Below are 57,671 nucleotides of genomic sequence, written 5' to 3'. Positions count from 1 at the left end.
GTAGAAATAACGCTTCACCAGCATCAAGTTGCATAATCTTTGCGTGTTGTAATAACGACTGCTGAAATTGCTTAGAGCGACTATTAAACCAATTTCCTTGGTTAATTATCGCACGGTCCTGTTCATTCATCTCGGTTTACTCTACATTAGTTAATGCACAAATAATAAAAGGGATTGCTATGTTAAACAAAATTATTATCAGCAGTATATTACTAAGCACACTATCTTCACCTAGTTTTGCAGCAGCTTCTAATGAGCAGCTAAACATAAATCTTCAAAAAGCTAACCACAGCGTCAGTGAAAAAGTAATCACTTGGCGACGCCATCTCCATCAATATCCAGAACTGAGTAATCGCGAATTTGAAACCGCTAAATACATTACCAAGCACTTAGAAGCACTGGGTTTAGAAGTACAAACTGGGGTAGCCCATACCGGTGTGGTTGCTAAACTTAAAGGCGGCAAAAAAGGCCCCTTAATAGCGCTTCGTGCAGACATGGATGCCCTCCCTGTGACTGAACAAGTTGATTTACCGTTTGCTTCTACTCAGACCTCTACCTACCGTGGTAATGAAGTTGGTGTTATGCATGCGTGTGGTCATGATAATCATGTTGCCATTTTGATGGCTGTGGCCGAGTCTTTGGCTAAAGTTCAAGATGACTTAGCGGGTGATGTATTATTTGTCTTTCAACCGGCAGAAGAAGGTGCCCCTGAAGGTGAAGAAGGCGGCGCTGAGCTGATGCTCAAAGAAGGCTTATTTAAAGAAAAACCTGAAGCCGTATTTGGTTTACATGTAACCAGCTCGCTAAATACTGGCCAAATTGGCTTTCGTGAAGGGCCGCTGATGGCCAGCTCAGACTCGTTTTCAATCAATGTGCAAGGACAACAAACTCATGGCTCACGACCATGGAATGGTGTTGATCCGATCGTTGCGGCCTCGCAAATTATTATGGCTACGCAAACAATTTCGTCACGCCAAGTTGACGTCACTAAAGCGCCTTCAGTGATCTCCTTTGGGGCAATTAATGGCGGCGTACGTTCAAATATTATTCCTGATAATGTCGAGTTAATTGGTACTATTCGTACTTTTGATCAGGCAATGCGTGCTGATATTAAAAAACGCTTGGCGAAAACCGCACAGCTAGTTGCTGAATCAGCCGGTGCTAAAGCGGATGTGCACATAGATCATGGTTACCCAGTAACAGTCAATAACGTCGGGTTAACGCAAAAAATGACGCCGACGTTAGCTAAAGTCGCGGGTCAAAGTAACATTATCACTACTGATCTCATCACTGGGGCTGAGGACTTTAGTTACTACGCGTTAGAAACACCGGGGCTATTCTTTTTCCTAGGTGTAACACCGCAAGGTCAAAATGCAAAAACGGCTGCAAGTAATCATTCGCCACAGTTTTTCGCCGATGAAAAAGCCTTACAATTAGGTGTCAATGCGATGACCCAGTTAGTTGTAGATTATTTTGCTATGACAAAATAATCTACGCAAAACACTAATGCTATAAAACGAATATACCCACACTAGGTGGGTATATTCATAAAGTACTTAGCTGCTGATTTTTAAAGTGAATTTAAAAATGTCAGTACTGCTGACTGGTCATTTACTGACAAACTTTCATAAGCAATTCTTGAAGCTTGCGCTTCTCCATCATGCCATAAGATAGCTTCTTCTATCGTTCTGGCGCGGCCATCATGTAGGTAGCTTGGCTGTGCAGTACAAAACTCATTGCCTTGCCCGCCAAGAATATTATCCACACCGCCTGTCACACATGCAGATAAACCAATGCCCCAAAGAGGTGCTGTTCGCCACTCAGCGCCAGTGGCCAACCCTTCACCTAAGTTATCGGCTAAACCTGGCCCCATATCATGCAGTAATAAATCAGTATATGGGTGAATAGTTTGTGCTCTTAGCTCCGCCAACGGGTGATATTCACTGGTTTCGAATGTGCCAGTATGGCAACCTTCACAGCCAATTGAGGTAAAGAGTGTTTTGCCTAATTGCACTTGCGGATCGTCAAGGTCGCGCTGAGCACGTACGCCAAGTAAAGCAATGTATTTACTCAATTCGTCAAGGTGTTGATCAGACACTTCAACACCGGCATTACCACAACTTGATTGTGATGCGCCGCAATCTGGATTAGGGAAAACCGAATTGGTCACCCCCATATCAGTATTAAAAGCCCCCGCTACTTGGTGCTTAATAGATGCAGCCGCAGCTTTATAACCAAAGCGTCCTAAACGTGTTTGGCCTGTAATAGGATCGGTTACCCGTTGTGCTTTACCCGAAATCCCATCGCCGTTATTGTCGTGCTCATCAGCTAAAGCTAATACGGCACTCTCTGGGATCGCCTCAAGTAAACCTAAACCAACTAATTGGGGGGCAATACGCGCTGAATAACGCGCTGGGGTGGTTTTACTAAATTGGTAGTTAGGCGAGCGTAAGCCATTACTTTCTGCCCACGACGCAATAGTTACATCTCCTTCGCCTTGCGTAGCATCGTTAATGCCAAGGTTTTTAGGCTGTAATACATTGCCTAATAATGGATGTGTGTTGCCATTAATATCAGCCACTTTAAATACCCACTTTGCCAAAGAGCCTCCTACTTCTGGTGGCGCAGCGCGACCATTACGTACGTGACATCCCGCGCAGCTGTCATTAATATAATGCGGGCCTGACTTTCCTACAACGGCATTAAATACACCATTTTCACCATTTAGCTCATCGTGCTCACCATTGATAAAACTACTGTGATGAACACGTCGCCCTTGCACAAATGTTTGGCCATTTAAGCTCGATAAATTAGTCGCCATTTGCATAAAGTGATTATCTGGCTCATTGGTATAGTTATAAGGAAGTGTGGTTTTACCACCTAGCCAACCTTGCTCGGCAATCGGGTATGAATCTTCTCGTTGTGATGAAGGATCGTTAAAGTCCCCTACTGTTTTCCAAGGTACCAATCCTTCACCGACAATATATAAGTAAGTGGTGCCATAATAGTTTTCACGGCCCTCTGGTGGCGCATCCAGAAATTGACTAACTTCAAACTCCATGCGTTGACCAACTTCAAGTGGTAAAGATCCACCAGCAGGCTCCCAATTTAACGGTCGATAATCATCAATAATGACGCGATAACGGTATTGATCACCAGATCCGCTGATCTTATTAAAGTCTGTATCATAACTACCATTATCCAACTCAACCACAGCACCACCGCCAAAGTAATTGCCATGGTACTCAGCAACAGTTCCTAAACCGCGATACCAAGCGCGAAACTCTCGTGCCCCTAGCTTCCACTCAGTAATAAAGGTCACTTCTATCCGCGAGCCACCTTTGGCGACAAAGTCTGCTATTTCAAATTGCGCAGTACGGTGCGCCCAGTAATGGGATAAATAATGATCATAAATTTGAAATTGATCTTCCTTGGCATGGCGGTCACGACCACGATCGGCAAATCGGGTAATTAACGCATCTCCTCGGTCATAGCTAATAGCCGGCTCTAATTGCGTAGTCGTATCGTATAAAGGGATCACATTGCCAAGGTTGATTTCACAACCTTGACTATTTACTTGACTGCCTGCTGGTGTATTTGGGCATAGATCTTGGCTGTCACTCACCCCATCATTATCACTGTCATTTTCTGTTTGGTTGGCAAGGTTAAATTCTAGCCAATTTAAATTAAATTCACCGCCCGTCATTTCAATACGAACAGTGTGCACACCTTCATTTAAAGTAACCGACGCGATTGTTTGACTAATAAACGTTTGCCAGCCACCGGTTGTAGGCACAACATCGCTGGCAATCACGTTACCATTAATCGATACAATGTATGTACCGTTACCAATTTCTGATGCAACACGAGTTGTTAAATTATACGTACCTGCGCCAAGATTAGCTTGAAACTCAAGCCACTCACCCGCGGATGTCCAACCTACATTGTAACCACCGCCACTATCACTTGTGGTTTCAATGTCGACATCATCGTTGCGATATTCGCCACCAGTATTGCCCGCGTCATTATCAAAATAGTTACTGTAATCTTCAGCTTCGAGACGAAGTTGCTCGGTAACCACTATACTGCAACCTTGAGCATCAACAACATCACCCATCGGCGTGTTTAAGCATTGATCAATATCATCATTGACACCATCGCTATCTCCATCACCATTATTCCCTGAAGCTGGATCTGAAAATGTATGCGTTTGTTCAGCTGTGTCTGTAACAACACCATCATTTTGTAAGTAGGTAAACCAAAAGCTAACCATATCACCAGCCACGAGTCCTGTCAGAGTGAGTTCATTCCGGCCATTGATAACTTGCATACGAACATTTTGTTGGTCACCGCCATTGATTGTATAATGCACGTCAGCCCAACCGGTGCTGTTAACGTAAAAAGTGAGGCTATCTGTTGAAGGTTGCTCTAAACCATCGGGTAAAATAATCACAGGGCAGCCTGTGGCATCAACCTCAATACCAGCTTGGGTACCAGGGCATTGGTCAAGGCTGTCATTGACACCATCTTGATCGCTATCGTTTGGCGCACTGCCGCCGCCAGTCCATGTAATATCATCAATGGCCATTTGGAAGCTATAATTTGGCTCCTCAGTTGCGACCGATACAATATTAAAATGATTTTTAATCGATTGTAATGCGACCATGCTCCCAGCTAAATCAGTTATAGGAATACTTACTTCACTCCACTGACCGTCTCGCACCAGCCCATATTGGTTAATATTGGCTGGAAAGGTGATCCAATTCTCATTAGTGTAGGTATCAGCGATACCTATTCTAAAACTAACATCGACAGGAATTTTAATATTAAAGTTAAGGTGGCCATCTCTAAAATTACTCATATCACGTGCTTGACGACTTTGAATACCTGCTCCAAACCATTGATCAGGCGAATATTGCCACGCAATAACGTCACTTCCCTCATAAGCCGTGGTTGTACCTTGGCTGAGTGAATTTTGATTCCAAATATAAATATCGGCATTGCTACCAGCGACTAACTCATTATCGCTAGGGCCTTCACTAAATACATTAAATGTGCCGACTTCTGGTTGCGTTAGATTGCCATTGAATACTTCGCCTTGACCATCTAGTTCATAAACACGAACATAATCGACCACCATTTTTCCAGGTAATGGCGCAGTGACTTGTTCGTTTGTCAGCGCATCGGTAAATAATCCCCCCACTGCAAGGTTCATTAATAAATAAAATGGCGCATTAAACTCACTGGATTCAGCGGTTATCGCAAATGGATTATCAAACATATCGTATTCAACACCATTGTCTTCAACGGTGAAACGAATTTCATCTTCTGTCCAATAAGTTCGATACGTTACAAATCGGTTTGTAAGTGGTGTTGATGACAAATGAGCGTTGTCTGTTTGATACGCCACACTTGCGGCGCATGATGGATTACCAGTACTGCAGGCTGCATCCGCATAAAAAATTAAATTTGATCCTGTATAGTTATTACTCGGTGCACCAGCAAAGCCAGCATCACTTCGCCCTGCTTGAGATTGCCCCATTTCCATGATGTCAATTTCGCCTTTAGCAGGCCAATCTGCGGTACTGGTACCAAGCATCCAAAGCGCAGGCCATAAGCCAGTATCCACATCAGACACTTTCATTCTAATTTCTATCATGCCGTATTGCACAGCTAATTTATTTTTGCTTTGTAATTTACCTGAGGTAAAGGCTTTACCGCCAAGCGCTTCATTTCGCGCTTCAAAAACAAGCCCCTTGTTGCCGGCCTCCCCAGCAATATCACTAATGTAGACATTATTTTCGCTGTACCATTGTAGCTCTTGGTTACCCCAGCCACATAACCCTTGATCACAACCATCACCAACATCGATATTCCAAACGTCAGTATTTAAATTATTAAAATTATCTTCCCAAAGTAAATTGCCCACGGCGGCATTACTTTGTGAGGACGCACAAATGATCAGGCTTGCAAACCCAATATTTGCAAGCCTCGTGGTTAACTTGCTGTTAGTTTTCACTGTATGTCTCCAAATGTAATTTATAAAACTTCTTTAGTGGCTAACCACTAAAGAACGAGTCCTTTTTATTCATCTCACAAACAACAGAAATGAAAGCGCTTACATTGAGATCCATAGCAATTCCGAACAATTGCAATGTAGCGCTTTTCAAACATACGCGTAGTAACAAACCATCCTTTTTAAATAGTTTTAGCGTATGTAGAGTTATAAACTTAGCATGTAAGCGCTTACATTAACAACTTAATAACAACAATTATAATAAATTAACTTTACCAGCTCTGATTTAGCGATAAATTATGAGCCGTTGTACGATTGGAATGTAGTCATCGGGGCTTGCTAATAATGCAATAGAGTACGATTCTAGGTGCTAGACAGCTATATAATACGCGCTAGATTATAGAGTTTACCCTAAACATTAATGAAGATTGGGTACTTGTATCACCAGCTAACAGACATTTTATAATACTGCACACCTGCTTTATCAAACGCTGGGCCTTCAACGTCCATCCCAAACTGTTGATAAAAACTACTCGCGGTTGTACGTGCATCACACCAAAAATAGTTAATGTTCAATTGTTTTAGATGTGCAATAACATGGGTGATGACTGCAGAGCCAACGCCCCTGCCCTGAAAGTTAGCTAAGGTAGCAAACTTTCTTAAGCGAGCGACATTTCCTTGGCTATAAACTGACGCGACACAAACCAATTCATCATTTAAAAAGCCACCAAAGTGAGTGGCCGTTTCATCTCCCACTACTTTGCAAAATTGCAGCGGCTTCTGCGGCCACAAAACACAGTGCCTGATCGGTAACGCCTGCTGCCATGTGATTTGTTTTATTTTCATAATCCCTCAAATAAAGTAATAAACTTAGCTACAAAATGACTTCAACATATTATCTATTACGGCTATCGCGTTACGATCTTGGCTAATTCGCTTAGCTAGTAATGCTTTTTTGTCTCGTAATTGTTTGCTGAATTCAGGGCACAAACTCCCTAAAGCTTGGTAACGCTCATAGCCTACTTTGATTTCAGTTAGCGTAAAACCGATAGTCTTGCCACGCTCAATAAAAGCAAGCTCCTGAAGCTGAGTTTGACCATAATACCGATAACCATTACCCGCTCGTACTGGTGGCGTTAACATGCCTATCTTCTCATAGTAACGCAACGTATCGCGAGACAGTCCTGTTTGTTTTTCAAACTCTGCAATTTTCATATTTAAATACTTGACTATGGAGTAACTTCACAAATTACCATAGTTTTTTAATTAGGAGAAATTATGAAAATTACACAGATCAGAAATGCAACCTTAGTCATCGAAGTTACAGGCAAGTATATTTTACTTGATCCCATGCTTGCCAAAAAATCAACTTTACCGAGACTACGTTACTATAAAAGCCAACAACGAAACCCATTGGTTGAATTACCCAGTGCATTCCACCAACTTGAAAATAAGATTGCATACGCTTTGATCACTCATTGTCAAAAAGGCCATTTCGATCATTTAGATAAAGCAGCTGAACGCTGGCTACGAAACAATGAAATTACTACATTTTGCACTAAACACGATTCCCGCTACTTAACTAAAAAAGGGATCAACACTGAAGTATTAAAAGAACAATGCAGCTAGAGCAAGGGTTAAGGTGAGAGTGAGACATTAATGATACAGTAGCCGATGACTACGCTTACTAAATAAAGTTCCGATTAAAACGCCGAACTTTTGTACGCACATTTTTCATAGGTGATGACGTATTAAACTGAATCATACGTCCCAATGTCCATTTTTCGTACCACGCTACACCATATAATTCATCGTCATTTAAGCTTGAAATAAGCAAGAGTATATCGTTGACAGTAACCTCAAGCTCCATAAGTAGATCATCGTATTTCCAGTCTCGATATTCTTCATGGAAACTTTCTGCTAAGAGTCCAAGCTGATTCCATTTATAACCAGTTTCTGGAAAATTCACATGCTGATTTTGTGACCTTAAATGAAACCATTTAAGAACAAGTTTTCCCCAACCAATCAAGTAAGCTACCGTATCGCTAACACTGACCTTTGTACCTTTTACGTTTCCGTCTATCTCGCATTTTCGGGCTGCGCTTACTGGCGTTAAGCGATAATCTGCCATTAATTTAGTAAATATCAAGTTTATGGCTAATTCCAATTCGTCCTTGTTTTCTGGTATAGAAGACATTCTTGACCTCAATTAATACAACGAAACTATAGAGTTACTCGTTTTTAATTTATTTTCATTATTAATGGCTCAACCATATCTGAGTTGCTATTTTGATTCAATCGTTTAGTGGTTTACTACTTGATTAGTAACAATCGTATTTTAGAACCGTGATGGAGCGCACTTATTCTATGTTTGCCGTAAGCGACTAACTTAACGACCGGATAGACAGACGAAATAAACGGCTTTGTTTATTGATTTAGAATTGGCTGGCGCTGTATAAAAACGGTCAAAAAGAATACTAATATCTATTGACGGAGTTAAGGCTCATATGTGTTATTCGCCATTGTCTGCCTCTTTCAGCACATGTGTAAGACGATCAATATTCTGCTTGTTTGCGGAGCCAGCCCTTTCTTTGACAGCTTTGGCTGTTTCCAAATCATCGAAAACCTGTTCCCACGTCAAGTGCGTACCTTCGCTGACAGGAAACAGTTGCACAGTAAGCTTGAAGTTTGGAGGGCAATCATGATGGATGACAATTTTGCTATCAGGCTCAAGTTCTTCGAAGAAACTTTCATTGAGATAGTTTTTTCCATCAGGTCCGTGCATCACAAACTTCCAACGACCACCAACAGTAAACTCAAAAATTTCGAATGTATTGGAAAATCCTTCAGGTCCCCACCATAATGCTAATAAATCCGGCGACGCAAAAGCGCCATATATTTTTTTAGCTGAGAATGGTAAGGTTCTTGAAGTGCGCAGTGCTCTACCTTCAGTCATGACAGTAACTCCTTAATGTGTGGGTTTAGTGCCGCATACCAACGCCGCGCATATGGGCGAAAAAACACGTCAGCAAGTTTGTGTATCCCAGCGGTGCAGGCTGCGAATGTTTTGATAGATACCTATGGCGGAAGTAAATCTGCGATCTTTTCCTTTGCAATCAAAAACAGACATAACATGACAGCCGTATTTTTTGATGTTATTCGTAATTTTTATTTCAGCTTTGTTCATGCCCTAACATCCTATACGCTCCGATTCTAGTGGTACCTCTCCCACAAACGGCAAGCTATTATATTGCTCAATAATTCCACTAAATAGCACTTGTGTAAACAGGTAATTATAAAGGCAAAGTTAGCAGATATCTGTAAGTCGGGATCTATCCCGAAGAGTTTTTAAGCTAAAGCTTAACCTAGATGATAAATTTAACACCGAGCTAAACTTACAACTTACCGCTTAAAACTTAAAGCTTTACTTCAACCTCTCATACAACCCTGATGCTCTGCTTACTGATTTATTCATGGCCATTAATAACACTTTTTTGTCGGCGACAAGTTCGAAGGTGTTTTTGGCGCGGGTGATGCCGGTGTAAACTAACTGACGATTGATGCCTGCGGTTGCTTGGTTTGCTGGTGGCAGTACCATAGCGGTGTAGGTAAATTCAGAGCCTTGTGATTTGTGAATGGTCATGACATACACTTTATCGTGGGCGGGCAATCGCGCTGGCGAAAATGCCCGTTCACTGCCCTGCTCGTCGATAAATACTGCTTTTAATTGGCCGTTTTCATCGAGCATTAAAATACCGATATCACCATTAAATAATTTTAGCTGATAGTCATTTTGTGCAATCATGATCGGCATGCCCACGTAATGACGCTGATCAGAATTAAGGATTATTAAGCCTTGTTGAGCAAGTTGCTTTTCAATACGGTGATTTAAGTTATTTACGCCATAATCACCTTCGCGCACGGCGGCTAGTAATTGGTAGCTGGCAAAGGCTTTATGTACTGCGGCACTGGTTGCTTGCTGGGCAATTAATTGCAGATACTCGGCGTATTTACTGGCGGCACTTTGCACCAGTTTATCAAGTGGTTGGCTGACTAAATCATAATCAAAGATCACGTCTTTAAATGCGCCGCTGTTTACCGCTTGCTCTACGTAATTGAGCTTGCCACTGTTGTTGGTATTCACCGCTTGTGCTAATTGGCCAATACCGCTTTTTGCATCAAAGCGATAACTGTGCTGTAAAAATGCAATACAATCAGCGAGTTTAAAATCACTTGGGTTACTTTGCAGTTTATCTGCGCCGTTAAAACACAGTTGATTCAGCTCTGTGCAGCGCTCAACAGAATAACTTGGTGTTTGGTCAAGCACTAAGCCTTGGCATAGGTCGCTCATTACACTGCCGGTATCTACCGAGGCAAGTTGGTCTTTATCACCCAATAAAATTAGCCGCGCGTGAGCTGGCAATGCTTCAATGAGTTTTGCCATCAAGGATAAATCCACCATCGAGGCTTCGTCGATGATCAACAAGTCAAGGTGCAGCGGGTTGGCCGTTGAATGCCTAAATTTATTGGTAAAGGGTTTAACCCCGAGTAAACGGTGAATCGTCTGCGCACTTTGCGGTATCAAGGTTTTTATGTGCTCAGGAATATTGGTGAGTTTGTCTTTTGCGCCAAGTATTGATTCACTTAATCGTGCTGCCGCTTTACCCGTCGGTGCCACCAGCTTAATACTCAAAGGAGCATGTTGATAAAGTGACTGTAATATTGCTAATAATTTTGTCACTGTAGTGGTTTTACCTGTGCCTGGGCCACCAGTGATCACACTAAACCCTTTTGTAGCGGCCATCGCACAGGCTACTTTTTGCCAGTCTATTTTTTGCGGATCAGTGCTATCGGTTTGCTCCGTTGGAAAGTATTGTTCAAGCAACTGCGCGAGTGCATGGTTATCAACCGTCACTGTTTGTTGGCTCATCTGTAATAAACGTTGTGCAAGGGTATGCTCGTACCCTGCGAGGCGGGCAAAGTACAGTCGGTTATCAAATAACAACAAGGGTTTTTCAGGGCCAACACTGGCATGATGTTGTAAGCAAATAAGTGCCTGTTTGGTGCTAAAGCCATCATTAAATGGGCTTAAGCTATCTGGCACGCTTAGTACCAGCTGGCTAAACTCTGCTTGGCGTAAATTAAACGGATTTTGCCAATCAAGGTCGTGCAACGTTAAGCAGCTATGTTGGCTTTGTTGTGCATTACTGAGCAATAAAATCAGGTAAAAAACATCATCATGTTGATGTTCACAAAGTAATTCCGCTAGTTTTATATCAACCATGCGCACACGATTTTCACTGAGCAAATAATCCAGTAATGGCACTATTACAGGGCTAGTTTGTTGTTCGGTGTTCATAACATGGTTCCTTCACTAAACAAGCCATCTAAAATCAGCACTTGTGCTGTGGTTAGCTTTTTAAAATACACGCCTTTACCCTCGCTCATGCCACGTAAAAAGGTGTAATACACGCCGCCTAAATGTTGCTCTATGCGGTAATTAGGTAGCCGTTGTTTTAATAACCGATGCAAAGCCACGGTATAAATTAAATACTGTAAATGATACTGATGGCTGCTCATTGCTTGCTCTAGGGCATCTTGCTCGTAATCACTTGCTTGGCTACCTAAGTAATTTGATTTGTAATCTAAAATATAATACTGATCGTCATAGCAAAATATTAAATCAACAAAGCCTTTAAGCAGGCCTTTGACATCATAAAAATCCAACCGGCTTTGATTAAAAGCAAACTCTTTAATTAATACCGCATTTAATTGCTTGGCTGATAAGTGACTCAGTGGCAAGTTAAATTCCATCTCCACTAAACATTGCTGCGGGGTTAACACAGCAAGGCTCAAGCCTTGTTCGTTCAATGGGCAATGTAGCGCATCGAGTATCCATTGCTCAGTGGTTGCTTGCCACTGCTCGCTAATGTGGTATTTTTTTAAACTGCGCTCAACCACAGCTGCTAGGTTTTGCTCTGCGTTAGTCGGGTGAACTGCTGGCTGGGTAAAATCGAGTTGCTCAAAAATTTCATGTAAACAACTGCCTGGTTTTGCGCCTTTAGGGAAGCTATATGGCGAGAGTATTGCATCTTGCTGGGCGGCAAACTCGTCTTTTTCGTGATCTTCATCGCTGCGTCCAGGCTCTATATGATCGGTGTACTTTTTAAAACTCAAGGCACTAAAACTGGTGGCGCGCCAATTACGTTCAATACGGGCATTAACTTGATTAACAGTGAGTGTTTCACTAGCAGCTTGGCTGCTGGTAAACGTTAATACGCCCTGCTCGGCAAGTTGCTCTGAGTTAAATTGCTGATAGCCCATTGCGTGATTTTCAGCACAAAACGCTTGCAAATGCTCACGCCACACTTGGCTGCTGGTAATGTCTAAGCCTGCAAATAATACATGCCCTAACGAGCTACTTTGTATTGCTAAGCGGCTGCTTTGTCCTTGGCCAAGGTTATACAAGCCAATGGCACAAAAATGCACAGCACGGGTAAGTGCAACATATAGCAAACGTAAGTCTTCTGCTAAACGTTCTTGCTGGGCTTTTTCTAGCGCGTCTTCACTTTTACTTAAATCGTAAATCAGCTTACCGTCTTGATGATAAAGCGCGTCTTTGGTTTCCCGAAAGCCACTGGCAAACGGCATAAACACCAACGGATATTCAAGCCCTTTTGACGCGTGCATAGTGACTATTTTCACTAAGTTAGCGTCACTTTCTAAGCGCACTTGCACCGCTTCGCCATCTTGCTGGCTAACCTTTTGCGCAAACCAACGCAGTAAACGCAGCGTGCCTTCCAGCTCAATTTGCTTTTGCTGCAGTATTTCAGCCAAATGTCTAAAGTCAGTTAACCAACGTTCAACGTTATAGCCTAAGCCCTGCCATTTAGCACTAAGCTGATTATGGCTAAGGAGATGTTCCATCATTGCCATGGCACCTTGTTTGTGCCAAATTTCGCTCAGGGTGGCAAAAAAGCTTAAATACTGTTGCCACTGGGTTTCGTCTTCATGCAACGCATAAATGGCGTTATAACTGAGGCAAAATAACGGCCCTGCTAATACCCCGCGCAGTAGCGATTCATCATACTGACCGTGTAAGGCTGTTAAAAAATTCAGTAAATGGTGGCTTAACTCTTGATTAAACACGCTATCACGCGACAAATACACGCTGGCAATATGCGCCTCGCTAAGGGCTTTTTTCATTATTTGCGCTTCAACACGGTCGCGCACCAAAATACAAATATCGGCAGCTGTAATAGGTATTGGACCAATACAAGCTCGCCCTTGGGCAGCTTGCTCCAGCAAAGTGACTATTTTATTGGCAAAATACTGTGCTAATTGTTGCTGACCAAAGCCTTTGCTGGTTGGTTTGTTTTTTTCATCTGCGGTGCTGTCTTCGAACACGCAAAATTCAAATGCAGTGGCAGGCTTGCCATCGAGTAAAAATGACTTATCGGCTTTTTTACCTTTTGCTGCGACTGGGTTAAATGGAATAGCGTCATTATAAATAAAGCTGTTAGCGTGTTTACCAAATAGCTGGTTTACGCTTTGTACTACATCGCTACTGGAGCGAAAGTTAGTGCCTAAGGTAAATTGCTGCTCGTTTACAACCGCCTGCTTTGCACCAATGTAAGTAAAAATATCCGCGCCCCTAAAACCATAAATAGCCTGTTTTGGGTCGCCAATCATGGCGAGGGTGGTATTTTCTTGGCCATAAATTTTACTAAAAATGCCGTACTGAATGGGATCGGTATCTTGAAACTCATCAATCATCGCCACCGGAAATAGCTGCGCTATTTTTTGCGCCAATGTATCGCCTTGCTCACTTTGTAGCGCACTGTGTAAGTTGCTAAGTAAATCATCAGGGGTGATCACACTTTGCTCTTGCTTGCGTTTTACTATAGCGGTTTTTACCCAGCTTGCAGCATGTTGCACAATGGCAATGGCTAAGCCTTGATTTACTGTGGCAGTCAGTGCTGCGAGCTCATCAAATTGTGCAATTAGCGGATGAGTAAATAACGGCTGATTTTTTTTATAATTGCTGGCATCGCTGAGGCTATCACTGTCCCACACCGCAAACGAATATTTGCTGGTGCCAAACTCAAAAAAAACCTCGTCGCCTAAACAAAATTCTTCCAGCGCTTGTAAGCTGCCTTTACGCGCCGGTGTTTTTGAACCACTCAGCCCTGAACTTTTAATTGCAGCAATAAACTCGCTCTCTAAACAGGCTTTTTTAAAGCTGGGTACTTTTGCTAAATATTGCTCGCGGGCTTGCCACACATCGTCTAACTTTATTTGTGGTGTGATCTGCGCATTGCCTTTATTTAAAATACTCGACACCTGTGAGAACAACTGCTCTGGCGCGGCGAACACTTTTAATATGGCATCGGTTTTTTCTTTATCTAGCGGGTATACAAAGGCACGCCAAAAATCTTTAATGGTCTCAAGCAGAATATCGCGCTCATCGAGAATAAACTCTAAATTAAACGCCACGCCAGATTCAAACGCATGCTGTTTAAGCATCCGTTGGCAAAAACCATGTATGGTAAAAATAGCCGCCTCATCCATTGATTTGGCCGCTGCATCGAGTAAATCAAAAGCGCGGTGTTTATCGTCAATTGCAGCAATTACGCCGCTTATCAGCTCATCATCAGGGTCTTGACTAAGCAAGGCATCACGAGCGGCAATAATACGGCTGCGTACCCTGTCTTTAATTTCTTGGGTGGCGGCATCAGTAAACGTCACCACCAATATTTGCTCAACACTGAGCGGCACATTAACGGCTGCAGTGGGTTCATCAGCGTTTTGCATACCGAGCAAATAGCGTAAATATAAACCCGTTATGGTATAGGTTTTACCGGTACCGGCACTGGCTTCAATCAGGCTTTGCCCTGTTAGCGGCATAGTGAGTGGGTTAAGCGCTTGCATAATCACTCTCCTTGGCGTGAGCAAATAATGGCGCCAGCAGTTGCTCGCTCCAGTTTATAAATTCGTCTTGGCAATCGGCTAACGACTGCACGGTTAAGCGAATATAAGGATCTTCCCCCTCGCCACGGCCAATGTATTGCGGGCTAAATTTACTCATCGCTTTGTTTATATCACCGCCGCTTTTAATGTATTCATAACCACTAACCGGAAAAAACGCCACCGGAGCTTGTCGTAACGCTTTATACAAAGCAAACCAATCGGCTAACAGCGCATCGGCAGCTGCTTTGCTAAGTGGCGCAAAACTAATTTGTTTATCAAGGCCCAGCAGTAAAGTTTCAACGTTTTGCTGCATGCTTTGTGCTGCTAAATGATAAATAAAGCCTTTGATCAGATCTTTGGCTTTAATGCTGGCACTGCGGTAAAACACTTGTTTTTGCAAATACACTTGGTTTAACCAGCCTTCTACTTGGGTACTTTCAAGAATTAACTTAACCTCAATCGGCTCACTTTTACCGCCCTTTATTTGCTCTTTCACTTGCCCTGAGAGTGCATCAACGCGGTGCTGCATACTGTCGTAAATAATGTCGCCCACATTGGCTTGCGGTAAATCGCCGCGCTGCAGTATTTGTGCAGTGCTGAGCGGTTGCTCGTTAATATTCGCTTGCAGGATCTCATCGAGGTAAAAATAACGTTTTAGTGCATCTAAACTAAATGGCTCTTCGTCTTTAGCCACTTCATTAAATTGCGGTAAGCGCAAACCTAAACTTTGTTGATAAAAGCTCTCTTGAGCATGACAGACACTGCGAATAAACACATCAAGATCAAGCTGCTCAGGCGCACTAACATTAAGAGCTGTTGCAGGCTCTGGCATTATTGGCGCAGTAGGTAGCCAAATTGGGTTATAGCTGTGATCACTTTGCAGCGTGTGGTTTAAACTTGGTTGATAATACTGGCTATTAAAGGGCTGCAAATGCTGCTGGGTAATTAAGCTCTCTGGTAATTTTTTATCAACCTGTTCAGCGTATACAAAGCTGCGGCCAATGTATTCTAATAACTCGCTAACCAAGGTTGATGGCATACGCGGTTGGTTATCAAAACACGAGCGACCAATGTAGCTCATATATAAGTTATCGCGGGCACTGAGCAGTGCTTCTAAAAACAAATAGCGATCATCCAATTTACGTGATCGGTCACCTTTTTGCTTTTTAGAATACGGCACTAAATCAAAACCAATCGGCTGCACGGTGCGTGGGTAGTCGGCATCATTAAGGCCAAGCATACACACCACTTTAAATGGCACTGCGCGCATTGGCATTAATGTACAAAAATTCACTTGACCGACTAAAAAGCGTTGCCCTACGCCTTTTTCTTGAATACCTTGTTTGATTAAATAACTCACAATACGCTGCGACACGGCTTGGCTGTAATCGCCATTGTCGTGGTGTTTTTTAAGCTCGTCGAGCACGTTTTGCAGGACTAATAAATCCCAACTATCGTCGCTGTCGCTTTCATAAATTTCGCTTAGCAAGTTTGCCAAAATAGCGGCTTTGTTGGTCAACGTATCATCTGGGCTTAGTTGTTCTTTATAGTGTTGTAATACATCAATAAAATGTACTAATTTATTGAGCGTATCAAGCGCCATACCTTCTACTTCATCGGCGCTGTAAATACCCTTGTAAGGACATTGTTCGTCGCGCTGCGCAATCCCCAGCAATAATCGGTTTAAACCATGTTGCCAAGTATTTAGCTCAATGGCAGGTAAATCAAAACTGTGTTTATGCTGTGCGTTGATGCCCCATTTAACGCCAACGCGCTCCAGCCAATACTGAATTTGCTCGTACTCATGAGCTTCAACACTGAACTTTTCGGCTATTTGGCTCACTTGCAGTAAGTCGAGAATGTCTGACACCCCAAAGCGCGAAAACGGCAAATTAGCTAGGCTTGCAAACGAACTCAGCACCGGTTTTTCTTGCTCAATAGCTAAATCCGCCAACGCATAAGGGATAAAGCGCTCGTGTTGCGCACCACCAAACACCGCTTCAATATAAGGGCTGTAGGTGCCCACATCGGGCATCATGACGATGATGTCTTTTGGTGTAAGATGTTTGTTTTGGTTAAATAAGTTAAGTAGGTAATCGTGCAACCGCTCAACTTCTCGAAGCGGTGTATGGCAGTCGCTGAGGGTAATGCTGGTGTCGTCAAAGCTTATTGGTAATTTGCCTTGCTCATTGATAAACCATGCTTTGTCTTCGCTTAATGATTCACCTTTAAACGCCAGCTGATAAATTTCACTTTGAATTTGGCCAAGCAAGCTGTCATCAAATGCGTCAATAAAACCATCGAGCCAATTGGCGTCTAACTGAACTAGTTGCTCAAAGTAATCACGGCCGAGTTTCCCCCACGACGATAGCAGCGGGTTACCAATAAAATAGTAATCTTGATCGGGTTTAGATTGCGCGTCTAACAGAGGTTTGATGGCATATTTAGCGGTGATTTTTGCGGCGGTTTTTTCATCAACGACATCACCCCAATAGTGCGCACTGGGGTTAAAAAAGAATAAGTTAACTTCTGTTTTTTGACTTAAAGCTGTAAACACCTCAAGTTGTGAGCTGGCAATCGCAGATATACCAAATAAATTAATGCGTTTAGGTAATAAACTAGCGTCCATCAATGCAAGCGCGTTGAGCAGCTTACCTTGCATATTAGCGCGATGGAATTGGCTTTGGCCAAGTTCTTTACTGTGCTCAACAATGCGTCGCCACAGATCAGGCTGCCATGGCGCTATGCTTATGTCTACATCGTCTAGTTTATCAACGCCGCTGTCCCAGGTTGCGATCCAGTGCGGCCGATACATTAAATATTGGTCGTACACGTCGGCAATTTTTTCACACAGTGCAAAGGTTTTTTGCCCGTCGCTGTCGCCCGCTAAATAGGTTTTCAGCGGTAAATACAGCGGTTCATCAATGCAACTTGGTAATATGGCAAACAGTTTCCAAGCAAGGTTAGGCTTATTAAACGCCGATTCTTTGGGCACATTAGGCAATAACTGCTGGTATAACTGCCAAATAAAGCTCGATGGCAATGGGAACTCCACCTGCGCAGCAATACCGAGCTGCTCACTCAAACCAATTTTAAGCCACTGCGACATCCCTGGTGATTGTACCAGCACCACTTCTTTGTCAAACACACTAGGTAAGGGATTTAACTTTAACAGTTGATGAAACTGCGCTTGCAGGGCTTCCATCCGGTTTGATTGAATAATATTAAGCATGGCGACACTGTTGTTGCTTGAGATAAAACCAGTGTAAGATATTTTCAATTACAGGGGTAGCCAAAGTCGTTAATTGACTGTAATAAATCAGATGCTTAGCTTGATATTTAAACGCAGTAAACTCACAGCTGCAATCCATAATGCTGTGAGCCTAGCATTGTTATTTATACGGGCTAATACTCGACAAACTAAATTGGCTTTGCATAATAGTTTTGCCATCAATGCCTTTAAGCTGTAATGAAATAGCTGGATCTTCTTGTTGCCAATCTATGCTTAAATCACCGTAGTTTACTTCATGGGTAAATTGCCCAACGCGGTGCTTATTGGGGCTGACGTCTTTCCATTTTTCAGTCAACCCTGAGCTGGTCATTTCAGTTAATGGGTAATCGAGGTTGGCACTGTATTTTGAAATTTCTCCCCAGTGTGTATCACCACTGATAATAATCACCCCATTTACGCGGTGTTTTTTAATAAGTGTGAATAAACGCGCGCGGTCCTCAGGAAAATTAGCCCATGATTCCCAGCCTGTAAAGTCAGGCAACAACTGCAAACTTGAGCTAATCAGTTTTATTGCTGCGGGCTTTTTCAGTTCTTGCTCAAGCCATTGCCACTGCGCCTCACCCAGCATCGACGCGCCTTTTACCTCAGTTGGGCTGTATGGGCCTTGATTGTTTGCTTTACGTTTAGTGTGATATTCGGCTTCGCTAACAGGATTAAGTGCATCACGATTCCAACGTAGATCAGGCATGATCACCTGCACTGTTTGCTCGCCTTGTCCATACCTGTACGAAGTATAAATACCATCAGCACGAGTACGCCTAATGGATGCTTTTGGCTCTTGGAAGAAATCGAGCATAATTTGCCGAGATTGCTGTTTATGTGGGTATTCTTTGCCCGCATCGTTTTGGCCAAAATCGTGATCATCCCACATGGCGATAATCGGCGTTTGCGCTCTGAGTGTTTTAAAGCCCGGTTTTGCCCCTAGCTTTTGATACTTATCAGCCAATACTTGCATATCGTTAGTGTCACCATAAATGTTATCCCCTAAAAAGATAAACAAATCGGCATTCTCTTTATTGATCGCATCAAAAATGGGAATCGCTTTATCTTGATGACCACAGGACCCAAACAGAATTTTTTGTGGCGTAGTTATTTGCTCTGATGAACTAAACGCGGTAAAACTCATTAACATGCTTGCCAGCAGCGTTGTTGTGATCATAGTACTTGCAGACTTCATTTTAATACCTCAGCGATCGCCGGTGCCATGTTAGGATTTATCTGTTGTGGGTTTTCACCCAGCGCTGTTAATACGGTAGCAGCAACTTGCGCTTGTTTAAGCTCGGTTTTGGTTGTCACTAAACCGGTGGCTTTAATGGCAGGACCCATTGCTGCAAACCAAATATGTTCAGAGCCAATTATGCCTTCAGGAAACGCTTTACGCCCTTGCTCTGAGTTTGCTAACGCTTGTTTTGAGCTATGATGTTGCCAATCATTAGCGTGACTGCCACGGCCATGATCTGTGGTGATGATCAAGGTGGTGTTGTTTGTATAGCCCGGCGTTTTTTGAATGGTTTGCCATAAGTCTTGAATAAATGCATCACTTTGCTTAGCTGACTTTAAATAATGATCGTAAGCGCCATCATGGGCAAAATCATCGGTTTCACCTAAGCTTATCACCAATAATTTAGGCTTGTTAGCCAACATATACGCTTTAGCAAAACGGTAGGTAAAACTATCAAAACGGACATTGTGCCAAGGGCTTGGGATCTCATTTTGCAGCGCATTTAACAGCGCCGCATCTTTTGATAAACCCTCGGCAATTGGCATAAAGCCGGCATTGACATACACACCACTGCGCTGATCATTCACAATAAACGGGAATACATCCCAACTGCCAAATAATGCCGTTTTGTGTTTATATTCAGGCTGTTGCTCAAGCAGTTCAAGCATGGTTTGATTTGGGTTTAAGATTTTATTATTACTGTTAATGCCCTCATCAACAAACCCCGTTAAAATTTCGTTGTAGCCTGGGTATGAGAAATACCACGGATTACTCACCGACATCTTAGAGCCATTACTTCTATCGCCAATAATCGCACCTTGTTTAGCCACCGTTTGCGTTATAAAAGGCATTAACAATTGTTGACGTTGTTTACTGTCTTCATGCCAGAATTCAGCCTTAAGTTGTTCGCTGTGTTTAACAAAATCAGGGTTGCTGAGCAAATTAGCATCCGCGCCGTTAAACACCTCTTGCCAGCGCACGCCATCAAGCGTGACTAACACTACATTTTGCGTGGCAACTGCCAATTGGCTGGTTAACAGCACTATGCCTAGTAAATTTAGTTTGATTAATTTTTTCATTTTTCACCTATAAAAATAGCAAAAAGCCCATCAATGATGGGCTTTGTGTTTACACTATAGCTTAGAAATTAGCAGTAAATGTCAGTGCCGCTGTGCGCGGTGCACCAATAAAGTAAGTAGAGCCATTACCTGTGCCACCAGCAAGGTATTGTTTATCTGTTAGGTTAGTCACTGCAAAGGCAATGTCGATTGATTTAAATGCCCCTGCATTTACTTCAGCGTAGTAGCCTGCGTTAAAATCAATCACGGTATAACCATCAACCTCATTGCGAATGCGGGTTTGTTCATCCGTCCATGCACCTAAACGCTCACCTGTGTATTTAGCTGAAATACCAAAACGAAAATCACCGCTGTAGTAATCAGTAGAGAGCACAAACATATCACTTGGTGCATCGATTACATCATCGCCCGCTCTAAAGCTTGGCCCTGCACCATCAATTAGCTCACCGTTTGCATATGAACTTGGGTCGTCAGAAGCGTATTCAGAGCTATTGTTAGTGTACGAAGTGTAGATATTCCACTCATTGGTTAGCATATAGCTTGCTGATAATTCAAAACCTTGTGATTCAATACCACCCACATTAATGTACGAACCATTAGTGCCTATAGTGTAATCAATACCGCTGGTATCACTACCCGGGGCAATAAAGGTGATACGGTTTTCAAACTCAATTGAATAAGCAGTTGCCGTAAGGCTTAAACGGTCAGCGTTATAACGTACACCAAAATCAATATTTTCAGCGGTTTCTGGCTCAATATCGGTAAGCGTTGAGCTGTCACGCTCAAGTACGCCATCTTTAATTGCTGCAAAATTTTCGCTGTAACTGGCGAATAACTCGGTGCTGCTATTAAGCTGATAAAGCACACCTGCGCTAAACAGTACATCTGAGTCACTGTCTACTTTATCTGAGCTGATATCATTAAAATGGTCATACTTTTGTAACTCCACCAAATATTGCTTAGCACCCATGTTTAAGGTGAAATCGCCCAGCGCCATTGAGTCTTGCAAGTACCATTTGAAGGTGTCGGTATCAAAGGTGTTTTTATACTGAGTCCAGTATGGGGTGCTGTCAAAGTGATGATAGACACGAGCATCAATTACTTTATGCCAATCACGCGATTCATCGCGCTCTGATTGCTCATACCAAATACCCGCTTCAATATCGTGCATACCAAGCGTTAGTTGGTAATTAGCGGTTAAACCTAAACGGTTTTTATCATAATGAGTATGACGATACGACATCACAGGTGTGGCATCTGCTGAATAACATGCTGGGTTTAAGCCAGGGCCCGATTCCCACGGCCAACTTAAACTTTGCGTGCAACCTTCGTTTGGCGCCAGTGGCTTACCATCACTATCTACAAAGCCATACGAGCCGGCATTACTGCCACCTTCTGTGGTTGGGTTGCCATTTTCATCAACGGGTGAGGTTAAATACGGTGGGATCCAGTCCCCTCGGCCTGAGTTTTTATGATAATACGGGCTGACTGTAAGTAATGACGACGGTGAAATAGCGTATTCAAACTTTAAATAACCTAAGGTGTTTTCGCGTAACGTGCCCCAACCTTCTGCAAACATTTGGTCAAAGTGCGGAGTGCCTGTCCAATTCCACGTTAGTTGATCCCAATCTGGCGTTTGTGCAAATTGTTCAAGGCTTACGCTGTTGTAGTTTGTTTCGCTAACATCGTCATACGACAAGCGCCCTGTCAGGGTTAACGCGTCAAAGTTTGATACAAACTTAAGCTCAGCATGTTGGTTATCTTTACCACCATTGCTGCCATCGCCTATCCAACGGCTTGTATCAGTTTGCGAGTAACTCACATAGGCTTGGGTGTTGTTAAAAATGCTGCCTGTTTCATGTTTAAAGTAATAACGTGAGGCATTATGATCGCCATTGGTATAAGCGAAGGTGGTGCTTTTTTCAAGGCTTGGATCTTTACTGACAAAGTTAAACGTACCACCTAAAGCCTCAAGTGAGGCTGAGGCGATATCTGAGGTACCTTGGCCTACTTCTACCGTGGCTAAATTTTCGCTGTCTAAATAACGGTTCGCTTTTGCCCCGCCACCATAATTAGAGCCACCATTTGGAATGCCATCAACAGTCATACCTAATTGCTGTTGGTTGCCGTCAATGCTAAAGCCACGCATGGTGATCGTGGTTGACCAATCATCACCACCAAATGCATCACCTTCGTTAATACTGATACCAGGCAAGTTATCAATCACCGCCAAGACACTTGATACTGAGCTTTGTTGCTCAATCATTGATTGTTCAATCACACTATTGGCGTAACTGGTCGGTTTAGCCACTACAGTGACTTCTTCTATTTCATTATTATTGGCAAAGCTGTTAGTTGAAAAAGCCAAAGCGATAGCAAGGCTCAGAGTCGATTGTTTTGTCAAAGTACGCATTATTGTCCCATTTGCAATTGTTATTTTGGATGCGGGCACAGTATGGCGAGGATTTGTGACAAAATAGGTCCAGAATGTTGACACAATGATTAAACAAATATAGAACTTTTATGGCAACTACTTACAGCTGGCCGGAATTATTACGGGTTTGGGTAAAGCTTATCACCTCATTACGTAGCATTGCGGGAGCGTATAACCAACCTTGTGCTGTCGTGATCCCTAAACTTTTCACCCACTGCTCCTCTGCGTGTGTTTCTATGCCTTCGGCAACAACAGCAAAGCCAAGCTTGGCAAATAACTCGGTAACTTGTTGATAGAGGATCCGGCCAGCATCTTGCTGGCATTGCAGTAAAAACTGGCGATCTAATTTAACGTGCTTTACTGGGAAATGAGTCAACATAGATAAACTTGAATACCCCGTACCAAAGTCATCCAGCACAGTTTCGATATTATGAGCGCGCAGCTTGTTGATATTTTGCGTCACGATGATTTGTTGTTCGAGGTAGCTTGATTCAACAATTTCGATTTTCACTTGATCAGCAAACCCAACAAACAGCTGGCAAATTTTCTCAACCATTGCGGTGTTGATAAGCACATCAGGATTAACATTAATACTGATGTTTGGCTTAAAGCCCACATTACGCCACTGAGTTAAATCACGCGCCGCTTGCTTAATTACCCAACCATCGATGATATCGGTTTGCTTGTGCATGATCAGGGTATCCAAAAAATAAGGACCCGATACACTGCCATCGTTATTATGTAAGCGTAGCAATGCTTCAAAGCCGATTACTTGGCCCGTGCTTAAATCGATTTGTGGCTGGTAATACAAGGCTAACCTTGCTTTTGAAATGGTATTTAGCACGGTGGTCAGTTGCGCGCTGGAAAGGTTTTGTGCTCTTTGTTGCTTGATAAAACGCTGCTCAGAGTTCGCGGCAAATCGCTCACTCACATTTAATTGGCTACTGAGTTTATTAAACGCCATCTGGTAATTATTTTTTTCACTGCTTAAACGTAAAAATGGGTAATAAATACAAGCATTACAAAGTATCAAAAATACTTGATACACAGCTGCGGATGCATCAGTGCCAACCATAGCACCGTTGATGATGGTTGGCGTCATCCAGCTAATGGTCACTTCTTGGTAACCGATTACCCCACTCGATAATAAAAAATAACTGATCAGAAAGTTAAAGCACGGCACTAAAATAAAGGGCACTAACAACAGAGGGTTTAAAAATACAGGGAGTGCAAACAAGATAATTTCGCAGAAATTAAATAACGAAAACGGGATCGATATTTTTGCAATGCTTTTTTCGTGACTGCCATTTGGCAATAAAAATGCAGCAACGATTAAGCCAATAAAACAGCCCGTTCCACCTATCAACACAAAGGTATCGTAAAATGTTTTTGCCGTTAAACCCGGCACAATATCTTGCTGTAAAAACAGTTGCTCAAACATCATTGCATAGGCGTTATCACCATGCACACCGAAAAACCAAAAACTATGCACGATGATCATACGTTTAAATAATTGCATTACGACGCTGCTATCATCGCTACTTGGTACAACATACAACAATGCCGATTGCACACTCACTTCAATCAAGGGCACAATTAAATACAGCGCAAAAAATGCCAAGCTAAAAGGCACGATCAAAGACAGCTTTTCTTTTAAAAAATCACTAATTAGTGGTAATTCAAGCCAGTGTTTAGGAATCAATTTATACCCCAACATCAGCAAGTAACTGGTTAAAGACGGCACCAATACAGCATAAGCCGATGCGCCAGTACCGTTGACAGCAAGCTCACCATTGTTAAACGTTAAAAAATCGCTATGCGCGCAAAACCCCACTAACGCTAACATACTGCCAACCACAGCACTGTTGCCTAAATTTTTTGATAAATGAAAGCCTACCGAAAGTGCGACCATTAAAGGGAATAAGACAAAAATGATATTCGAGCTATGTTCAATAACGCGATACAGCAGATCGCCGGGGGATAAAAAAGCAAAATTAACGGCAAGGTTTAATACTAGAATTGCCAATGCGGAGCTTACAAAATACGGGAGCAATGCAATAAATGCTTCGCGTAATGAAATAATATAGCGCGATTGAGCAAATACAGAAAACAGTATATTGAGTTGCTTTAGAACCAACACAGTACTTCTCAAAATTAATTTATGTAACCGAGTATAATTTATTTACCCTGCAATTGTTAATAATTTAAAACAACGCTTAACATGGCCGATATAACGTTGTCATGTGCAAAAAAATACCACCGATAACGGTGGTATATAACTTTTACTGACTTAGCTTAAATAAGTTCAGCTAACATACTTTCATCGTATGTAACTAACTGTTCATTGTTGGCAATTTTGCTCACATAATCAGGATTTGCAATAAATGGCCGACCAATGGCAATTAAGTCAAATTTATTGTCATTTATCGCCGTGGTGGCACTCTCATAGTCATAACCACCCACGCCAACCAGCGTGCCACTAAAGTGCTCGCGTAAGTACTCAGACGTGGTTTTATTTCCTAAGCTTGCAAAGCGCATGCTGTCATCAAAAATACCACCATGTAAGTAGGCAAGTTTACGCGTGTTTAGCTGAGCGAGTAAATAATCAAATACGGCTTGGTCACGGTTATCTTCGCTCATATTAAAATAAGCACCCGGTGATAAGCGCAGTGCTGTTTTATCAGCGCCAATTGCTGCGATAACGCCATCAACCACTGCTAACGCAAAGCGTGCCATATTTTCAGGGGTTTGCCCGTATTCATCAGTGCGCTCATTGGCTGCGAAATGTAAAAACTGATCAATCAGATAGCCATTTGCGCCATGAATTTCAACGCCGTCAAAGCCTGCTTCTACTGCGTTTTCAGCCGCTTTTACGTAATCAGCTATTAGGCCTTTAATATCTTCAAGGGTGGCCGCTTTTGGTGTTTGGTAAGTTAACTCACGCATCCGTGGTACTGAGCCTTGTACACCAATGGCTGATGGTGCAAGTACTTCGCCGTCAAAAAAGTGTGGATGTGCTACACGGCCTACATGCCATAGTTGTGCAAATATTTTACCGCCGTTAGCGTGTACTGCGTCGGTTACTTTTCTCCAGCCTTGAATTTGCTCGCTGGTAAATAAACCAGGGGTATTTGGGTAACCTTGTGCATCAGGGCGAATAATCGTGGCTTCACTGATAATTAAGCCCGCACCTGCGCGGCGCGCATAATAGTCAACCATGGCTTGCGTTGGTACTAAGTTATCGTCTGCCATACAACGCGTTAATGGCGCCATCAGTATACGGTTTTGTAATGCTATGCTGTTATTCAGTTTAAATGGTTGCAGTAGTTCTGTGGTCATTATTATCAATCCTTATCTTGAATGTATATTCAAGATAAGGGCGTGCCCTAAAATATTCAAGTCTATTTTTGAATATTTGTTCAAGATTAAGTAAACTGCCTTCACCAACACAATAAGAGAGCACTATGAGAGTAGCCGAATTTGACCGCGAGTATGTACTGCGCCAAGCGATGCTTGCTTTTATGCAATGCGGTTATGCCAAAACCAGTATGCAAAAATTAACGCAAGTTACTGCACTGCATCCAGGCTCTTTATATGCGGCATTTGGTAATAAAAAAGGCATTTTTTTAGCGGCAATTGAGCAATATCAAACTGATCGTAACCAACAATTCACAGCGCTATTTTGTGAACATAAACCAGTATTACCTAGCCTGCGCCTTTATTTGGATGCAATTATCAAAGAGTGCGTTTGTGGTGATGCGATGAAAGTATGCTTGCTTACAAAAAGTATTAGTGAAGTTGAAGGACAAGATTTACAAATAAGCCAAGTACTAATGGCTAATTTAAACGCCTACGAAAACGCCCTTGCCGAACAATTTGAGCGCGCGATAAAAGAAGGTGAAATCCCAAATACACGCACAGCTGAGCATCTAGCTCGTTTTTTAGCGATGGGTCTTTACGGCTTGCGAACCTATGCACTGACTAACCGTAACGAACAAGATCTAAGCCAGCTCGCCGACGATTTATACCACGCAATGTGTAATTAATTTTTAACTAATCGACATTTTGTCATAATAGTCAATATACTATACCTAAGCCATTCTAGAGAGAGTCTATTAATGAGTAATGCAACAGCAACCGCATCTGAAAAATTTGAGACTATTCTAAATTTAGGAGCCAAAAAGAGACTGGCTTTTATGTTTGAGACAGTCCACGAATTCAAGCAAGTTTGGATATTAAATGACGACGATGGCTGTGTAATGCTTGCCAACGAAGATGATGATTGTGTACCGGTATGGCCAGAACGCATTTACGCCGAGGCATGGGCCACCGGTGAATGGGAAAACTGCACAGCAAAAGCGATCCCATTAAAAGATTGGCATTCACGCTGGACCCCGGGCCTTGAACAAGATGATTTACTCATCGCCGTATTCCCAACGGAAGAAGACGACGGCACAATTTTATTTCCAGATGAATTTGATTCACAGCTAAAAGCACCTAAAAAACGTTACTAATTATATATGTATAAATCGCAGGTGACTCTTGGTTTCCTGCGATTTTTATTATCCACACATCCCCTAAAAATGAGCACTTTAAAAGTTATAGCGCGGTCGCTTTAAAACAACTTTCAACTACGTCTGCAAATGGTTGGTCTATATCGATAGTAATTACATTGTTTTCATCCGGCATTTCCAGCGTATCAAACTGGCTTTTTAACAGTTCTACTGGCATAAAGTGGCCTCTCCTATCCCGCATTCTTTTTTTCACTAATGCAAACTCACCGTAAAGATGTAAAAAAGTGATACCCACATTACCATCACATATTTGCTGGCGGTATTTTTGTTTTAATGCAGAGCAAACAATAACAGCCACTTCATTTTTCTTTTCAATACTAAAAGCAGCATCACGAATTCTTTCTAACCAAGGGGTTCTGTCATTATCATTAAGTGGCTCCCCAGCAGCCATTTTTAATATATTTGCTTTTGGATGCAGATCATCACCATCAATAAACTTAACATTCATTTTTTTCGCTAATGCTTGGCCAACACTCGATTTGCCGGTGCTTGATACACCCATAATAATAAATATACGCCCAGTTGCTGTTTGGCTCACTTGATTAACCTCTATTTAATTTTAAATTCATTGCTTTCAATGTATTTATTATTTTTAGTTACAGGTAGTATGTTACCCGTAACAATTGATTATGTGAAGTTAAACAAAAATTAACCGAAAAATAATTTAAATAGTATTAAGTAGGAAGTATATGTCAGATTTATCTTTAATTTTAACGGCCGTGGGATCTATCTTTTTATTACTTTTTCTCGTAATGAAAGTCAGGCTACACGCTGTTGTTGCTTTGATATTAGTCTCTATGATCGCCGGATTGAGCTCAGGCATGAGCCCTGAAACGATCACCAAAACCATTGAAAAAGGCATGGCTGGCACCCTAGGCTTTGTTGCTGTAGTGGTTGCCTTAGGTGCTATGTTTGGCAAGGTTATGGAAGAAACTGGTGCACTTGATCGTATTGCACATACTCTTTTACACAGGTTTGGTGATAAAAATGCCAATTGGGCACTGACCTTTACGGGTTTTATTTGCGCTTTACCGTTATTTTTTGATGTTGCTGTGGTTCTATTAATTGGCATTGCTTTTGCCGTGGTCAGAAAAGGCGGCGGCAGTGTCATTAAAATTGGGATTGGTTTACTGGCAGGGATCGCATCTTGCCAAGCATTTTTAATTCCGGCCCCTGGTCCTATTTTAGTGGCCTCTGAATTAGGTGCTGACTATGGGTATATGATTTTGTTTGGCTTACTGGCAGGTATTCCAGCGATGCTACTTGGCGGCCCTATTTGGGGGGCTTTTATCGCTAAGTCTATTCATGTTGAACTGCCCTCTCATGCTCAAACAGCTAACGACATAAGAGCAGGCGAAGGGATCCCTAGCTTCGCGCTTGCCCTTGGTTTAATTGCCCTACCTTTGATTATGATCAGCTTAAATACCTTAGGTGGCCGATTAGTGCAAAACGATTCGACATTGGCTCATTGGCTTGCGTTTATTGGTCATCCATTTACTGCAATTATAACCGCCTGTTTAATGGCTTTTTACCTACTTGGTATAAAAAGAGGGGTGCCTAATAACAGAATAATGGAGATCTGCACTAGTGCGTTGCAACCCGCGGGAGTCATTATTCTGGTAACCGGCGCAGGTGGCGTGTTCAAGCAAGTGTTAATTGATTCTGGTGTTGGTGATGCACTGGGTAATTACCTTGCAGGATCGGGTTTACCGATTGTTATTTTAGCGTTTGTGTTGTCAGCAGCGGTTAGGGTCATTCAGGGCTCTGCAACCGTTGCTATGCTAACAGCATGTGGTTTAATTACCCCGATGTTAGCGCCTCTAGGGCTCAGTGGTGCACAACTTGCTGCAATCACCATTGCGATTGGTGGTGGCTCTATCGTGCTGTCTCATGTTAATGATTCGGGGTTTTGGCTGGCGAGTCGCTACCTTGGTCTAACTGAAATGCAAACCCTTAAAACATGGACGGTGATGGAAACAATTATTGGTACATGCGGTGCGATAGTCGCGATAATGATCTCGCTGTTTCTATAGCGATTAAATGCTCAAGCTATATTCGCTTGAGCATTTTCAATACTAAGCACTTTCACCTAAGTTAATTTTATAACCCACATCAAAAACCGACTCGTAATCTACTTCATCCTGTTTGCTATCAATAACGCTCAATAACCTTTCCCCAGCAAGATTCCCAATGTGTTGCCGCGGCGTTATTACACTGGCCAGTTGCGGCACCATAGATTGACCAACATCGTGACCATGAAAACCAACAATAGCCATCTGCTGCGGTACTGCGATATTATTTTTTTGACACTCGAAAACCGCACCAATCGCCAAGTCATCATTGGTACAAAAAACACAGTCTGTATCTGGGTAACTCTTGAGTGTTTGCAGTATCAGCTTTGCCCCTAAACTGTATGACGATGGCTTATCTGTCATGATGTCTCTAGGTGTTAATCCCCTTTTAGTCATCGCAGCTGCATAACCTTGCAGTTTAAGCTTTGTTCTCGTATCAAGCCTAGCACCTAAATAAACAATATTCTTATAGCCTTTATCTATCAGTGCGTTAGTCATATCAAAAGCCGCTTTAATATTATCAAAGCCAATTGAATACTGGATGGGAGGATGATTAATATCCATTATTTCGACAACTGGAATGCCTGCCATTTTTATCATTTGCCGAGTTCGCTCGGTATGGGTTGTCTCAGATAATATCAAGCCATCAACATGATAAGACAGTAAATATTCTACCCTTTTCTCTTCAATCTCTGGGCTATAACCATAATGCGCGAGCATAGTTTGATAACCTGCTGGTTCAACTACTTCTTCAATTCCTCGGATCACTTGCGCAAACACTTGGTTAGTCAATGATGGAACAAGTACACCAATAGAAAAGCTTTTCGCATTTGACAATAAATCGGGGGCTTTATTAGGTATATAACCAAGTAGGTCAATCGCTGCACTGATTTTACTGCGCGTAGCCTCAGAGACTTTCGTAGGACTTTTTAAATAACGACTTACCGTCATTTTAGTCATGCCTACCGCATCGGCAATATCTTGCAAAGAGGAGCGTTTACTTTTTTTCATTACAGATAATGTATTTTAAATGTTACCTGCAACATAACAATTTCGGTTGCAATTAGCCACTGCAGCAAACTCTTTATTTAATACTCATTAGCAGATAATAGAAATACGGATAGGGTTAAAAAAGCAAGTATTGGAAGGATAAAGGAAAGTACACATCGGTAAAAATTAAAAAGGCCGTCTTAATATTAAATAATGGCGGTGAGGGAGGGATTCGAACCCTCGTTAGGGATTAACCTAAACACACTTTCCAGGCGTGCGCCTTCAGCCACTCAGCCACCTCACCGCAGGCGTTAATGTATAACGCGGCGTAATAGTATGAAATAGCGTGCACTGGTGCAAGGTGTTTTTCCCTTTTACCTGTTAACTGCCTAGTAAACAAACAAAAAGGCCGCTGATAGTCATATCAGCGGCCTTATCTTTATAACTTAGTTTAGCGTTGTAGTGACGCTGAGAAATCGAGCATACGATTAAGCGACTTGAGTGCGCCTTCACGAAGGTCCATATCTACAAACACTTCTTTGCCAGTTGCATCTAATAACGCTTCCTCAATCGCTTTGAGGCCGTTCATTGCCATCCACGGGCAGTGCGCACAACTCTTACAGGTTGCGCCTTCACCTGCAGTTGGTGCGGCAACAAATTCTTTATCAGGACAAAGCTGCTGCATTTTATAAAAAATGCCGCGATCGGTGGCTACAATAAACTTTTGGTTAGCCATTGTTTGCGCTGCTTTGATCAATTGACTAGTTGAGCCTACCGCATCCGCTAACGCTACAATCTCTGCTGGTGATTCTGGGTGTACTAATACGCCCGCATCTGGATACAGCGCTTTCATATCTTTTAACGCTTTGGTTTTAAACTCGTCATGCACGATACATGCGCCATTCCACATGATCATGTCGGCGCCGGTATTCTTTTGAATATAGGCACCTAAATGTTTGTCTGGGCCCCAAATGATTTTTTCGCCCATTTCATCAAGGTGCTCAACAATCTCAAGCGCACACGATGAGGTTACGATCCAATCTGCGCGTGCTTTAACAGCAGTCGAGGTATTGGCATACACAACCACTTTACGATCAGGGTGCTGATCACAAAATGCTGAGAACTCTTCAATTGGGCAACCAATATCAAGCGAACAGGTTGCTTCAAGGGTTGGCATAACCACGGTTTTATTCGGGGTTAATATTTTCGCTGTTTCACCCATAAAACGTACACCGGCAACAATGATCATGTCAGCATCGTGCTTGGCACCAAAGCGCGCCATTTCTAACGAGTCAGCAACGCAGCCGCCAGTTTCTTCAGCAAGTGCTTGAATTTCTGGATCTGTATAATAATGGGCAACCAATACGGCATTTTTATCAATCAATAATTGCTTGATACGTGCTTTGTATTGCGCTTGCTCATCAACGTTCAACGGAGCTGGCTTAGGAGGAAAGATATAACCTTCAGGCATAATAGTTTGAGCTAAACTCATTTCTCGACCACTTAATCTACAGTGCAATTATGGGGCGAATTATACGAGAATATAAAACTAAATAACAGTAGTGTGCATAAATACCAATCGACTTAAATATTAAACCATCCTAGCGGGCTAAATAAAGCGTTAGCTGCGTTAGTAATTTTTTATGTACGACTGCATGGATGCAGGAGGTAGAGCAATGCAGGAGCAATTGCCGAGAACAACTACATGTCAAAGTTTCCGCCTTGTGAGCACTGTATTTATCTGTCGCTATAAATGGTCAGTAACTTAACACGATTGATATAATTGCAATTTGATTAAGACAATTATATTTAGCTTGACGCTGGTTTTGTAGTTTTTTTGATGTGACGCGATGTGAATTTAGTAAATGGGAATCAGGTAAACTGAAATTGAATAAACCAAAATGGTGGGTCATGATGGACTTGAACCATCGACCAATGGATTAAAAGTCCACTGCTCTACCAACTGAGCTAATGACCCGCTCTGGTGCTTACAAACAAGCTGCGTAAATCCGCCGATTAAACCATTCATTAGTGTATCAAGAATGGTGGGTCATGATGGACTTGAACCATCGACCAATGGATTAAAAGTCCACTGCTCTACCAACTGAGCTAATGACCCGCTCTGGTGCTTACAACAAGCTGCGTAGATCCGCCGATTAAAACCATTCATTAACATATCAAGAATGGTGGGTCATGATGGACTTGAACCATCGACTAATGGATTAAAAGTCCACTGCTCTACCAACTGAGCTAATGACCCGCTCTGGTGCTTACAACAAGCTACGTAAATCCGCCGATTAAAACCATTCATTAGTGTATAAAGAATGGTGGGTCATGATGGACTTGAACCATCGACCAATGGATTAAAAGTCCACTGCTCTACCAACTGAGCTAATGACCCGCTCTGGTGCTTACAACAAGCTACGTAAATCCGCCGATTGAAACCATTCATTAGCGTATAAAGAATGGTGGGTCATGATGGACTTGAACCATCGACCAATGGATTAAAAGTCCACTGCTCTACCAACTGAGCTAATGACCCGCTCTGGTGTACCTAAGTACTTACGTAAATCCGCCGATAAAAGACCATTCTAAGAATGGTGGGTCATGATGGACTTGAACCATCGACCAATGGATTAAAAGTCCACTGCTCTACCAACTGAGCTAATGACCCGCTCTTTTTGCCGCAATTTGAGTGGTTGAACCATTCGTTTGCTGCGGGCGCTTATAATACTTATTTAAAAAATGAGTGCAACAGAAAATGTCTCTTTTTTTAAGTTTTTATGTCTAGTTGACCAATTTTAGACCGCTTATGACAAAAAGCAGTCTAATCAAGCTGATTCTACATTTTTGCAATGCGATCAGTGGCCAATTTTGCAGCAGTTGTACTTGGGTATTGATTGATCAAATCATTAAAGGTTTTTAACGCTTGTTCAGCTAAACCTTGTTCTTGTAACAAAGTACCCAGTTTTAACATTGCATCAGGGCGCTTATTTGAATTTGGAAATTCATTTACCACAACTTTAAAGTGATCCGACGCTTTTACTGGATCATTTTTAATCGTTAGCAATTGCCCTAACCAATAATGAGCGTTTGATGCATACACAGAGTTTGGATACGTGGTTAAGAACGTTTGAAACTCTGGAATTGCCTGATCATAGCGCTTGTCTTTCATTATTAATGCCACTGCACGCTCGTAAGCTTCATTCTCAGACAGATCTGAACTAATTACTTGTGACGTAGCAGGCTCAGCATACTGATCAGCACTTGATGCGCTAGGCTGCGAATAAGCTTGGCTAACGCGATTTTCAATTTCTTGATACAGCTCGCGTTGACGCTGTAGTACTTTTTCTAGCTTGTAGGTTTGTTCTTCGGTGATCCCGCGAACTTGACTCACTTCATCTTGCAGCCTATTTAACTGTTGCTGTAACTCAACTTGTAATAAGTTGCGTGACTGCATCATGCTCTCAAGGGCAGCAAGGCGTTTTTCGATACTTGATTGTGAACTCGCAGCTTCTGAAACAGGAGCGGGAGCAGCCCAAATTTGGGTGCTCCCGCTCAATATCATGGCTGCCAAAATAATTTTCGGCTTCATAATGTCTCTAATCTTAGTAAACTAGTACCGCACGGCGGTTTTTAGCGAAAGCAGATTCAGTGCGTGATTTAACCATTGGCTTCTCTTCACCATAGCTCACTACTGACATTTGGCTTGCTGAAACACCTAAGCTTTGTAGGTATTTTTCAACTGCTTGGCCACGGTGCTCACCAAGTGCAATATTGTACTCAGGTGTGCCACGCTCATCGGCATGCCCTTCAATTAATACTTTAACTGATGGGTTTTTAACTAAAAACTCAGCGTGTGCACGAAGTAATTCGCCGTACTGTCCTTGAATAGTCGCAGTATCAAAACCAAAGTAAATCACTTGCTCTTGACGCAATTCGTCATACTTCTGACGAAGCTCTTCTTGTGCTTGCTGCTCTGGCGTTAATGTAGCAACTTCAACTGCATCATTATCTGTTGTTTGCTCAACAGTCGCTTGATTAGATTGATTTGCTGCACCTTCATCGATATCCGAAGATGAGCTACAAGCTGCTAGTGTCATAACTGGCACAGCAATTAGCAGGCCTTTAAGTATTTTATTAAGTTGCATTTAGTAGATTCCTATATTGAGTAAACCAGCAAATATTACTGTAAATAAGGCGACCACGCGGGTGCCTTTACTTGTCCATTTAGCACAGGTAACCGTGCTTTAAAGCGACCGTCCATTGATACTAGCGCTAGTACCTGCTTATTATTATGTAGCGTGCTATATATGATCATCGAACCATTTGGTGCTATGCTCGGTGATTCATCTAGGCGCGTTCGTGTTAATACTTGAAATGCGCCTGTAGCCAGCTCTTTCTTAGCAAGATGGTACTGCCCGTTGGTACGGTTAACCATCACTAATTCTTTGCCGTCAGGGGTAATAGAACCAGCTAGATTCATATCACCATCAAAGGTCATTCGTTGTGACCTGCCTGTTTGTAAATTTAACTTATAAATCTGAGCATTACCACCCCTTTCAGAGGTAAACACAATATCTTGACCATTCGGATGCCAAGACGGTTCAGTATCTATACTACGGTGGTTAGTCAAACGGGTCTCTTTACGTGTCGCTAAGTCTAGCATATACACTTCAGTTGCACCGTTTCTGTCTTTTGACAGCACTAATAATAATTTTTTACCATCTGGCGAAAATTGTGGCGCGCCATTAATACCTTGATGACTGGTAATAAGTTCACGTTTTCCAGAATATAAATCTTGCATATAAATTTGGCTTTGACGATTTTCAAAAGTCACATACGCAAGCTTAGTACCATCTGGTGACCATGCCGGAGACATTAACGGCTCTTGCGAACGTAATAAAACCTGCTCGTTAAAACCATCATAATCAGCCACTACTAGTTGGTAAGGCTTTGGTTCATCATCACGTACGATCACATAAGCAATTTTAGTTAAAAATGCGCCGCGCTCACCGGTGAGTCTCTCATAAATAACATCACTAATGCGGTGTGCATAACGTCTAAAGCCAGTATCGCTGATCACACTTTCGCGCGCTTCTTGAATATGATCTTGGTTTTTAATTAGTTTACCGTTGCTCATCATTTGTGTTGCGCCACCAGTAATTTGGCCGCGAATAACATCAACCAGCTCATAACGAACTAAATAACGACCATCTGTTTGCTGTTCAACTTCACCAACTAAAATGGCTTCAACACCTTTATTTACCCATGCAGCATAGTCTACGTCAGCATCTTTGCTAGGTAACTGCGGCATTTCATTAACGCCGATTGGTTTGAATTTACCGCTGCGCATTAAATCTGCAGCAATCACATCACTAAGCTTTTCTGGGATTGGCCCCACCCCTTTGTATTTAAATGGCACGATCGCAATTGGTCGCGCGCCATCTATGCCTTCGGTTATGACTATTTCAAGTGCTGCATTAGCAACACTGGCAAAGCCTAAAACGAAAATTAAACAAACTGTTTTCAACTGGTTGAACATACCATTCCTTTAAAATTGTGGCTTAATTGTTAAGTTAATATTTTTTAATTGCTCAAATACATCTTTATCTTTAGAAACTGGCAACGTATCAGCCATACGAACCGCTCTAAGCGCCGCTTCACATACTAACTTATCACCGCCTAAAGATTTAACCTGCGTTACCAAGCCATTAAAACCTAAGCGAATATTGACACGACATTGTTGATTTTTCATTTTTTCATCAATTAATAAATTTTGCTGGATGCGCGCCATTATTAATGCTTTGTATTTATCAACCTCAGTGCCTACCTGCTGTTGGCGAACTTTATTGCGTGCGGCTTGCTCTGACGCTAGCTGCTCTTGCAGCATTTGTTCTTGCAATGCTTTTTGACGCGCTTCTTCCGCGGCTTCTGCACGCTTTTTAGCCGCTAATTCTTCACGTTTGCGCTCGTCTGCAGCTTTCTTTAAAGCCTCTTCTTCCGCTTTACGTTTTTCAGCCGCAGCTTTAGCAGCGAGTTCTGCTTGCTCTTTTTGCTTTTCAGCTTGCTGTGCTTTCTCACGTTCTTTTTGTTCAATTTCACGGGCTTTTTTCGCCTGAGCTTGGGCTTGCGCGGTTTCTTTCTCTTTCGCGCGACGCTGTTGCTCTAGCTTTTTAATGCGGCGGTCTTCTGCTTCACGTTGTTTACGTGCATCTGACGCACGACGCTCTAAATCCCGAATACGTTTATCTTCAGCACGTTTTTTGTCATCTTCTTTACGTTTTAACTCAGCAATTTTTTGTTCAACCATTTTTTGGTCAACAGTCACCGCTGAAACCGCATTTTCAGCATCAGGCATAGCCTGGTTTAAGGTTACTTCCATTACTGTGGGCGCTGATGTATGAAAACTCGCCGTTCCTACCAAAACGCCTATTATAGCGAGGTGCAATAACACTGATTTTAATACTGAAGCACCCATATTAGTTTTTATTCCCTTCAAACGACTCAGTCATTAATCCCACTGAAGGTACACCGGCATTTTTTAAGAAATCCATCAATAATAATACCTCTTGATACGATACTTTGCCTGAACCTTTGATCATCACTGGGGTTTCTGGGTTTTTCATCAGTTGTAGCTTGATAACAGCGGCAACATCTAATGCTTCCATCGGCTCTTCAGGATCAGTTCCAATACTGACATAGTACTTACCTTGTGCGTCAATAGAGGCAATAATTGGCGGTGTATCTTTAGTATCAACTAAATCTGATTCTTCCATTTTTGGTAAATCAACTTTAACACCGTGTGTGATCAAAGGCGCGGTCGCCATAAAGATGATCAACAATACCAACATCACATCTATATAAGGAACTACGTTTATCTCTGCAACAGGACGACGTTTCTTACGCTGATACATTCGCTTTTGCCTCTATTTGTGTAGCTGCTTGACGGTGTAAAATATTTGCAAACTCTTCCATAAAGTTAATGTAGTTAGATTCCAGCTTTTCAACTCTATTAGCAAAACGGTTGTATGCAATAACCGCAGGAATAGCAGCGAATAAACCCATTGCGGTTGCAATTAGGGCTTCAGCAATACCTGGGGCAACCATTTGTAAGGTTGCTTGCTTAACTTCGCCTAGCGCAATAAAAGCATTCATAATGCCCCATACAGTACCAAATAAACCAATGTAAGGACTAATAGAACCAACCGTTGCTAAAAACGATAAGCTTGATTCTAGTTTTTCAATTTCACGGGATAACGCAACGCGCATTGAACGATGCGTGCCTTCCATTACGATACTAGCACTTTGAAACGACGTTTTTTTATGACGTGCAAATTCTTTAAAGCCAGCAATAAATAATGCTTCTATACCGCTTGAGTTACCGCTGCGTGATGAAATTTCGTTGTAAAGTTTGCTTAAATCAATGCCAGACCAAAATTTTTGTTCAAAGCGCTTGGCATTTGTTAACGCCTCAGAAATTGCTTTCTTACGTTGAAAAATAATTGCCCATGACATAACTGACATTGCTACCAGTGCCAACATTACCAACTGCACAAGAAAACTTGCTTCTAGAATTAAATCTAAAAAATTAAGCCCTGAACCCACATTAAACTCCTAATAAGATTTCTTGTAAAAACACCATTTCTTTTTACGCTAGGTATCTGACCAAAGGGTTGGCCAAAAAGTTGCAACTAGTGTATCGATTCAGATCCTTACTGACAACGCTATTGCTGTGAATTAGCAACAAAAAACGTTGAAAAGCAGGTCTGCAGCTTTTTTGCTTAGCTGAAAAACCAAGACACTTAAATCTTTATTCACAGCGACTTACGTAAACATTTTCACTCGGTGCGTATTTATAAACAAAAACCATGTAAAACACCTTGTTTATTCACAATCAGTGCATAACCAAGCAAAAGCAGCATTCTAAACTTAACGCAGAACAGTTAAACTAATCTGTTCAAAAACCAACCAATCAAATAAAGTTTCATAAATTCAACAAATTACTAACCTACTGTGAATTTTATGAACAAAAATAACGCAACCAAAAAAATCCAGTTATTAGTTTTTTTTATCTGAAAATTAAATTTTTCTAGTTTGAACAAAAAACAACAATTGCGTATTATTCTCCCATACCGAGCTAGCGCAGTAATGAATACTTCATGAAGCCCAGTTCTTTGCAATATGAATCTGATTTTTCGTATTGCTAAGCTTAAAGTCCTCTTGATAAAACTTGATGAGTTTAAGCTGTGTTCCCTAGATTACTTCCTTCAACTTGTTGTTTGCCCGCATTTTATGCGGGCTTTTTTTTGCCTGCAAATCACGCACAGCACGACCTCGCTATGGCGCATACAATATCGTTTATAAACTTAACAGCATGTGAATTATCGTCGTCGAAATAGCTAAACGCACAGGTAGATAGGCGCTAAGCGGTTAAAAAAGAACTGTTGCGTTATTTGCAGAGAAAAGTTTGCAGCCATATTTGAGTATATGGCTGCAAAAAATATAGTTTATTGTTGTTTAGGTAACAAACCAAAATGATGGTAGGCGTTATCAGAGACAATACGCCCGCGAGGAGTGCGTTGTATAAAGCCTTGTTGAATTAAATACGGCTCAATCACATCTTCGATAGTTTCTTTTTCTTCACCAATGGCGGCAGCAAGATTATCTAAACCAACGGGGCCACCCATAAACTTTTCGATGATGGCGAGCAAGTATTTACGGTCCATGTAATCAAAACCGCTTTTGTCTACATCAATCATGTTAAGTGCCAGCTCTGCCACTTCTGCATTGACTGTACCGTCTGATTTAACTTGCGTGTAATCACGTACTCGGCGCAATAATCGATTGGCGATACGTGGCGTACCACGAGAACGTTTAGCAATTTCTGCCGCGCCATCATCACACATTTGTAAATTTAAATAATGCGCAGAGCGCGCTACTATGGTTGAGAGATCGGCAACTGAATAAAACTCTAAACGCTGCACAATACCAAAACGGTCTCTCAGCGGTGAGGTTAACGAACCCGCGCGAGTGGTTGCACCAATCAGTGTAAAAGCCGGTAAATCAAGTTTGATAGAGCGCGCTGCTGGGCCTTCACCAATCATTAAATCAAGTTGGTAGTCTTCCATGGCGGGATAGAGTATTTCTTCAACTTGCGGGCTTAGCCTATGTATTTCGTCAATAAACAGTACATCCCCTTCTTCAAGGTTAGTAAGCAGCGCGGCTAAGTCCCCTGCTTTTTCAAGCACAGGGCCTGAGGTGGTTTTAATACTGACATTCAACTCGTTCGCCACAATATTTGCCAATGTGGTTTTACCTAATCCTGGTGGGCCAAATATTAATAAATGATCAAGTGCTTCACCACGCGTACGAGCCGCTTCTATAAATATTTCCATTTGCTGTTTAACATGGGGCTGACCAGTATAATCGGCTAATAGTTTTGGTCTAATCGCGCGATCGACTACATCTTCATTACTTTGTTCAGTCGCATCTATTAAACGATCCGCTTCAATCATGGTTTACTCACAACATTGATTTTAAAGATTCTTTTATAAGAACCTCTGTAGACATACCAGGCTTGGCCACTGATTTTACTGTTTTTTGTGCTTGCGCCAATTTATAACCTAACGATACCAACGCTGAGACTGCATCATCTGCAGTATTATTTGCGATCAGCGCGTCAGAGGCAGGCTCTATAACTGCATTATCACTAAATGGCGTGAATAAGTCATTACCCCAATCTTTTAATCGGTCTTTCATTTCCAGTACTAACCGTTCTGCGGTTTTTTTACCGACTCCCGGCAGTTTTACTAAACTAGTGGCATCTTCATTATTTACACAGCTCACAAATTGTTTAGCCGACATTCCTGAAAGTATTGCTAATCCGAGTTTAGGCCCCACACCATTGGCTTTTAATAACTCTCTAAATAATGCTCGCTCAATTTTATTATTAAAACCAAATAGTAACTGGGCGTCTTCTCTCACTACAAAATGAGTATACACAATGGCATTTTCGCCAATGTTTGGTAAATCATAAAAACACGTCATCGGCATGTTAACTTCGTAACCAACCCCGCTTACTTCAAGCAAAATCTCTGGCGGTTGTTTTTCGACTAAAATGCCATTTAAGCGACCTATCATATTATTTCCTTAAACGTCCTCTAACGGTTTTACTGGCACTGCCCGCTAGTTTTATTAAATTTTGATCTGAATGCGCATGACATATTGCAATGGCTAATGCATCGGCGGCGTCGGCCTGCGGTGTGCCTGGTAATTTTAAAATATTTTTAACCATATGCTGCACTTGCGATTTATCAGCACCACCGTGCCCTACTACTGCTTGTTTAATTTGCCGAGCAGAATATTCAAAAACAGCAAGCTCTGCCATGGCAGCGCCCACAATCGCCGCACCACGCGCTTGGCCCAGTTTTAATGCTGAATCTGGATTATGTGCCATAAACACTTTTTCAATGGCAAAGTGATCGGGAGAGAATTGTTCGATTAGTTGACTGATCCCTTGGTAAATCATTTTTAATCGAATAGGAAACTCGTGATCGGCCAGTTTTATACAACCGCTGCCTAAATAAGTAAATTTAGCCCCTTGATGGGCAATCACCCCATAGCCAGTTAATCGTGAGCCAGGATCAATCCCTAAAATAATAGCCAATACTTGCCCAATCAGTGTAAATAGTTAATTGCAGTAATAATGCCAGAGCACTGTATAAATTACCAGTGCTAAAAAGCCCGTAAAAACGGGCTTGTTTAATTGCTAGCCTTTTAGGCTAAAGAGCGCAGCAACCCTTGGGTATTTTTGCGCATGGTTCTGGCTATCATAAAGTAACCGAGTGATGCCACAAACACGCCCCCCACTAATGGCCCAATCAGCCAAATATGCGGGTGCAACTTACCGGCTAACTCAAACATCTCACGTTGTACTATTAATAACGCAACATCGCTGACCAGCGCAGCGACAAAACCCGCAGCGCTGCCAAGCAATAAAAATTCATATAAAGTGGCATTTTTTATTAACCGCCCTTTTGCACCTAAAGTACGCAATATAACAATTTCTTGCATTCGCTCGCCCAAGCTTGCTTGTACTTGGGAAATCAATACTAAGCCACCACACATCACCACTATCGCTAGTACAAAACCTATCGCCAAGGACACTTGCGAAATAGTCGAGCGAATTTGTTTAACAAAACTTTCTACGTCTATGGCATTGATGGTTGGATAACTGCGTAATAATTGGCTAAAGTCGCGCTTTTGCTCGTCATTAATACGTACCGATGAAATATAGGTCGCTGGAAAATCAGCTAAAACATCGGGGCTTAGAATAATAAAGAAATTAGGTTTTAAGGTTGCCCAATTCACTTTACGCACACTGGTAATTTTAGCATCAAATGATTGCGCACCGATTAAAAAGGTCAGCGTATCACCCAGTTTTACATCTAAGCGCTCGAGCATTGATTCTTCAACTGACGCTTCAGCGGTGGCATTGTCGCCAAACCATTGCCCGTCGATTATCTCATTTTGCGCCGGCGGTTGCTCAAGCCAGGTAAGATTAAGCTCACGGCCAATACCTGAACGGGCTTCTTCGTCTTTCTTTTCATTATCTTGCAACGACACTTCACGGGCAACCAGCTCGCCGTTGACTGCGTTGATACGACCACGAACAGTCGGGTAAAAGTCTGACACTTGAATGTTCTTTTGTGCTAAAAACGCATTTACATCTGGCAGTTCTGTTTCTGTAATATTCACCAAAAAGGCATTCGGCGCATCACTAGGTAATTGCGATTGCCAATCAGCGATCATATCGTTTTTAAGTACCACTAAAAATAACAACAGTTTTATAGCAAGCGAAAAACTGATCAACTGCACCGCATTGGCATTGGCCCGTTTTTGAATAGAGGCAATTGCAAGCGACCAACTGCTGCCTGGACGCAGCCCTAGCTTACGCCCACCACCAAAAATTAACCGTGATAGCAAAAATAAGATGGCGATTAAAACCAAGGTTGAAACAAATAAAATAGCGGTGATTTTTAAGTTATTACTAAATAACCACATTAGTAAAAATACCGTCACAGCCGACATGCCTAAATGCACTTTACTCACCAACAGCTTATCGCCCAAATTACGGCGTAATACTCTAAGCGGTGGAATATCAAATAAATCTAATAACGGTTTGATTGAAAACATCACCGCACAAATCACCCCAGTGCTGATCGCTACAAACCAAGGTTTTAAACCCGCCGCAGGCAAGCTGTTATTCATTGATTTTGCCAAATAGCCAGTGGCAATTTCTTGCAAACCGTAGCCAATGGCTAAGCCAAGGATCACAGATAAACCACATACTAGCGATAAATGCAGTAAGTAAATTTTGCGGATCGTTGCGCGGCTGCCGCCTAAGGTTTTCATCATCGCAACGGGGTCGTATTGGCGTTCGCAATAACGTTTTGCAGACACCGCAATCGCCACTGCCGCCAAAATAATTCCCAATAATCCTGCTAATAATAAAAAGCTTTCAGCGCGGTTTAAGCTATTAGCAATCGGCGATTGTCGGTCTTTTACCCCATACCACTGCTGATTTTCTTTCATTTGCGGTTTTAGCCACGCATAAAAATCGCTGATCTCGCTCTCATCACCAGCATACAATTGACGGTAAAAAACACGGCTGCCAGGTTGAATAACTTCGGTTTTTGCTACATCTTGGTTATTTAAAAGTACACGGCGACTACTCGAAAAAATATTAAATGGTGCGTCTGGCTCTTCAACCAGTACTTTTTCGATATGAAATTGCGCAGCACCGAGTTCAACCGTATCACCCACTTTGACATTTAATGCATAAAATACCGATTCACTAAACCACACATTACCAACCGATGGCCCCTGCGTGGCAACTTCAACCTCACCGGTTAAGCTACTTTTAACTTTTAATTCGCCCTTAAGTGGATAATGCTGCGACACCGCCTTAACTGAGCTTAATTGCATTTCGTCATTAGCAAACAGCATAGTATCAAAGTAAGTGAGCTGTGCGGTTTGTAAGTTGTATTCGCTTGCTTTCGTTAAATACTCATCTGGTAATTCATGGTTGCTTGCCAGCACGCGATCCGCGGCAATAAAGGCACTGCTTTTTTGCGCGATGCTTTGCCCTATTCGGTCAGTTACCATAGAAAGTGTTAAAACCGTCAATACCGCAAGCGATATTGCCGCACAGATCACCGTAAGTTCACCACGGCGAAACTCACGGCTAAATAATTTTAGTGCTAATTTAGCCCACATTCGCCACTGCCTCATTGGTATTTTTAACTAATTGCCCCGCTTCAATTTGCAAAACGTGCTGACATTTCGCAGCCAGTGCTTCGTCATGCGTCACTAACACTAAGGTCGTACCGTGCAATTTATTCAGATCGAATAACAATGACTCAATTAATTTACCGTTTCTGCTATCAAGATTAGCGGATGGCTCATCAGCAAATAAAATCTTTGGCGTGCCAATAAATGCGCGGGCAATGGCAACACGTTGTTGTTCACCGCCAGAAAGCTGAGATGGGTAATGCTCAACACGATGACTCAAACCAACTTTTTCTAGTAGTTCAAGTGCCTGCTGCTTGGCATTTGATTCACCAGCAAGCTCGGCAGGTAGCATCACATTTTCAAGTGCGGTTAAACTTTGCACCAACATAAAAGATTGAAATACAAAACCGACTTTGGCAGCCCTAAGTGCCGCTCGCGCTTCTTCATCAAGTTCATGCAGTGGCTCACCGTCTAGGTAGATTGAGCCTTGAGTCGATTGATCCAGCCCAGCCAGTAAACTTAGTAAGGTAGATTTACCTGAACCAGATGCACCAACCACAGCCACTGAATCCCCAGACTTGACATTAAAGGTGATGTCGCTGAGGATGGGCAAATCCCCTTCAAGGGTAGTAACCGTTTTTGAAAGACCTTTAACCTGAATGATATTTAATTGAGATAGCGCTGACATATGATGTATTCAATCCTACGTTTTATATTCGTTTTACTATTAGTAATCAAACCACTTAGTGCGGCAGCTGACAACACAATTTTAATTTTAGGAGACAGTTTAAGTGCCGCCTACGGTTTAAAACAAGAGCAAGGCTGGGTTAAATTGTTACAAGATAAATACGATTCTGAGCAAGCACCCGTACAACTGATCAATGCCAGTATCAGTGGTGAAACCACCGGTGGCGCACTGCGCCGTTTAGACGCGCTGCTTAATCAATTTCAACCTAGCCATGTACTCATCGAACTTGGCGGCAACGACGGCCTGCGTGGCTTCCCGATTAAACGACTGAAAGACAACCTAGCCAGTTTAGTGAGCAAAAGCCAACAAGCCGATGCCAAAGTAGCGATAATGGAAATCCACATTCCGCCTAACTATGGGCCACGTTATACCGGGCAATTTACCGCAAGTTTCGCCGCCATTGCTGATGAAACCGACAGCCATTTAATGCCGTTTTTTGTGCTTGATATCGCCTCTGATAAAAGCCTAATGCAAAACGACAACATACACCCTAACAAAACTGCGCAACCTATACTACGAGATACCATGTATAAATCGATCAGTGAGTGGGTAAAATACTAAATATTCACAGAAAATGATTTATTTCGCTCAGTACGTGCAATAAATGTGCAAACAAACAAAAGCTTATTGATTTTTTAAAAAATATACGTACTATTGCTTGCAACGTCGGTATGTAGCGCAGCTTGGTAGCGCACTGTCATGGGGTGGCAGGGGTCGAGAGTTCGAATCTCTCCATACCGACCATTTAACTCCTCTTTAATATCTAACACTTACACAAAATTTAAAGCCTACTTATAAAAAAACCATTTGTATTTTTAGTACCACCTGCGGCCTCAACGCATTGTTTAAATTCTGGTGTCATAAACCCTCCGTTAACTAAACCAATATAAACCATTAGTTTATTTATTGTAAACCTTGTTTTGTATTAAATTATAAACCTTAGGTTTATGGTGTTGATATGAAAGATAATTCAGTTACTGGTCGATTGTGGTCGGCAATGCAAGATGTAGGTGTTTCCAAAGCAGAACTCGCTCGAGCTGCCAATGTCACACCTCAAGCTGCTGGAAAGTGGTTTAAAACAAACTCAATTAGTCGCGAGTCATTGGATGCATGCGCTAAAAGATTAGGCGTGTCTATAAAATGGTTGATCAATGGTGAAGGTGATAAATTCCCTGAAAACGTAGTCTCAATCAGCAAAAAAAAGCATGATCAATCATCTAACGTTGACAGCTTTGTAGAATTAGACCCATGGGATAGTAAAACCCCATTAAATGATGATGAAGTAGAAGTACCGTTTTATATGGAAGTAGAATTATCAGCCGGCAATGGCTCAGAGGTTCATTTAGAAACCGAAGGCCCTAAACTACGTTTTTCTAAATCTACACTTCGTCGGCATGGTATAGATCCAACTCACGCAGCATGTGTCAAAGTGTCAGGTAATTCTATGGAACCAGTCATACCTGATGGCGCGACTGTAGGTATTGATACTGCGAATACAACAATAAAAGATGGCGATATGTTCGCCATAGATTGGTCGGGTGCGCTGTTTGTTAAAACACTAACGCGCAGACCAGGCGGTGGCCTACGCATTCGCAGCTTTAATTTAGACGAATACCCAGACGAAAACCTAACTGTTCAAGAAGCTCAAACAGTTAGAGTAATAGGAAGAGTGTTTTGGTATTCAGTTTTAAGATAAGCTGGCACTAAAGATTGATTATAATATCTTGTGCGCGAGATAAATGATTAAAAACTTCATGTGTGATTTCCTCTTTATATCCAGTTTTATCACATTTAATATAAAAACAAGCGTCCTTAACAACTAGTTTAGGTTCGGCAAAAATGAATGGATACTTAGAAACTAAATATTTTGATAGTTCCGACTCTTTAATTGTAAAGTAACGGATCAAATACGTATAAGCCATGGGAAGAGACATTTTATGTCCGCTCAAAGTTGTGCCAAATAAATACTGATTTTCCGTTAAATCAACAACGCTTGACGTGCCTCTTTTCCTTAATTCTTTTTGTGTTTTTTCAGAGTAATCAGCATTAACTACTTTTCCAAGTTCTACTTTATTATCATCTATCAATTCCGGCCAGTTATCCTTAACAATGGTTAATAGATTTTTATCAACCCAAGCACCGTGCTCCATTATAGCGATGGCATAAATTTTGTCCTCGGTGACAATCGCATACAACAAAGGTCCTGTCCGCTCTATATATCTACCTTTCATTTTCATGCCTAAGTGAAAATGTCTTATATTCCAATGATTAAATAAACCGTCGACAGTACGATTAACCATTACATCGTCACCGTCTGGTTCCATTTCAAATTTGTAAATTTCAATGCCTTTAGACATGTACGGTGCTAAATCTCCACCTAATGAAGCATTACTACAGAATAACTCGAAACCTTTAGCGATCTCCTTGGGAACTTCAAAGTTTTTAGGGAATACTACTTCTCTAGCTTTTCTAGGTATTTTTCTTATCAAATACTCCCAAAATATCATATGTGCATCATTATAACTTTTACTCGAGGAATCAATTTCCAAAAGTGAAGCTAGGTAATCATTCCATCCCGAAAATAAATACATTAAAACCTCCAAGGTTTAATATGAGTGAAAAGAATATAATTCAATAGTAAGGCATCTATTAAAATAAAAATTAAGGCTATTCCTAACTGTCTTGATTAGAATTAAATTTATCTATTCTTTAAGAAAATAAAAAAGCTTCTAAAAGCTCTCACTCTAAAAAAGCCCGCAGTATGCGGGCTTTTTTGAGATAAATAGTCTATTAACAAGTTTCAACCAATCGCCTTGCGTTGTAAGTATGCTTTTGAGCTTCTAGGTTGAACAATGTCTGGATGTCCATCTGGAATGCCTTGTTAAGTTTGACTGCCATCTCCTCTGTAAGTGCGCCGCCTTTGAGAAAGCGACTCATCGTCGATTGATTGACACCTACGAGTTTTGCGGCTTCATTGCCTGATAATCCTTTTTTAACCATTTTTTCTTTCACGAAGTATGCCGCGCCCTGGGGTGAGCCTAACGCGCCTACCAGTTTGCTATTAACATTCATTTTTATCTCCAATTACAAAGCACTTGCTTATAGTTTCTATAAAGTAGTCCACTATAACGAGTGTGGACGTGGCCTTTAAGCCACGTCCACACCTTAACTATAGCAAGTGACATCTAAGTTAACGCCCCCGTTTGCATTGAGTTGAACTTTTATACATGCACAAACATGCTGTTCATTTACTCTTACAAAATAGGTGGCGCTACTGCCGTCAACCTCTACATCATCAATGATACTTGCCAACGCATCCAAACTAACAGCTGCATAAAGAACATCAATAAAACTCTGCACTTTATTTTTCTCTGTCTGACTCAAAGGTTCAGTTGCTACAATTAAGTCATCAACAGTCGTAATTAACATGTTGCACCCCTAATTGTAATTAACACCAACTGCTTGATTACAGTTGATGCTATTTATTCTATATGCGCATACCGCATAAGTCAAATTTTAATCACCTGTCCATCAGATTCCTAGCATGCAAGACGTCTTGATATACCGTTATCACCTCTTTTCCTGTCATACCATTAATGTGTTCAGCTGTTTCATGAAATTTAATGTCTTGAGGGTTTTCTCCTCTTGCTATTTGCGTATTCTCATGACTTTGATCACCGATTCTCATCAGCTTTGATCACCTGATTTATCATTTTGTAGAGCCGTTTTTAAATTAGCTTAACTGATCATCATCAGTCAATTTATTTAACTGTTTTCGTATCGATTCTCCTTTTAAGTTCAACTTAATCGAACCATGAATTAGCCTATCTAAAATGGCGTCAGCATGGGTTGATTCTCCGATCATCTCATGCCAGTTTTCCTGCGGGAGCTGGCTTATAATTATGTGTGATTTATACCCATACCGCGCATCGATTAATTCGAGTAAGTCACCTCGTTGCTGCGCACTCAGTGGTTCAAGCCCCCAGTCGTCTAAGATCAGTAGATCATACTTTATTAGCTTCGCTAGTAATTTTCGGTAACTACCATCTGCTTGTGCTAGAAACAGGCTTTCGAGTAGTTCTTTTAATCGAATATAGTAAACACTTTTTCCTTGTAGGCAGTGCTCATGTCCTAAGGCACACGCAAGGTATGTTTTTCCACAGCCTGTTGCCCCGGTGATTAAGATATTTTGATGTAAGTTCAGCCAGCTATTTTGGCTTAAGTTACGTATCTGTGCTTTTTCTATATTGCGTGTCGGCGAGTAAATCAGTTGATTTAACTGAGCCGGTAAGCGGAATTTAGCGTGTCGCACGAGCCGGTCGATTTTTCTTTGCTCACGCGTGTCAATTTCATGTGTTAGCAATAAACTGATACGCTCTATAAAGCTTTGCTCTTGGTATAAGTTAGGCTGCTCAAGCTGCTGTTTTAATGCGTGTTTTATGCCTGATAGCTTGAGTAGCTGAAGTTGTTGATTAATGGTGTCTATCATGATTCATTTCCTTAATGGTAATACTGTGTGCCGCGTATGTTGCCATGCTTAATTGGCTTTTCTGGCTCTGTTTGCTGTGTGGGTAACGGTTGTTGATCCAACCCTTTCTTCAGCATCTGCTTTATTGATTTGAGTGTGGTCGTATTCATTATGATTGCGCGATAGCACGCTTGCTCAAGCCGCTCTTTTGAATAGATTTTAGCTAAACTTAACACCCCTAAACAGGCGCGATAAGCGTGCTCGGGGTGACGCCGTCCACTGAGCTGTAACTCAATAACTTGGTGGGTATACTCCCCAATACTTAATGCCCATGAGCGTAAATTTATCGGTGACTGCTCATGCTGTTTTTGATGCGCCAGAGGCATATGATGAGACTGTGTTGTATGCCCACCTAAACGATGTGAGCGAGGATGTTGTGCGATTAAGGTATCGTCATGATAAAGCTGTACTAGCTGATTGGTTATGTGTGCGCGTAATTGTTTCTTAACCCACTGATACGGCACACTGTAGTAATGTTTTTCTATTTCAACATGATAATCAATGTGCACTCGCACCGTTTTGATTTGTGTATAGTGATAAGGCTTTTCAGGCAATGGCTTTAATGCGCTTTTATCCACCCTATCAAATAGCTGTTTACGTGACTGTTGATATTGCTTCATGACCTTATTGTTCATAGCATCAAGTAGTTTTGCTATTTCTCGATTTAGGTGCGCTAAGCTGTAGAAGGTTTGCTTGCGTAGACGTGCCATGATCCAACGCTCAACAATTTGTACACCGACTTCAGCCTTCGATTTATCTTTGGGTTTATAAGGTCTAGCGGGTATGACCGCGACATTAAAATACTCGGCTAATTGATGATACGTGGGGTTTAAATCAGGCTCGTAGCGACAGGGTTTACTAACGGCGCTTTTTAAGTTGTCGGGAATAACAAGTTCAGGAACACCGCCTAAAAACGCAAAGCAACGGGCATGACTCATCACCCAATCTTCAAGTTGTTGACTATACGTTGCCTCAGCATAGGTATAATTTGATGCGCCGAGCACGGCAACAAACACTTGAGCAGGTCGTGTTTCCTGTGTTGTAGGGCACGTGATGGTCAGCGTGGGGCCACAATAATCCACAAACAGCTTTTCACCGCCTTTATGATGCTGACGCATCGACAATCGTTGTTTGCCCACCCATTCCCGATAGGCTCGGCAAAAGTGGCTATAACTGTAATAAGGCTCACCGACTTTCTCACGCAATTCATCAAATACTAACTGCAACGTCAAATGTTTGTGCTGCTTCAAATCCTTATTGATGGTGAGCCAGTCAGGTGTTGGGTATCTTTTTTGACGGGTTGAGAAGTCCCTGATTTTTGTATTAAGAAAAGTACCGTGTTGTTTATCTTCAGGTAACGGCCATTGGTTTAAGCCTAACTCATTGGCCTTTTTAACGTAATTAGCCACAGTGCCAGGGGAGATAGTTAAGCTTCTGGCAATCTCTCGATGGGATAATTTTGCTGAATATTTCAGCCGTAAAATAGCATGTAATTTACTCATAGATATAGGTCTTGTTGACATTATTGTTATCCTCATCAAATGATTTAGATAACGGTTTAACATACCTACAAAAATGATAAAACGTGAACTCGGTGAGGAGTGGCATTAAGCTTTGATCGGCAAAATCATTAAGAACACAAAAGTGATCATTATCGAGTGATTTTCGTGATCAAAGCTTAATGAGAATAAGTGATCAAAGTTAATGCCATTGGGTGATCAAAGCTGGAGAGAATATGCAGCTATTACAGCATCTACAACTCACTATAAGAATCATATGCCCCACCATATTTATAAAATCGCATAGCCTCTAAAAATATAGGTTTTTCATGCTCTTCTAGACTTAAATAAATATCATATTCAGACCACGCAAAGCTATTCATAGAAGTAGTATCAATTGATGGTTCAGGCTCATAACTCAAATAAATATAGCCAGCAGCCAAAAGAAGTAATAAAGAAAAAATACCTTTCAAGTGCATACACAAATCCTGCTTTGCATTCCAAGTTCCTAAATAAAAGACTAGCCCTAACTGGATCAATTCGCAAAATTAAACAAACCATTATCAACAACACAAACCTTTAGTTTAACTTTTTATATTTCTAACTTGCCTGATTTATAAACCATAGGTTACACAATAAACAAATTTACTATGAAAACTCAACGCACAGAAACCGGATACCAGCTTGACGACATGCACGTAAACGCCAAGCCCTATTCACGCTTACCAACTCAACAAGCGCGCACCTTGCTATTGGTCGCTAAAGGCCTACCACAAAAAAGCATCGCCAATGAGTTAGGCGTAAAACTGTGCACGGTTCGCCAAGCGTGTAACGAGCTCAGCTTTAAATTTAACACCCATTCCATGCGTCAAACGGTACACCAAGCAATCAAGCAAGGCGTATTGCGCTACACAGTATGCATACTGCTTTGCCTAATTAGCGCAGCAAATAACGACCTAGAACGCAGCTTTAGAACCATTCGGGTAGCCCGAACAGTTCGCACCACCCGCTTACGCCGCATGCGTGAACTGCAAAACGACTTACTAGCAGCCTAACGGCACAAGGAGAATAGCGATGACCAAAGTATTTTTATTCCCAACAGCCCGAAATAACGCCGCTACGGCCCCGTTACTTCACAAGCTAAAACAAGCGCAAAAGGTATGCCCATTTCAATTGATTATACCTGAGCAAAAAGCAGCTAATAACCCATACCCTGAGCCACCGCCACACGCGGCCTAACTCAGGGCAACAGTTTCACAACCTGCTGGCGCGCACTTGCCCAACTAGCCCAGCCGAGTGATTGCCGTAAGCAACCAAACAACACAACAGGAACAAGGATAAACATCATGCTAAACATATTTACAGCACTCATCATCAACCAACTTAAGCAACGCATTCACTTTATGAATCAACGGTTGCAAGGCGAAGAACTTCGCATTTACGAGTCAGGTACCAAATACTGCATCATCGTATTTGTCGATCTAAATACGCAAACTGTACTCGGCACACTGGCACTAAACGCCAGCGCCAAGCGCGACCTGTGTGTCACCAAAGCGTTTTTAAGTCTTATTGAAAACACCCGTTCACAGCAAGTATTACTAGCAGCGTAATGACCGATTTTGAGCAAGCAACGTTAGAAACCTTGGTCAGTTTTAAAGCCAAAGACAAAAAAGAGATCAACCGCTTACTAACTAACAAAAAGCTTCAACAAGAAGCCTGCCAACTAGTCAAAAAGTGGAACGACAAACGTAAACAACTGGGCTTAGTCCCTTGGGAATAACAGGTATAACAATGGCAAACGAAAAAGTGTTTAAACATGACGGCACCACTTTTGGCGCTCATTACGCTGCAAAAAGTGGCTTAGAGAAAACGGCTTTAGTTATGGTTCAAGTAGCCATGATGGCCCTGCTGGCATAGTTAAAGGAGACGCTGCTATTGCTAAATATCGCCACCTATCTGAAGACGATAAAGAAGCAATGGACGGCTGGCTTTATTCTGGCCGTGATCAAGATGCACGAATTGTTTTTAACACTTAGTAAGGATAAATCAATGCACAAATTTAAACGCCACAGCGTAGCTCAGCAACGGGCTCGCATTCGCCAGTTTTATCAACGTAAATACGCTGTGCAAAGCGCACAGCCAACACAAACCAAAAAAGCAGCGTAGGAGCAAGCCGATGAATACGGATCAAGCAGCTGAGAGAATGCTCGAAACAGGGCTATTTTACACAGAGCTACTAATAGCCCGCGAGTTTGGCCAATCGTTCAAACATGGTGAAGCATGTTTAAGAAGCATTCGAAAGAATAAGCGCTACACCATAATTGAAGAACAACACCCGGTTAAAAAAGTAAAAGTAATCGCCATCGATGGCCGAACAGTAACCATCAACCAATTACAGAACACCGCATTGTTATTTAAGCGCCCAAATATACTTATTCAGGAGAGCAGCAATGGCAACAGGTAACGTAAGCGCCGGCGATGTATTTAACAACTGGACTGTACTATCACAAGACGGCTCTCATGAAAGTGGAGAACAATACTTTTTATGTGTATGCATTTGCGGCACTCAACGCCCCGTTCGTAAAGGCAACTTAGGCAAAGTAACCGGCTGTGGTTGTGTACGTAAAAGCTACCAAGCCAGCAATACACCACGCAAAGTAAAAAAACAGCCGGCTAAAGTACCTAAACAAAAATCAGTGGCTCTAAAAAAAGCCGCACCACCCGCTTATATAGAACGAACTAAATCTCCACGCGAAAAATTGGAAGACCGCCTTGACCACCACCGCTTAGTTCGTGAACTTAATGAATTGTGGGTTGCATGATCAATAAAATCACCATGCCAAAGGCCTGCATTAGCTGTCAGGCCTATAAACACATTGGCAAAACCGACGATCCGCATTGTCCGCATACCGATTGGCGCGGTCAAGCGAAAACAAAAACCCGTTATGGTAAATGCCAAACCCACGGCACCCAAGTATTTATAACAGAACTGTGTAACCAATATCAGCAAGAACCATTTATAGAAGTGGTTGATGCTGATAACAGGCCAACAGCAAAACAGCCAAGGCAAGAACGCTTAGCATTTTAAATAACAGGTGACATATGAAAGATACTTTAACCCTTGATGGTGTTGGTTTTATAACTGATGAGGTAAAACTATGAAAAATGTTAAATGGTTTCTAAGTGAATTAGCACTGGCCGAACCTGAGCAATATGAAGCAGGTGAGCTTGAAATAATCTGTGAAGATGAATCAGGCCGTGAGGGATATACATCATTTGAAATTAAAGATTTAGCCGAAGATTCACTTAAGCTAATTGAAAGCCTTGAAAGTAAACTTGATGAAGCCAACGAGTTACTTACACGAGTTTATGATTCAGGTATTAAATTAGATGAACTTGAAGAGCCTATTCATTTCTATTTAGTAAAATAAAGGAACCAACATGGCTAAAAAAGTGATCAGCATAATAGAAGATGACGACGGCGTAATTATTGACATTCGTACGCCAGGTGATCGAACAAACTATGAATTTGAAAACCTAAACCAAGCGCTTGATGCGCTACCTAACTTAGACGAACTGCAAACAGGTGACTTATGAAAAAGCCTAAATTAATGAAAGCCCGTTGTTGGGCAAAAGAGCACTTCCACGGCGATTCACTCCCAAGCTATCAATCACTTCGTGACTGGGTAGCAACCGGCTATGTGCAAGGTGAATTGGTAGGCCCAGGGCAACAAGTGTATATTTACGAAGATCAACAACCAGGAACGCATGCAAAAGCAAAAGAAATTGCATTGCAACTAGCAGCGAATAGCTAAAATGGCACCAAGAAAACGACTTAACAAAAACCGAGACCTGCCGCCGTTTTTATACTTTGATAAAAACGCCGGCTATCAACTCAAAATGGTAAACGGCAAGCGCAAAATTATTAGCCAAAACCGTACCGAAGCAATCATCATTGCCAACGAGTACAACCGCATAAAGCGAGGCGGCTCATTACTAGACGACCTAATCAACGACACCGCCTCAAAAACCAGCTTTAGCAGCTTGGTAGATAAAATAATTCAGCGCATGACCGCCGATAAAAAACCCGGCAGCAGTGTTGTATCTACGTGGTTAAACGACGCCGAACGCGTTAAGTCATACTTCACCATGCCAGGCGAAGAAATAACCCTAAGCGACGTAACCGACTACATGGACCACTTTCATAAAAGCGCCAGTAACAACGTATACAACCGCAAATTAAGCTTTCTTGAACTCGTATTCGACTACGCCAAAGACACAGGCCACATGACCACCAACCCAGCAGCGCTTAAAATTAAAAAACCAAAAGAAGCCAAAAAGCGCAAAGCCCTGGACGTAAACGCATTTGAAAGAATACGCACCGCCGCCCCACTTTGGCTAAAAACAGCCATGGACTTAACCATGCAAACCACCCACGCAGTGCTTGAAGTCTCGCGCATAGAATACAAACTAAAAAAAGCAGAACCAGGGCGCTGTGGTTGCATTTGGTATAAAGAACCACTCACAGACCAACACGGTAAAATTTACGGCGAACTGGCCATACACCGCCAAAAAACCTATAAAAGTGAAGCGTCGCACGTAATAATACCCATCAACGACACAATAAAAGCCATTATCGACAACAGCCGCGACAACACCGTATCACCCTACGTCGTGCACAAGCTCCCTAAAAAGAACTCAAACCCAACCAGTGCATTGGTAAACCACATCACCCAAATAGTAAGCAAAAATATCAGCCGCGAATTTTCAAACGTACGCGACCAACTAGGCCTATACGGCAACCTTAAACCAGAAGAACGCCCAACGTACCACGAAATCCGTGGCCTTTCAGCGCGGCTAATAAAAGCCCAAGGCTGGGAACCACAAACCCGAATGGGCCACTCAGACAGCAAATCAACCAAAGTCTACACCGAATTCGGCAAGCAGATTGAATGGGTGCAAGTGCCTAATTTAACAGTGAATTTGGATTAAAATATAGTAGTTATTTTCACTTTAATTATAGTTTATTAATATAAAACTTAGTCGCAGGTATGCTCACTAATATCATTAAACTTATTTATTTCAAGTGAAATTCTTCTTTTCAAATCAGGATACTTTTGAGTTTCCTCTTGAGATATAACCTCATTGCACTCAGTAAAAACCTTACTCAAATCATCATTAAATATTTTAAGTTTGGAATAGCTCTTTTCAAAAATTCCAAAATTTGACTTTGTTACTTCTAAAATTACTTCTCTATATTCAACAAACCTTTTTACGTGATTTTCATAAACGTCATCACCGATATTAATACTCAAATATCTGCTTATTAAATCTTTCAACTTATTGTTGTAATCATTCTGCGTAGAAGAAAAAGGTAACCCTTGATTGTAGCTTTTTTCTATTGAAGAAAGGTAGCCATCATAATTCAAAAACAACTCATTTAGTTCTTCATGCTTTTTGTGTTTATTTTTACACTCATTCAAAAGATAATTTACATGAGAAATATAATATTTAAGAGAAGTGTCAATGAATTTCATATAATTCACACAATCCCCAAATGCTGATTTATTGAATCGTACAAAAATAAGGTAGTTGTTACTTCTGATAAAATCATTAATATCTTCACTCTCAAACGAGATGTATAAATGCTCTAGAATTTCATATCTTTCTATCAGGCGCTTATATTTCAGAAACTTAAAACTTTCTTCTTCATTACGCTTAGCTGAGTTCAATGCAAGCAAAAACACTAGTTCATTTGATAAAAATGACCTAAATATACGAGAATATTTTCTTTTATCATCTGGGCAGTTTTCATCTACAAACTTTAATACTTGATATGCTACTCGTAAATAACTATTTATTTGAGGGCTTTCATTAATATCAGCTGAAGCCGAACTTTTTTCGTTTACTAACCATTCATTACCTAATTTATTTAAAGTATCATCAACAATAGAAGCTTTACTATCACCCTTTAAAGTTATTTTATGTGCAATATCATTATGTTATTCTAACAACAAATTAAAGGTATTTTCAAATGACTGTTGTTTGAAAGTTTTAACAACATAATACAAAGATCCTATGGCTAAAAAAGGGGAAAGTAATCCACCTAAATAACTTCCAAACGCTCCCCAATCCTGTGGGTTTTTAGATATAGCATTATTCGAAAAATTTAGTACGTAAGGTGTAACTATAAAAAACAACATAATCAATATAAATATTGTTACTTTATAGCTTTCTCTTAATTTGAAATATGACAATTAAAACCTTTTTATTTATAGAAAGCTAAAGAGTGCTTTGTGTCTTAAACGTTTGATAACACTTAAATGAAAACACTACAGCAAAGAATAAAGCTAAAAGAAATGGAATATAAAAAATGATGGAAAGCCTCTCAAATAGCGCGGTAACTACAGTTGTGTGTTCTTTAGTATGGAGGCCATATCCCCAATTAAGTAAATAGCCAGTCAGTAACCACAAAAGCACTGAAATAAATAAACCAACCTGCCAAAAGTGCCCTGTTATTTCATAGAGCATATCTAAAAATTCTGAAGTGTTATTTTTTCTACGAGCCATGCTATCCCTGTCTATCCCTGTAACTAGAAATACAATTTGTTTAAATTTAAGACACTCTACCACCTAAAGCAAGAGCTAATTACATAACCTAATGATTAAAAGTACCAACTCCAAAAAAACATATCTATTAGTGCAATAATTTAAAAGCCCGAAAATTTATAGTGGGCTTCAAAGAGCATTCAATACAAAATTAGAATACCTGTAATTAATACCCGCACTTAAGGCTTTAGACTTAATTGTTTGTCCGGCTTCTTAAACTTATCTTGTAATTGAAGTGCTACTTTTTCAATTTCAGGTTCTATGTGTTTTCGCCTAAATATATCAAGTACCACTTCAAAAACTTTATACGAGTCTAATAAGTCATCTTCAGTTATTTTATCA

At 41.5% G+C, this 57,671-nt stretch carries 57 protein-coding genes and 8 tRNA genes (2 of these 65 only partly in view); 20 read left to right on the top strand and 45 right to left on the bottom strand.

Annotated elements, in window-relative coordinates; genetic code table 11:
* Positions 1-130 carry the beginning of a Crp/Fnr family transcriptional regulator gene (locus tag ACMVDV_RS03645; protein WP_416157220.1) on the bottom strand. It extends 545 nt beyond the left edge of the window, so the window shows 130 of its 675 coding nt (coding positions 1-130); it begins with the start codon at positions 128-130; its stop codon lies off the left edge, out of view.
* A gap of 49 nt (positions 131-179) precedes the next feature.
* Between ACMVDV_RS03645 and ACMVDV_RS03640 the strand changes: the two genes are divergently transcribed.
* Positions 180-1,490, top strand: a complete 1,311-nt coding sequence (locus ACMVDV_RS03640) for an amidohydrolase (RefSeq protein ID WP_416157219.1) — start codon at positions 180-182, stop codon at positions 1,488-1,490.
* A gap of 80 nt (positions 1,491-1,570) precedes the next feature.
* Here the strand turns inward: ACMVDV_RS03640 and ACMVDV_RS03635 are convergent, their stop codons facing one another.
* The 3 genes from ACMVDV_RS03635 to ACMVDV_RS03625 form a co-directional block, all read right to left on the bottom strand.
* The gene (locus tag ACMVDV_RS03635) at positions 1,571-6,019 is read right to left on the bottom strand and encodes a di-heme oxidoredictase family protein (RefSeq protein WP_416157218.1); all 4,449 of its coding nucleotides are present in this window, start codon (positions 6,017-6,019) and stop codon (positions 1,571-1,573) included.
* Between the two features lie 438 nt (positions 6,020-6,457).
* A complete protein-coding gene (locus ACMVDV_RS03630; RefSeq protein WP_192540537.1) occupies positions 6,458-6,862 on the bottom strand; it encodes a GNAT family N-acetyltransferase in 405 nt (134 codons plus the stop codon).
* Between the two features lie 24 nt (positions 6,863-6,886).
* The gene (locus ACMVDV_RS03625; protein ID WP_192540536.1) at positions 6,887-7,231 is read right to left on the bottom strand and encodes a MerR family transcriptional regulator; all 345 of its coding nucleotides are present in this window, start codon (positions 7,229-7,231) and stop codon (positions 6,887-6,889) included.
* A gap of 63 nt (positions 7,232-7,294) precedes the next feature.
* Between ACMVDV_RS03625 and ACMVDV_RS03620 the strand changes: the two genes are divergently transcribed.
* Entirely contained in the window at positions 7,295-7,645 is a 351-nt protein-coding gene (locus ACMVDV_RS03620) for an MBL fold metallo-hydrolase (RefSeq protein WP_192540535.1), read from the top strand.
* A gap of 58 nt (positions 7,646-7,703) precedes the next feature.
* Here ACMVDV_RS03620 and ACMVDV_RS03615 read toward each other — a convergent pair whose 3' ends face one another.
* From ACMVDV_RS03615 to ACMVDV_RS03565, 11 genes are all read right to left on the bottom strand, one after another.
* Positions 7,704-8,213 carry a ClbS/DfsB family four-helix bundle protein gene (locus tag ACMVDV_RS03615; protein WP_192540534.1) on the bottom strand — a complete coding sequence of 170 codons (510 nt, stop codon included), beginning with the start codon at positions 8,211-8,213 and terminating at the stop codon, positions 7,704-7,706.
* 315 nt (positions 8,214-8,528) lie between these two features.
* Positions 8,529-8,972, bottom strand: coding sequence for an SRPBCC domain-containing protein (locus ACMVDV_RS03610; protein ID WP_192540533.1), 444 nt, complete (start codon positions 8,970-8,972; stop codon positions 8,529-8,531).
* 69 nt (positions 8,973-9,041) lie between these two features.
* Positions 9,042-9,203: a hypothetical protein gene (locus ACMVDV_RS03605; protein ID WP_416157217.1), complete on the bottom strand. Its 162-nt coding sequence runs from the start codon at positions 9,201-9,203 to the stop codon at positions 9,042-9,044.
* Positions 9,204-9,440: 237 nt separating this feature from the next.
* On the bottom strand, positions 9,441-11,375 hold the full coding sequence (recD, locus tag ACMVDV_RS03600; RefSeq protein ID WP_416157216.1) for an exodeoxyribonuclease V subunit alpha: 1,935 nt from the start codon (positions 11,373-11,375) through the stop codon (positions 9,441-9,443).
* A complete protein-coding gene (recB, locus tag ACMVDV_RS03595; protein WP_416157215.1) occupies positions 11,372-14,947 on the bottom strand; it encodes an exodeoxyribonuclease V subunit beta in 3,576 nt (1,191 codons plus the stop codon). Before recB ends, recD begins: the two co-directional genes overlap by 4 nt.
* A complete protein-coding gene (gene recC, locus ACMVDV_RS03590; RefSeq protein ID WP_416159047.1) occupies positions 14,934-18,218 on the bottom strand; it encodes an exodeoxyribonuclease V subunit gamma in 3,285 nt (1,094 codons plus the stop codon). The genes recB and recC overlap by 14 nt, the downstream gene beginning before the upstream one ends.
* Before the next feature lie 160 nt (positions 18,219-18,378).
* On the bottom strand, positions 18,379-19,410 hold the full coding sequence (locus ACMVDV_RS03585; RefSeq protein WP_416159046.1) for an alkaline phosphatase D family protein: 1,032 nt from the start codon (positions 19,408-19,410) through the stop codon (positions 18,379-18,381).
* A 41-nt stretch (positions 19,411-19,451) separates the two neighbouring features.
* A complete protein-coding gene (locus ACMVDV_RS03580) occupies positions 19,452-20,579 on the bottom strand; it encodes an alkaline phosphatase family protein (RefSeq protein WP_416157214.1) in 1,128 nt (375 codons plus the stop codon).
* A gap of 61 nt (positions 20,580-20,640) precedes the next feature.
* Entirely contained in the window at positions 20,641-22,992 is a 2,352-nt protein-coding gene (locus ACMVDV_RS03575; protein WP_416157213.1) for a TonB-dependent receptor domain-containing protein, read from the bottom strand.
* Between the two features lie 121 nt (positions 22,993-23,113).
* Positions 23,114-25,153 carry an EAL domain-containing protein gene (locus ACMVDV_RS03570; RefSeq protein ID WP_416157212.1) on the bottom strand — a complete coding sequence of 680 codons (2,040 nt, stop codon included), beginning with the start codon at positions 25,151-25,153 and terminating at the stop codon, positions 23,114-23,116.
* Between the two features lie 155 nt (positions 25,154-25,308).
* Positions 25,309-26,352, bottom strand: coding sequence for an alkene reductase (locus ACMVDV_RS03565; protein ID WP_416157211.1), 1,044 nt, complete (start codon positions 26,350-26,352; stop codon positions 25,309-25,311).
* A gap of 125 nt (positions 26,353-26,477) precedes the next feature.
* Here ACMVDV_RS03565 and ACMVDV_RS03560 point away from each other — a divergent pair, with 125 nt between their 5' ends.
* On the top strand, positions 26,478-27,059 hold the full coding sequence (locus ACMVDV_RS03560) for a TetR/AcrR family transcriptional regulator (protein ID WP_304184830.1): 582 nt from the start codon (positions 26,478-26,480) through the stop codon (positions 27,057-27,059).
* Between the two features lie 72 nt (positions 27,060-27,131).
* Entirely contained in the window at positions 27,132-27,527 is a 396-nt protein-coding gene (locus ACMVDV_RS03555) for a DUF2750 domain-containing protein (RefSeq protein WP_192540524.1), read from the top strand.
* Positions 27,528-27,612: 85 nt separating this feature from the next.
* Here ACMVDV_RS03555 and ACMVDV_RS03550 read toward each other — a convergent pair whose 3' ends face one another.
* The gene (locus ACMVDV_RS03550) at positions 27,613-28,125 is read right to left on the bottom strand and encodes a gluconokinase (protein ID WP_416157210.1); all 513 of its coding nucleotides are present in this window, start codon (positions 28,123-28,125) and stop codon (positions 27,613-27,615) included.
* Positions 28,126-28,276: 151 nt separating this feature from the next.
* Here ACMVDV_RS03550 and gntU point away from each other — a divergent pair, with 151 nt between their 5' ends.
* Positions 28,277-29,620, top strand: a complete 1,344-nt coding sequence (gntU, locus tag ACMVDV_RS03545) for a gluconate transporter (protein WP_416157209.1) — start codon at positions 28,277-28,279, stop codon at positions 29,618-29,620.
* 42 nt (positions 29,621-29,662) lie between these two features.
* Here gntU and gntR read toward each other — a convergent pair whose 3' ends face one another.
* The 20 genes from gntR to ACMVDV_RS03445 all read right to left on the bottom strand — a co-directional run bounded on the left by gntR (position 29,663) and on the right by ACMVDV_RS03445 (position 44,633).
* Complete coding sequence (gntR, locus tag ACMVDV_RS03540) at positions 29,663-30,670, bottom strand: gluconate operon transcriptional repressor GntR (RefSeq protein ID WP_416157208.1); 1,008 nt, start codon at positions 30,668-30,670, stop codon at positions 29,663-29,665.
* 193 nt (positions 30,671-30,863) lie between these two features.
* Positions 30,864-30,953: transfer RNA gene (locus tag ACMVDV_RS03535), tRNA-Ser, on the bottom strand.
* Positions 30,954-31,100: 147 nt separating this feature from the next.
* The gene (gene nadA / locus ACMVDV_RS03530; protein ID WP_416157207.1) at positions 31,101-32,141 is read right to left on the bottom strand and encodes a quinolinate synthase NadA; all 1,041 of its coding nucleotides are present in this window, start codon (positions 32,139-32,141) and stop codon (positions 31,101-31,103) included.
* A gap of 410 nt (positions 32,142-32,551) precedes the next feature.
* Positions 32,552-32,627 (bottom strand) — tRNA-Lys (locus ACMVDV_RS03525).
* A 65-nt stretch (positions 32,628-32,692) separates the two neighbouring features.
* Positions 32,693-32,768 (bottom strand) — tRNA-Lys (locus tag ACMVDV_RS03520).
* A gap of 65 nt (positions 32,769-32,833) precedes the next feature.
* Positions 32,834-32,909: transfer RNA gene (locus tag ACMVDV_RS03515), tRNA-Lys, on the bottom strand.
* 65 nt (positions 32,910-32,974) lie between these two features.
* Positions 32,975-33,050 (bottom strand) — tRNA-Lys (locus ACMVDV_RS03510).
* A gap of 65 nt (positions 33,051-33,115) precedes the next feature.
* Positions 33,116-33,191: transfer RNA gene (locus ACMVDV_RS03505), tRNA-Lys, on the bottom strand.
* A gap of 56 nt (positions 33,192-33,247) precedes the next feature.
* A tRNA-Lys gene (locus tag ACMVDV_RS03500) sits at positions 33,248-33,323 on the bottom strand.
* Positions 33,324-33,491: 168 nt separating this feature from the next.
* Positions 33,492-34,244, bottom strand: coding sequence for a tol-pal system protein YbgF (ybgF, locus tag ACMVDV_RS03495; protein WP_416157206.1), 753 nt, complete (start codon positions 34,242-34,244; stop codon positions 33,492-33,494).
* Positions 34,245-34,257: 13 nt separating this feature from the next.
* The gene (gene pal / locus ACMVDV_RS03490) at positions 34,258-34,800 is read right to left on the bottom strand and encodes a peptidoglycan-associated lipoprotein Pal (RefSeq protein WP_416157205.1); all 543 of its coding nucleotides are present in this window, start codon (positions 34,798-34,800) and stop codon (positions 34,258-34,260) included.
* A gap of 35 nt (positions 34,801-34,835) precedes the next feature.
* Complete coding sequence (gene tolB, locus ACMVDV_RS03485) at positions 34,836-36,194, bottom strand: Tol-Pal system beta propeller repeat protein TolB (RefSeq protein ID WP_416157204.1); 1,359 nt, start codon at positions 36,192-36,194, stop codon at positions 34,836-34,838.
* A gap of 9 nt (positions 36,195-36,203) precedes the next feature.
* Positions 36,204-37,130 carry a cell envelope integrity protein TolA gene (gene tolA, locus ACMVDV_RS03480; protein WP_416157203.1) on the bottom strand — a complete coding sequence of 309 codons (927 nt, stop codon included), beginning with the start codon at positions 37,128-37,130 and terminating at the stop codon, positions 36,204-36,206.
* Position 37,131: 1 nt separating this feature from the next.
* Positions 37,132-37,566 (bottom strand): protein TolR, encoded by a 435-nt coding sequence (gene tolR / locus ACMVDV_RS03475; protein ID WP_145233094.1) that lies wholly within the window; start codon positions 37,564-37,566, stop codon positions 37,132-37,134.
* On the bottom strand, positions 37,553-38,257 hold the full coding sequence (tolQ, locus tag ACMVDV_RS03470) for a protein TolQ (protein WP_416157202.1): 705 nt from the start codon (positions 38,255-38,257) through the stop codon (positions 37,553-37,555). The genes tolR and tolQ overlap by 14 nt, the downstream gene beginning before the upstream one ends.
* A gap of 902 nt (positions 38,258-39,159) precedes the next feature.
* A complete protein-coding gene (gene ruvB, locus ACMVDV_RS03465) occupies positions 39,160-40,167 on the bottom strand; it encodes a Holliday junction branch migration DNA helicase RuvB (protein WP_064666945.1) in 1,008 nt (335 codons plus the stop codon).
* A gap of 7 nt (positions 40,168-40,174) precedes the next feature.
* A complete protein-coding gene (gene ruvA, locus ACMVDV_RS03460; RefSeq protein WP_304185117.1) occupies positions 40,175-40,792 on the bottom strand; it encodes a Holliday junction branch migration protein RuvA in 618 nt (205 codons plus the stop codon).
* A 1-nt stretch (position 40,793) separates the two neighbouring features.
* Positions 40,794-41,318 carry a crossover junction endodeoxyribonuclease RuvC gene (ruvC, locus tag ACMVDV_RS03455; protein WP_304185118.1) on the bottom strand — a complete coding sequence of 175 codons (525 nt, stop codon included), beginning with the start codon at positions 41,316-41,318 and terminating at the stop codon, positions 40,794-40,796.
* Positions 41,319-41,428: 110 nt separating this feature from the next.
* Positions 41,429-43,930 (bottom strand): ABC transporter permease, encoded by a 2,502-nt coding sequence (locus ACMVDV_RS03450; RefSeq protein WP_416157201.1) that lies wholly within the window; start codon positions 43,928-43,930, stop codon positions 41,429-41,431.
* Positions 43,920-44,633 (bottom strand): ABC transporter ATP-binding protein, encoded by a 714-nt coding sequence (locus ACMVDV_RS03445; protein ID WP_416157200.1) that lies wholly within the window; start codon positions 44,631-44,633, stop codon positions 43,920-43,922. Before ACMVDV_RS03445 ends, ACMVDV_RS03450 begins: the two co-directional genes overlap by 11 nt.
* On the opposite strand from ACMVDV_RS03445, the gene ACMVDV_RS03440 reads away from it, so the two are divergent.
* The 3 genes from ACMVDV_RS03440 (at position 44,634) to ACMVDV_RS03430 (ending at position 46,389) form a co-directional block, all read left to right on the top strand.
* Entirely contained in the window at positions 44,634-45,254 is a 621-nt protein-coding gene (locus ACMVDV_RS03440; protein ID WP_416157199.1) for an arylesterase, read from the top strand.
* Between the two features lie 106 nt (positions 45,255-45,360).
* Positions 45,361-45,437, top strand: a tRNA-Pro gene (locus ACMVDV_RS03435).
* 214 nt (positions 45,438-45,651) lie between these two features.
* The gene (locus ACMVDV_RS03430; RefSeq protein ID WP_416157198.1) at positions 45,652-46,389 is read left to right on the top strand and encodes an XRE family transcriptional regulator; all 738 of its coding nucleotides are present in this window, start codon (positions 45,652-45,654) and stop codon (positions 46,387-46,389) included.
* A 7-nt stretch (positions 46,390-46,396) separates the two neighbouring features.
* Here the strand turns inward: ACMVDV_RS03430 and ACMVDV_RS03425 are convergent, their stop codons facing one another.
* The 6 genes from ACMVDV_RS03425 to ACMVDV_RS03400 all read right to left on the bottom strand — a co-directional run bounded on the left by ACMVDV_RS03425 (position 46,397) and on the right by ACMVDV_RS03400 (position 51,199).
* On the bottom strand, positions 46,397-47,284 hold the full coding sequence (locus tag ACMVDV_RS03425; RefSeq protein ID WP_416157197.1) for a hypothetical protein: 888 nt from the start codon (positions 47,282-47,284) through the stop codon (positions 46,397-46,399).
* A gap of 199 nt (positions 47,285-47,483) precedes the next feature.
* Entirely contained in the window at positions 47,484-47,765 is a 282-nt protein-coding gene (locus ACMVDV_RS03420) for a helix-turn-helix transcriptional regulator (RefSeq protein ID WP_135475234.1), read from the bottom strand.
* Between the two features lie 93 nt (positions 47,766-47,858).
* Positions 47,859-48,122: a hypothetical protein gene (locus ACMVDV_RS03415; RefSeq protein ID WP_135475233.1), complete on the bottom strand. Its 264-nt coding sequence runs from the start codon at positions 48,120-48,122 to the stop codon at positions 47,859-47,861.
* Positions 48,123-48,426: 304 nt separating this feature from the next.
* Positions 48,427-49,182: an IS21-like element helper ATPase IstB gene (gene istB / locus ACMVDV_RS03410; protein WP_416157196.1), complete on the bottom strand. Its 756-nt coding sequence runs from the start codon at positions 49,180-49,182 to the stop codon at positions 48,427-48,429.
* Positions 49,183-49,193: 11 nt separating this feature from the next.
* Positions 49,194-50,744 (bottom strand): IS21 family transposase, encoded by a 1,551-nt coding sequence (gene istA / locus ACMVDV_RS03405; RefSeq protein WP_416157195.1) that lies wholly within the window; start codon positions 50,742-50,744, stop codon positions 49,194-49,196.
* Positions 50,745-50,974: 230 nt separating this feature from the next.
* On the bottom strand, positions 50,975-51,199 hold the full coding sequence (locus ACMVDV_RS03400; RefSeq protein ID WP_416157194.1) for a hypothetical protein: 225 nt from the start codon (positions 51,197-51,199) through the stop codon (positions 50,975-50,977).
* A gap of 171 nt (positions 51,200-51,370) precedes the next feature.
* On the opposite strand from ACMVDV_RS03400, the gene ACMVDV_RS03395 reads away from it, so the two are divergent.
* The 12 genes from ACMVDV_RS03395 (at position 51,371) to ACMVDV_RS03340 (ending at position 55,712) form a co-directional block, all read left to right on the top strand.
* Positions 51,371-51,775 carry a helix-turn-helix transcriptional regulator gene (locus tag ACMVDV_RS03395; protein WP_416157193.1) on the top strand — a complete coding sequence of 135 codons (405 nt, stop codon included), beginning with the start codon at positions 51,371-51,373 and terminating at the stop codon, positions 51,773-51,775.
* A 19-nt stretch (positions 51,776-51,794) separates the two neighbouring features.
* The gene (locus ACMVDV_RS03390; RefSeq protein ID WP_416157192.1) at positions 51,795-51,959 is read left to right on the top strand and encodes a hypothetical protein; all 165 of its coding nucleotides are present in this window, start codon (positions 51,795-51,797) and stop codon (positions 51,957-51,959) included.
* Between the two features lie 107 nt (positions 51,960-52,066).
* A complete protein-coding gene (locus tag ACMVDV_RS03385) occupies positions 52,067-52,330 on the top strand; it encodes a hypothetical protein (RefSeq protein ID WP_416157191.1) in 264 nt (87 codons plus the stop codon).
* On the top strand, positions 52,330-52,500 hold the full coding sequence (locus ACMVDV_RS03380; RefSeq protein ID WP_416157190.1) for a hypothetical protein: 171 nt from the start codon (positions 52,330-52,332) through the stop codon (positions 52,498-52,500). The genes ACMVDV_RS03385 and ACMVDV_RS03380 overlap by 1 nt, the downstream gene beginning before the upstream one ends.
* Positions 52,501-52,511: 11 nt before the next feature.
* Positions 52,512-52,637: a hypothetical protein gene (locus ACMVDV_RS03375; RefSeq protein ID WP_416157189.1), complete on the top strand. Its 126-nt coding sequence runs from the start codon at positions 52,512-52,514 to the stop codon at positions 52,635-52,637.
* 259 nt (positions 52,638-52,896) lie between these two features.
* Complete coding sequence (locus tag ACMVDV_RS03370) at positions 52,897-53,184, top strand: hypothetical protein (RefSeq protein ID WP_416157188.1); 288 nt, start codon at positions 52,897-52,899, stop codon at positions 53,182-53,184.
* The gene (locus tag ACMVDV_RS03365; protein ID WP_416157187.1) at positions 53,171-53,542 is read left to right on the top strand and encodes a hypothetical protein; all 372 of its coding nucleotides are present in this window, start codon (positions 53,171-53,173) and stop codon (positions 53,540-53,542) included. The genes ACMVDV_RS03370 and ACMVDV_RS03365 overlap by 14 nt, the downstream gene beginning before the upstream one ends.
* Positions 53,539-53,808, top strand: coding sequence for a hypothetical protein (locus ACMVDV_RS03360; protein WP_416157186.1), 270 nt, complete (start codon positions 53,539-53,541; stop codon positions 53,806-53,808). Before ACMVDV_RS03365 ends, ACMVDV_RS03360 begins: the two co-directional genes overlap by 4 nt.
* 70 nt (positions 53,809-53,878) lie before the next feature.
* Complete coding sequence (locus ACMVDV_RS03355; protein ID WP_416157185.1) at positions 53,879-54,151, top strand: hypothetical protein; 273 nt, start codon at positions 53,879-53,881, stop codon at positions 54,149-54,151.
* Between the two features lie 10 nt (positions 54,152-54,161).
* A complete protein-coding gene (locus tag ACMVDV_RS03350) occupies positions 54,162-54,317 on the top strand; it encodes a hypothetical protein (protein ID WP_182777738.1) in 156 nt (51 codons plus the stop codon).
* The gene (locus ACMVDV_RS03345; protein WP_016899770.1) at positions 54,314-54,535 is read left to right on the top strand and encodes a hypothetical protein; all 222 of its coding nucleotides are present in this window, start codon (positions 54,314-54,316) and stop codon (positions 54,533-54,535) included. The genes ACMVDV_RS03350 and ACMVDV_RS03345 overlap by 4 nt, the downstream gene beginning before the upstream one ends.
* A gap of 1 nt (position 54,536) precedes the next feature.
* A complete protein-coding gene (locus tag ACMVDV_RS03340) occupies positions 54,537-55,712 on the top strand; it encodes a recombinase (RefSeq protein ID WP_416157184.1) in 1,176 nt (391 codons plus the stop codon).
* A 47-nt stretch (positions 55,713-55,759) separates the two neighbouring features.
* Here the strand turns inward: ACMVDV_RS03340 and ACMVDV_RS03335 are convergent, their stop codons facing one another.
* The 3 genes from ACMVDV_RS03335 to ACMVDV_RS03325 form a co-directional block, all read right to left on the bottom strand.
* Positions 55,760-56,581, bottom strand: coding sequence for a putative phage abortive infection protein (locus ACMVDV_RS03335; protein WP_416159045.1), 822 nt, complete (start codon positions 56,579-56,581; stop codon positions 55,760-55,762).
* A 421-nt stretch (positions 56,582-57,002) separates the two neighbouring features.
* Positions 57,003-57,290: a hypothetical protein gene (locus tag ACMVDV_RS03330; RefSeq protein ID WP_416157183.1), complete on the bottom strand. Its 288-nt coding sequence runs from the start codon at positions 57,288-57,290 to the stop codon at positions 57,003-57,005.
* A gap of 218 nt (positions 57,291-57,508) precedes the next feature.
* Positions 57,509-57,671 carry the final stretch of a DUF4145 domain-containing protein gene (locus ACMVDV_RS03325; protein ID WP_416157182.1) on the bottom strand. It continues 653 nt past the right edge of the window, so the window shows 163 of its 816 coding nt (coding positions 654-816); the start codon falls outside the window, past its right edge — the gene reads right to left on this strand; its stop codon occupies positions 57,509-57,511.

Source organism: Pseudoalteromonas sp. ASV78, assembly GCF_047806705.1.
Taxonomy (GTDB): domain Bacteria; phylum Pseudomonadota; class Gammaproteobacteria; order Enterobacterales; family Alteromonadaceae; genus Pseudoalteromonas; species Pseudoalteromonas prydzensis_A.
Note: the sequence above shows the minus strand (reverse complement) of the source record. Positions and strands in the feature narration are given on the sequence as shown.

Bases quoted from the DNA above. Each gene is read 5' to 3' on its own strand.
- nadA (WP_416157207.1), bottom strand. From the start codon at position 32,141: ATGAGTTTAGCTCAAACTATTATGCCTGAAGGTTATATCTTTCCTCCT.
- ACMVDV_RS03630 (WP_192540537.1), bottom strand. From the start codon at position 6,862: ATGAAAATAAAACAAATCACATGGCAGCAGGCGTTACCGATCAGGCAC.
- istA (WP_416157195.1), bottom strand. From the start codon at position 50,744: ATGTCAACAAGACCTATATCTATGAGTAAATTACATGCTATTTTACGG.
- ACMVDV_RS03420 (WP_135475234.1), bottom strand. From the start codon at position 47,765: ATGAATGTTAATAGCAAACTGGTAGGCGCGTTAGGCTCACCCCAGGGC.
- ACMVDV_RS03620 (WP_192540535.1), top strand. From the start codon at position 7,295: ATGAAAATTACACAGATCAGAAATGCAACCTTAGTCATCGAAGTTACA.
- ACMVDV_RS03425 (WP_416157197.1), bottom strand. From the start codon at position 47,284: ATGTATTTATTTTCGGGATGGAATGATTACCTAGCTTCACTTTTGGAA.
- ACMVDV_RS03365 (WP_416157187.1), top strand. From the start codon at position 53,171: ATGGCAACAGGTAACGTAAGCGCCGGCGATGTATTTAACAACTGGACT.
- recD (WP_416157216.1), bottom strand. From the start codon at position 11,375: ATGAACACCGAACAACAAACTAGCCCTGTAATAGTGCCATTACTGGAT.
- ACMVDV_RS03345 (WP_016899770.1), top strand. From the start codon at position 54,314: ATGAAAAAGCCTAAATTAATGAAAGCCCGTTGTTGGGCAAAAGAGCAC.
- tolA (WP_416157203.1), bottom strand. From the start codon at position 37,130: ATGGGTGCTTCAGTATTAAAATCAGTGTTATTGCACCTCGCTATAATA.
- ACMVDV_RS03395 (WP_416157193.1), top strand. From the start codon at position 51,371: ATGAAAACTCAACGCACAGAAACCGGATACCAGCTTGACGACATGCAC.
- ACMVDV_RS03375 (WP_416157189.1), top strand. From the start codon at position 52,512: ATGGCAAACGAAAAAGTGTTTAAACATGACGGCACCACTTTTGGCGCT.
- ACMVDV_RS03555 (WP_192540524.1), top strand. From the start codon at position 27,132: ATGAGTAATGCAACAGCAACCGCATCTGAAAAATTTGAGACTATTCTA.
- ACMVDV_RS03390 (WP_416157192.1), top strand. From the start codon at position 51,795: ATGACCAAAGTATTTTTATTCCCAACAGCCCGAAATAACGCCGCTACG.
- gntU (WP_416157209.1), top strand. From the start codon at position 28,277: ATGTCAGATTTATCTTTAATTTTAACGGCCGTGGGATCTATCTTTTTA.
- ACMVDV_RS03370 (WP_416157188.1), top strand. From the start codon at position 52,897: ATGAATACGGATCAAGCAGCTGAGAGAATGCTCGAAACAGGGCTATTT.
- ruvB (WP_064666945.1), bottom strand. From the start codon at position 40,167: ATGATTGAAGCGGATCGTTTAATAGATGCGACTGAACAAAGTAATGAA.
- ACMVDV_RS03400 (WP_416157194.1), bottom strand. From the start codon at position 51,199: ATGCACTTGAAAGGTATTTTTTCTTTATTACTTCTTTTGGCTGCTGGC.
- pal (WP_416157205.1), bottom strand. From the start codon at position 34,800: ATGCAACTTAATAAAATACTTAAAGGCCTGCTAATTGCTGTGCCAGTT.
- ACMVDV_RS03415 (WP_135475233.1), bottom strand. From the start codon at position 48,122: ATGTTAATTACGACTGTTGATGACTTAATTGTAGCAACTGAACCTTTG.
- ACMVDV_RS03585 (WP_416159046.1), bottom strand. From the start codon at position 19,410: ATGTTAATGAGTTTTACCGCGTTTAGTTCATCAGAGCAAATAACTACG.
- ACMVDV_RS03330 (WP_416157183.1), bottom strand. From the start codon at position 57,290: ATGGCTCGTAGAAAAAATAACACTTCAGAATTTTTAGATATGCTCTAT.
- ACMVDV_RS03355 (WP_416157185.1), top strand. From the start codon at position 53,879: ATGAAAAATGTTAAATGGTTTCTAAGTGAATTAGCACTGGCCGAACCT.
- gntR (WP_416157208.1), bottom strand. From the start codon at position 30,670: ATGAAAAAAAGTAAACGCTCCTCTTTGCAAGATATTGCCGATGCGGTA.
- ruvA (WP_304185117.1), bottom strand. From the start codon at position 40,792: ATGATAGGTCGCTTAAATGGCATTTTAGTCGAAAAACAACCGCCAGAG.
- ACMVDV_RS03445 (WP_416157200.1), bottom strand. From the start codon at position 44,633: ATGTCAGCGCTATCTCAATTAAATATCATTCAGGTTAAAGGTCTTTCA.
- ACMVDV_RS03560 (WP_304184830.1), top strand. From the start codon at position 26,478: ATGAGAGTAGCCGAATTTGACCGCGAGTATGTACTGCGCCAAGCGATG.
- ACMVDV_RS03385 (WP_416157191.1), top strand. From the start codon at position 52,067: ATGCTAAACATATTTACAGCACTCATCATCAACCAACTTAAGCAACGC.
- ACMVDV_RS03430 (WP_416157198.1), top strand. From the start codon at position 45,652: ATGAAAGATAATTCAGTTACTGGTCGATTGTGGTCGGCAATGCAAGAT.
- ACMVDV_RS03610 (WP_192540533.1), bottom strand. From the start codon at position 8,972: ATGACTGAAGGTAGAGCACTGCGCACTTCAAGAACCTTACCATTCTCA.
- tolR (WP_145233094.1), bottom strand. From the start codon at position 37,566: ATGTATCAGCGTAAGAAACGTCGTCCTGTTGCAGAGATAAACGTAGTT.
- istB (WP_416157196.1), bottom strand. From the start codon at position 49,182: ATGATAGACACCATTAATCAACAACTTCAGCTACTCAAGCTATCAGGC.
- ACMVDV_RS03575 (WP_416157213.1), bottom strand. From the start codon at position 22,992: ATGCGTACTTTGACAAAACAATCGACTCTGAGCCTTGCTATCGCTTTG.
- ACMVDV_RS03605 (WP_416157217.1), bottom strand. From the start codon at position 9,203: ATGAACAAAGCTGAAATAAAAATTACGAATAACATCAAAAAATACGGC.
- ACMVDV_RS03350 (WP_182777738.1), top strand. From the start codon at position 54,162: ATGGCTAAAAAAGTGATCAGCATAATAGAAGATGACGACGGCGTAATT.
- recB (WP_416157215.1), bottom strand. From the start codon at position 14,947: ATGCAAGCGCTTAACCCACTCACTATGCCGCTAACAGGGCAAAGCCTG.
- ybgF (WP_416157206.1), bottom strand. From the start codon at position 34,244: ATGAAGCCGAAAATTATTTTGGCAGCCATGATATTGAGCGGGAGCACC.
- recC (WP_416159047.1), bottom strand. From the start codon at position 18,218: ATGCTTAATATTATTCAATCAAACCGGATGGAAGCCCTGCAAGCGCAG.
- ACMVDV_RS03640 (WP_416157219.1), top strand. From the start codon at position 180: ATGTTAAACAAAATTATTATCAGCAGTATATTACTAAGCACACTATCT.
- ACMVDV_RS03380 (WP_416157190.1), top strand. From the start codon at position 52,330: ATGACCGATTTTGAGCAAGCAACGTTAGAAACCTTGGTCAGTTTTAAA.
- ACMVDV_RS03625 (WP_192540536.1), bottom strand. From the start codon at position 7,231: ATGAAAATTGCAGAGTTTGAAAAACAAACAGGACTGTCTCGCGATACG.
- ACMVDV_RS03565 (WP_416157211.1), bottom strand. From the start codon at position 26,352: ATGACCACAGAACTACTGCAACCATTTAAACTGAATAACAGCATAGCA.
- ACMVDV_RS03360 (WP_416157186.1), top strand. From the start codon at position 53,539: ATGATCAATAAAATCACCATGCCAAAGGCCTGCATTAGCTGTCAGGCC.
- ACMVDV_RS03340 (WP_416157184.1), top strand. From the start codon at position 54,537: ATGGCACCAAGAAAACGACTTAACAAAAACCGAGACCTGCCGCCGTTT.
- ACMVDV_RS03580 (WP_416157214.1), bottom strand. From the start codon at position 20,579: ATGAAAAAATTAATCAAACTAAATTTACTAGGCATAGTGCTGTTAACC.
- tolB (WP_416157204.1), bottom strand. From the start codon at position 36,194: ATGTTCAACCAGTTGAAAACAGTTTGTTTAATTTTCGTTTTAGGCTTT.
- ACMVDV_RS03615 (WP_192540534.1), bottom strand. From the start codon at position 8,213: ATGTCTTCTATACCAGAAAACAAGGACGAATTGGAATTAGCCATAAAC.
- ACMVDV_RS03440 (WP_416157199.1), top strand. From the start codon at position 44,634: ATGATGTATTCAATCCTACGTTTTATATTCGTTTTACTATTAGTAATC.
- ACMVDV_RS03450 (WP_416157201.1), bottom strand. From the start codon at position 43,930: ATGTGGGCTAAATTAGCACTAAAATTATTTAGCCGTGAGTTTCGCCGT.